Origin of the sequence: Klebsiella quasivariicola (genome assembly GCF_002269255.1) — a bacterium.
GTDB lineage: Bacteria > Pseudomonadota > Gammaproteobacteria > Enterobacterales > Enterobacteriaceae > Klebsiella > Klebsiella quasivariicola.
Map to the genome: position 1 here is coordinate 2174254 of NZ_CP022823.1, position 57671 is coordinate 2231924.

A 57671-nucleotide genomic window follows, 5' to 3' on the forward strand; every position below is an offset into this window, starting at 1 on the left:
AAGCAGAGGACCTGCGCTATGTGCTGAGTAACCTCGAGCTGATGGTGGTCAAGGAGGTCCATGGCGCCGGGGGCTACGGCATGCTGGTTGGCCCGCGTTCGACCAAAGAGGAGCGAGAGGCCTTCCGCCAGCGCCTGCTGGCCAATCCGGCCAACTATATTGCCCAGGACACCCTCGCGCTGTCGACCTGTCCCACCTTCGTTGATGAAGGTCTGTCGCCGCGACATATCGATTTACGGCCCTACGTGCTGTCCGGGCAGGAGATGCGGCTGGTGCCCGGCGGCCTGACCCGCGTGGCGCTGACCGAAGGGTCGCTGGTGGTCAACTCGTCGCAGGGCGGCGGAACCAAGGATACCTGGGTGATGGAGGATGACGCATCATGCTAAGTCGTACGGCGAGTGAACTGTTCTGGATGGCCCGCTATCTCGAGCGGGCGGAGAGCTACGCCCGGGTACTGGACGTGACCTGGAAATTATCGATGATCCCCCGCCACAGCCAGCAGTCGCGGGATCTGGCGCTGCCGCTGAATTTGTCGATGACCCACGAGCTGTTTCAGGCGCGCCATGCCCGCTTTACCATGAGCAACCTGCTCAACTTTTTTGCCCTCGATGGCAACAACCCCTGCAGCATTTACAGCTGCGTGGAGATGGCGTGGAACAATGCGCACGCGGTGCGCGGCAGCCTGTCGGCCGAGGTGTGGGAGAGCATCAATGCGACCCGAATCGAGCTGCGAACCCTGCGCCAGCAGGGGCTGGGCGAACTGGGCAGCGACGGCTTTTTCGAGTGGGTGAAAGAGCGGGTGCATCTGTTTCGCGGGGCGGTGATCGGCACGCTGCTGCGCAACGACGCCCTGAGCTTTATCGGTATTGGCACCCTGATTGAGCGTGCGTTTGCCACCACCCAGCTGCTGCTGATTAAGGATCAACAGCTAACCAACGATCCGGACCCGGTGCGGGAATACTACCGGCTGGATACCCTGCTCAATGCGGTTAGCGCCCGCGAAGCCTACAACAGCCTCTATCGCCAGCCGGTCAGTCGGGAAACGGTGATGGAGCTGCTGATCCTGCGCAACGATATTCCGCGTTCGCTGCGCGCCAGCATTGCCGATCTGGTCGGCGAGCTGGAGAAAATCGCCAACGATCGCTCCTATCAACCGCTGCGCCTGGCGCATCAGCTCAACGTTGACCTGCGCTTCAGTACCCGCGCCGACCTGGCGCAGGCGGACCTGCAGATCACCCTTAACGGCCTGCTGGCGAGAATTAACGCGCTGTCCGACAGCATCAGACAAACCTATCTGGAGGCCTTATGAAACTGGTCATCGATCATCTCACTCGCTATGGCTACGATGAAGAAGTGAAGTTTTCCACCCAGTATTTGCGCCTGACGCCGCGCAGCACCGGCCGGCAGACCATCACCGCCTGGACGCTGACCCTGCCGGACGGTGCGGCGGTGACCACCACCGACGGCTGGGGCAATGTGCTGCATGTGTTGACGCTGGATAACCCGCACAAGGAGATCACCATTCGCGCCAGCGGGATTGTCGATATCGCCGACGAGGAAGAGGAGGTGAGGGGGGAAGAGGCCGAACTGCTGTCGCCGCTGGTGTTTCTGCGCAGTACGCCGCTAACCCGCGCCGATACGGCGATCCGTGAGTTTGCCCAGCGCCTCTATCGTCCCGATGCGGCGGAGGAGAGTCTGAATCAGCTGATGGCGGATCTGCTGTTAAGAATGCCATACTCCCCCGGCGCGACCCGGGTGCAGGACTCCGCCGCCGACGCCTTCGCCCGCGCGAAGGGGGTGTGTCAGGATCATACCCATGTTTTTCTCGCCTGCTGCCGGGCGCTGGAGATCCCGGCGCGCTACGTCAGCGGTTATGTATACAGTGATAACGCCCGGCATGTGGCGATGCACGCCTGGGCGGAAGTCTGGTTCGACGGCCGCTGGCGATCGTTTGATATCACCAATAATACCCGTCGCCTGAATCAGCATTTGCGGCTGGCGACCGGGCTGGATTATCTCGACGCCTGCCCGGTACGGGGCACCCGGCTGGGCGGCGGCGGGGAAATTATGTTAACCAACGCTGAAGTGCGCGAACACAGCCAGCAGGCGCAGCAGCAATAATACGGGAAAAACCGCAATGACCTACTGTGTGGCCATGTGCCTGGCGGATGGACTGGTGTTTGCTTCCGACTCCCGCACCAACGCGGGCGTCGACCATATTGCCACTTTTAAAAAGCTACACGTTTTCCATCAGGAGGGGGAACGGGTGCTGGTGCTGCAATCCGCCGGCAACCTGGCCACCACCCAGAGCGTGATAAGCCTGCTCAGCGCGCGCATCCGAACCCAGCAAGAGCCGAACCTGATGCAGGTCACCTCCCTCTACGACGCCGCGATGCTGATCGGTAAAACGCTGCTGGAGGTGATCCAGCGCGACAGCAGCAACCAGCAGAACTGCAGTAACACCAACTTCAACTGCAACCTGCTGCTTGGCGGTCAGATCGCCGGCGAAACCCATCGTCTGTTCCACATTTATCCGGAGGGTAACTTTATTGAAGCCACCCGCGACACGCCCTATTTCCAGATTGGCGAAAGCAAGTACGGCAAGCCGATCATCGATCGGGTGCTGACCATCGATACGCCGCTGGAGCAGGCGATGTGCTGCGCGCTCATCTCCATTGACTCGACGCTGCGCAGTAATCTGTCGGTCGGCCTGCCGCTGGATACGCTGCTCTACCGCAGCGACAGTCTGAGCAGCGCCGGGCAGCATCGCATCACCGACAGCGATCCCTATTTTAACCGCATCCGCAAGGCGTGGTCCGAGGGGCTGCTGCATACCTTCCGCACCCTGCCGACCTGGACGCCAGCGGAGCGGGAAGAGGAGTAGTTTCGGTGACGCTCCGCCGGTATCGTCGGCGCGAAGGTGGGTAAGGTGCTGCAGCCCTTAAGTATCCTCTTTCCGATCCCGACCTGGCGGTAAAGTTTCAGCAACAGCGGTAAATAAATTAACGACAGGCAGCACGCATCGCAGGGCGGGCAAGGCGCCGCCGCCGCCCGGCACAAAAGCGATGCCGCTGTCCTTGTCCGGCGGCGCTGCGCTTGCACTGGTCTGGATGAACCGGGGAGGGGGGATCCCGTAGGCCCGGCAAGCGCAGCGCCGCCGGGCGAAGGAGCTGTGTAACCATCGCCAGCCTGTTGCGCCATGGACGGGATTCTCTTTGCCCTGCTGAACACAAACGCGCTTTTTGGCAAAGCTAAGTCAATTAAATACTTTGTTATTTAACGTGTTATCTCACATCTTCGGAGGAAATGAGGCAACACGGCAAGGTATCGGAAGTGACGGAAAAGAAGACGGCTGTCTATGTGGATGACCAGCAGCGCATCCTGAACCGCCAGCTGGCGCGCAGCTGGCTGTGGCGCAGCGAGCTGCCGACATGGCTGCTGATTGTGACGGTTTACGGCGGCTGGTTTGCCTGCGTGGCGGGCTGGCAGACGCTGGGGTTGATGCCGGCCACGCTGCTGCTGATCTGGTTTACCACCTGGTATATGTCCTTACAGCATGAGCTTATCCATGGGCATCCCACCCGGCTGGCATGGTTTAACCAGCTGTTGGGGACGCTGCCGCTGGCGGTCTGGTATCCCTATGGCATCTACCGCGACAGCCATCTGGCGCACCATCGCAACCATCTACTGACGCACCCCGAGGACGACCCCGAATCGTACTATGTGACGGCGGAAAGCTGGCAGCGCTTCACTGCCTGGCAGCGCCGCCTTATCCACCTGCGCAATACCTTCTGGGGACGGCTGCTGCTGGCGCCGCTGATGGATATAATTCACACCCTGAACAGCGCGTTGCACGCTTTCCGCGAGGGCGACCGCCGCGCTATCGCCATGTGGAGTCTGCATCTGTTGCTGCTGACGGGCCTGCTGGCCTGGATGGTGGCGCAGGGTTTTTCCCCACTGTGGTTTGTGCTGGCGGTGAGCTATCCGGCGCTGGCCCTGACCAAAGTGCGCTCTTTTCTCGAACACCGCGCCGCGGATGACCCGCTGGCCCGCTCGGTGATCAACGAGGCCGGGCTCCCCTGGCGGGTGCTGTTCCTCAATCTCAACTACCATGCGGTGCATCATGACCTGCCCGGCGTCCCCTGGTACGCTTTACGTCGGCTGTATCTGCATCGCCAGGCGGTTTATCTGCAGCGTAATCAGGGGTTCCTGGTGCGTGGGTACGGCGAGTGGCGACGCCATTTTGGCCGCCGGGCAGTGGCGGTGAACGCCCATCCGGGCTTTGGCGAGCAGGCGCAAGCGGGAGGAGAACATGGCTGAACGCATGACCTTTCCGATGTATGCCATCCACCGTCAACAGACCCAGGCCCTGTGGCAGGCGGTGCAGTCGCTGCTGGCCGAACGCGGCGTGACCGTGACGGGAGATCCTCCGGCGGCTGACCCCGAGGATCTGCTGGACCACTGGCGCCAGCCGACGCTGTTGCTGAGCCAGACCTGCGGCTACCCGCTGGTGACTCAGCTGCCGGAGGTGCAGACGGTGGGCTGTTTCCACTACGCCGCGCCCGGTTGTGAAGGGCGCCGCTACCGCAGCCTGCTGGTGGTCCGCGAAGCGGATAGGCACCGGATGCTGGGGGACTTTTTTGGCCGTCGGGCGGTGTGCAATGCCGAGCACTCGCAGTCCGGCTACAACGTGCTGCGTAAAATGGTCGCGCCGCTCTCCCGGGAGGGGCGATTTTTTTCGGCGGTGGTGTTCAGCGGCAGCCATCGGCAGTCGCTGCGCGAGCTGCAGCAGGAAAACGCCGATATCGCCGCCATCGACTGCGTGACCTACGCGCTGCTGCAGCGCCATCAGCCGCAGGCCCTGGCAGGCCTGGTGGCGATCGGCTGGAGCCCGGCCGCGCCAGGGCTGCCGCTGATCACCGCCGGCGCCACCCCGGCGGCGACGCTGAATAGCCTGCGCGAGGCGCTCCAGCAGCTGGTGAGCGATGCGCGCTATCGCCCCCTGTGCGACGCCTTGCTGATCTGCGGCTATAGCGATATGTCGCGGGAGGCCTATGCGCCGCTGCTGGCGTGGCGGGATGAGGCCGCGGCGCTGGGGGTCAGCCAGCTATAGGTAAAATGCCCCGGCCAGCGATCTGCGCCGGGGCGGGCCATGTCGGGCTACGGCGCGGTAAAGCGGTTTTCCACCACGGGCAGACCGAGCTTTTCCCGCAGGGTGCCGGGCGGATAGCGATCGCGCATGACGCCGTTACGCTGCAGAATCGGTACCACCTGGTCAACAAAGCGGTCAAAGTCTCCCGGCAGCAGCGGGAACATCAGATTGAACCCGTCGGCGGCGCCCGCCTGCCAGGTCTCCGTTAAGGTGGCGGCAATCTCCTCGGCGCTGCCCAGCAGCAGCCAGCTATCGGAACTCTGTAATAACAATTTCCCCAACTCCAGCAGGGTGAGCCGCGGATCGTACTGGCGGATAAGCTTCAGCGCCGTGCGGATGCCGTCAAAGCTCTCTTCATCGGGCAGCGGCGGCAGGGGTTGGTCCCGCGGCAGGGCGCTGAGATCCATTCGCAGATAAGAGGAGAGCAGGTCGATAGCCATCTGGTCGCTCATCAGCTGCTCGTTAAGCTGCTGGCGGGCCGCTTTCTCCTCGCTGGAATCCACCACCACCGGCAGGACCCCGGCGATAATTTTGAAATGGGCCGGATCGCGCCCGTGCTGGCGCAGCCGCTGGTTCATCTCTTCGCGATAGGCCAGCCCCTCGGCGATCGAGTGAATAAATACGAAGTGCATATCAGACCAGGTGGCGGCCAGCGCTTTGCCCGCCTCTGAAGAGCCGGCCTGCACCAGCAGCGGATGGCCCTGCGGCGGACGGGGGACGTTGAGCGGGCCGCGCACGCGGAAGTACTCGCCCTGATAGTCGAGGTGATGCACCTTGCCGGTATCGGCGAATACGCCGCGCGTTTTATCGAAAATCGCCGCGCCATCTTCCCAGGAATCCCACAGGCGAGTGACCACGTCGATGAATTCACTGGCCCGCTGGTAGCGGGTGCCGTGGCGGGGAAGCTGCTCCAGACCGAAGTTTGCCGCCTCTTCTTCCAGCCACGACGTCACCACGTTCCAGCTGGCCCGGCCATTGCTGAGGAAATCCAGCGAGGCAAAGTAGCGAGCCAGGTTATAGGGTTCGTTATAGGAGGTCGACGCGGTGGCCATCAGGCCGATATGCTCCGTCACCGCGGCGAGGGCGGAGAGCAGCGTCAGCGGCTCAAGCCGGGCGTTGGCATAGTGGGTCAGGCCGCTGGGCACCGTATCCCACACCGCGATATGGTCGGCGACAAAGATAGCGTCCAGGGTCGCCGCTTCGGCCTTGCGCGCCAGCTCGGCGTAATAGTTGAGGGTAAATATTTCCGCTTCTGGTGCATCAGGGTGGCGCCAGGAGAAGCGGTAATCTCCCTGCGGATTGTAAAAGAACAGGTTCAGGATCATGTGTCGGGTAGACATAGCGTGGACTCTTGGCTGAACGCCATCCGTGGCGGGGTAACGGTCAGGGTTGCGGGAAGTTGGCATTAACCCACTGCTCGGCGACGGCTGCCGGATCTTTATGCTGGAGATCGACCTGCTGGTTGAGGGCAATTAGTGTGGCATTGTCCAGCTTGCCGGAAACCGCATTGAGCACGGCGCCGATCTCCGGCGTCAGACTGGCTTTGCGCACCAGCGGCACCACGTTCTGACTCGGTTGCTCATGTTTATCATCCTCAAGGACCACCCATTTCTCTTTCGCCAGGTTGCCCTGAGTGGAGATCACCGTCGCGACGTCGATTTTGCCCGAATTGAGCGCCAGTCGGGTCAGCGGTCCGCCCATGTCCAGCGATTTCACCGCTTTGAACTCAAGGCCATAGACGCGCTTCAGCCCCGGCAGGCCCAGAGCACGTACCGCCAGCTCCGGTGGTCCGCCGATCACCAGCTGCGGGGCGATGGGCTTCAGGTCGGAGAGGGTGCGCAGATGGTATTTCTCCGCGGTCTCGGCACGTACCGCCCAGGCGGTGATCGAGGTGGCCGGGGCGGGGGTCAGCAGGGTGAAATCAGCGGGCAGGGCCTGGGCCAGCTCGGCGCTAACGGCCTGCTGGCTGGTGGCTTCGGTTTTGCCGTTGTAATAATTGAGCAGGGCGCCAAGATATTCCGGCACGATATCGATCTCACCGCTCTGCAGCGCCGGAATAATAATTTCCCGGTTGCCAAGGTTGAGACGGGTGTTGGCCTCGATATGGTTTTTCTTTAGCGCGCTGGCGTAAATATTGGCGAGGATGGAGCTTTCGGTAAAATTGGCTCCGCCCACGGTGACGCTGGCGGCAAAGGTGCTAACGCTCAGGCTGAAGAGCCCGGCGGCCAGCAGCGAGAGACGAAATCGACGGACGGTGACGGCCTTGCCAAATAATTGCTTCATAATACCTCTTTTATTTTCAGGTTAATCAGCCCCAGGCGCTGGGGTCATGTCAGTTTCACGCTAATAAGGCGCGGCAATACGGCGGTGGGTCAGGCGGCCGGCGCAGCGGGCGAAAAGCAGTTCACCGCCTATCGCCAGCAGGGAAACCACCAGCGAGCCGCCGATCACCTGCGGGATATCCCGCTGCCCGAGGCCGTCGATCAGAAAACGTCCCAGCCCGCCCAAACCGGCATAGGCCGCGACCACCGCCGTGGCGATAAGCTGAACCAGCGCCGTGCGCACCCCGGCGAGGATCAGCGGCGCCGCCAGCGGGATCCGCACCTGCCACAGGCTTTGCCAGGGGGTCATGCCCAGCGCGATGGCGGCATCGCACAGTGGGCGGTCGGCGTGATAAATCCCTACCCAGGTGTTAGTGAGGATGGGCGGGATCGAGAGCGCGATAAGCGCCGTCAGCACCGGGATATCGTTAAAACCGAAAACGATGATGCACAATAAAATCAGCCCTAACGACGGAATGGCGCGGCCGAGATTAAACAGGTTAATCACCACGAAGGCGCCTTTGCGCCAGTAGCCCAGCGCGATGCCGAGCGGCAGGGCGATGACGCAGGCCACGGCCATGCTGACCAGCACGTAATAAAGATGCTGTCCCAGGCGCAGGAGGATGCCCTCATCACCCAGCCAGTGCTCCGGCTGGGTTAGTCAGTGAAAGGTTGCAAACAGCAGGGTCATCATTCCGTCCAGGGCGTAAGCCAGTCGCCAAGACGGGCTATCAGCCAGTCAAAGACCAGCGACAGAACCAGGCTCAGGATCAGGCTGACGACAATTGGCGTCAGAAAGTCCTGATTAAAACCCGCCAGCAGCAGCTGCCCCAGCCCGCCCTGGCCGATCAGCGCGGTGACGGTGACCAGGCCGACCAGCGTCACCGAGGCAATGCGCAGCCCGGCAAACAGAGAGGGCAGCAGTAGCCACAGCTCAATATCGAAGAAACGAAACCCGCGGGTGTAGCCGAGCGCCCGCGCCGACTCCAGCGCCGCCTGCGGCAGCTTCTCCATGCCGGCCAGCACGTTGCGCAGCAGGATCAGCAGCGAATACAGCGTCAGGCCAATCAGCGAGGTGGTCAGCGACAGCCCGGTAAACGGTAGCAATAAAATAAACAGCGCCAGCGAGGGAATGGTAAAGAGCACCCCGCACAGGGTGATGAGCGGTTGCGCCGTCGCGGGCCAGCGTAAGGTAATCGCTAACAGGCCGCCGGTGAGCAGGGAGCCGAAAAGCAGCGCCAGCAGGACCATCCGCGCATGCTGCCAGAGCAGATCGCCGATCATCGCGTCGTTATCGATAACCCAGCTCCAGTCAATCATGAGGTCCCACTCCTACCGCGCCGTCGAGCACCTGCTGCAGCAGGGTGTGAGATACCGCTCCCTGGTATTGCCCTTCGCCATTAACATGCACCAGCACGCCGGTCGCCACGTCGAGCAGCGCGCTGTAGGCAAAACGCAGGCTGTGGCTGCTGGCGAGCGGGCGCTCCACCGGCAGGGTGAGACCCCGCTGCGGATCGAACCAGTGCAGCGGGCGTCGCTGTCGGTCAAGCACCAGACGCAGCGGGCTGGCCAGCGGCGGGTGGGCGCTGGCGATCGGCGTCAGCGCTTCGTCGAGCAGGGGGACATCGTGACGCGGCAGCTGGCCGACCTGAATCATGCCCAGCCGCTTCAGATTGGGCTCCGGGCCGATAAAGCGGCGCACGAACTCGCTTGCCGGCTGGGCCAGAATACGGTCGGGGGTATCAAACTGCGCCAGCACGCCGCCTTCCTGGAAAATGGCGATTTTATCGCCGAGGCGGATCGCTTCATTGATATCGTGAGTCACCAGCACAATGGTTTTTTTCAGCCGCTGCTGCAGGAGCAACAGCTCATCCTGGAGGCGTTCGCGAACCACCGGGTCGATGGCGGCGAAGGGCTCATCCATCAGTAAAATGGGCGGATCGGCGGCGATGGCGCGGGCGATGGCCACGCGCCCCTGCTGGCCGCCGGAGAGCTGATGCGGATAGCGGTGCAGCAGATGGCTGTCGAGCGACATCAGCGCCACCAGCTCGTCAATCCGCGCGCGGATCCGCGCTTTGCTCCAGCCCGCCAGCCGCGGCACGGTAGCGATATTTTGCGCCACGGTACGATGGGGAAAGAGCGCGGCGCTTTGCATCACGAAGCCGATCTGACGGCGGATCTGGATAATATCGGCGTCTGCGAGGCGGACGCCCTGAATATAGACGTCGCCGCTGTCGGGAATATCCAGCTGGTTGATCATCCGCAGGATGGTGGTTTTTCCGCAGCCGCTCGGGCCGACGAAGGTGCAGAATTCGCCATGAGCAATATCCAGACTGAGGTCGCGAATGGCCGGCTGGGCGCTGCCTGGATAGGTTTTAAAAAGATGCGTTAATTTAATCATGGCGGAATTCAACACTCTGAATAATAAAGTCCTGACCCGGATAAATTTGCGCCGGGATCCTGGCTCAAACTACAGAGCGCCCGCAGGGAGGGCAAATACGTTATTTGCATTTGCATAGTGAAAAGCTGGTTAATCCGCTGCGGCGGAGGTGAGGTCGGGCAGCCTATTTATGGATTTGTGATCGACAACACAAATGACTACGTTCCGGACTACAGAAAATATAAATTGCTATGGTTGATTTTAATCAAAGTATGACCCGCTGCCGGAGGGCGAAAAAGCCATCGCTGGTCGTGGCGCCAACCCTCTTCGACTTGTGAATATAATGTTTCTTTAATGTAAGGAATGGCCCGCCTTTTTTACCGCCTCCCGGCGATAAATTGTGATGTCAGACAAGATTGCAGCAAAATAGCGCCGTTTATTACATGCGAATTTTATTGTTTATAGAATTAATTTAATTTCAGGCTTGCTGATTCAGCCGGCACGCCTGTTTGTAATATGGCCAAAAGGCGTATTTTTTATCGCCAGGTTGGCATCAATGTTATTGCCATCAATTATTTTTATCCCCGCATTCGCCGGCGATTATAAACGTTCAAAAAGCGCGCTAAATTATTTTATGTAATTGTATTTTAACCGTTATTTACTGCGGAAAGACAACCGCTCTCCGCTGCCGCGGAGCCTTTGTGAGAGCTCTCACATAACCCGGCAAACGCGATTTGTTACACTTTCCGCCGTCAACAAAGGAATGAAAGTGAGACGCGATGAATACTTTTTCTCTGCCTAAAACACAGCATCTGGTGGTTTTCCAGGAAGTGATCCGCAGCGGGTCAATCGGGGCCGGAGCAAAAGCGTTAGGACTCACTCAGCCGGCGGTCAGTAAAATTATTGGTGACATGGAAAGCTATTTTGGCAGCGAATTAATCGTCCGGCGAAATACCGGCGTTTCGCTCACCGAGGCCGGGCAGGTTTTTCTCAACTGGTCAGAAACGATCACCCGTGAAATGAAAAATATGGTCAATGAAATGAATGCCCTGACCAGCAGCACGGTGGTGGATGTTTCCTTCGGTTTCCCTTCGCTGGTGGGGTTTACCTTTATGTCGGAGATGGTGCATCAGTTTAAAATGACCTTCCCGAAGGCGCGGGTCTCGATGTATGAAGCGCAGCTCTCCGCCTTTTTGCCGGCGATCCGCGACGGGCGTCTTGACTTTGCCATCGGGACGCTGAGCGATGAGATGAAACTGCAGGACCTGCACGTCGAGCCGCTGTTTGAGTCTGAGTTTGTGCTGGTGGCGAATCGGGCGCGGATCGGCAACGGCACCGTCCGTCTGGCCTCGCTCCAGCATGAGCAGTGGGTGCTGCCGGAGACCAATATGGGCTACTACAGCGAACTGCTGGCCACCCTGCAGCGCAGCGGCATCCGCCGCGAAAATATCGTTAATACCGATTCGGTGGTGACGATCTATAACCTGGTGCTCAATGCCGATTTTCTGACGGTGATCCCCTGCGACATGACCACGCCGTTCGGCTCGAGCCAGTTTGTCACCATCCCGATCAAAGAGGCCTTGCCGGTGGCGCGCTATGCCGCGGTATGGTCGAAAAATTACCGGTTAAAAACCGCCGCGGCGTCGCTGGTGGAGATGGCGAAACATTATTCCTCGGGGCAGGGCAATCGCCACTGGCAGCCATTACAAATTATTGCGTAACTGAAAGTCGTTAAATAATCCAACACACGTCCTCGCTGTTATCAGCAGGATGACGCCCGGTCATTGACTTTATATTAAGATACAGAGGCCATAATGCATATTACCTACGATCTTCCGGTATCTATTGACGATATTCTCGAAGCGAAACAACGCCTCGCGGGAAAAATATATAAAACAGGTATGCCCCGTTCGAATTATTTTAGCGAACGCTGCCAGGGAGAAATATTCCTTAAATTTGAAAACATGCAGCGCACGGGCTCATTTAAAATCCGCGGCGCCTTTAATAAGCTCTGCGGTTTAACCGCAGCGGAAAAACGCAAAGGGGTAGTGGCCTGCTCGGCGGGCAACCACGCTCAGGGCGTTTCGCTCTCCTGCGCCATGCTTGGCATTGACGGGAAAGTGGTGATGCCGAAAGGGGCGCCGAAATCGAAAGTTGCCGCCACCTGTGATTATTCGGCGGAAGTGGTGCTACATGGCGATAATTTTAACGATACCCTCGCCAAAGCCAGCGATATTGTTGAACTTGAGGGCCGTATTTTTATTCCCCCCTATGACGACCCGCAGGTTATCGCCGGGCAGGGAACGATTGGTCTCGAAATATTAGAAGATCTGTACGACGTGGATAATGTCATCGTGCCCATTGGCGGCGGGGGATTAATTGCCGGCATCGCGATTGCGATTAAATCCATTAACCCGACGATCCGCATTATTGGCGTGCAGTCGGAGAATGTTCACGGGATGGCCGCCTCCTGGTATGCCGGCGAAATCACCAGCCATCGCCACGCCGGCACCTTAGCCGATGGCTGCGATGTTGCCCGGCCAGGGAAACTGACCTATGAAATCGCCCGCCAGCTGGTGGATGACATCGTCCTGGTGAGTGAGGACGACATTCGCCAGAGCATGGTCGCCTTAATTCAGCGCAATAAAGTGATCACCGAAGGGGCCGGGGCGTTGGCCTGCGCCGCGTTATTAAGCGGCAAATTAGACAGCTATATCCAGAACCGCAAAACGGTCAGCCTGATTTCCGGGGGCAATATCGATCTCTCCCGGGTATCGCAAATTACGGGTTTTGTTGACGCTTAATTCAATACATAAGTGAGGACAGGATATGAGTACGACTGAGAGCATTGCATCCAGCCAGACAAGCCTTTCGTCCTGGCGTAAATCTGACACCACCTGGACCCTGGGCCTGTTTGGCACCGCTATCGGCGCCGGGGTGCTGTTTTTCCCTATCCGCGCCGGCTTCGGCGGGCTGATCCCGATCCTGGTGATGCTGGTGCTGGCCTATCCCATCGCCTTCTATTGCCATCGGGCGCTGGCCCGGCTGTGCCTGTCGGGGGCTAACCCCTCCGGCAATATCACCGAGACGGTGGAAGAGCATTTTGGCAAAACCGGCGGGGTGGTGATCACTTTCCTGTACTTCTTCGCCATCTGCCCGCTGCTGTGGATTTATGGCGTCACGATCACCAATACCTTCATGACCTTCTGGGAGAACCAGCTGCAGATGCCGGCGCTCAACCGCGGGGTGGTGGCGCTGCTCCTGCTGCTACTGATGGCGTTTGTCATCTGGTTTGGCAAAGACCTGATGGTCAAGGTGATGAGCTATCTGGTGTGGCCGTTTATCGCCAGCCTGGTGCTGATCTCCCTGTCCCTGATCCCATACTGGAATAGTGCGGTGATTGACCAGGTCAACCTCAGCGATATCGCCTTAACCGGTCACGACGGCATTCTGGTGACGGTATGGCTGGGCATCTCCATTATGGTGTTCTCCTTTAACTTCTCGCCGATCGTCTCCTCGTTTGTGCTCTCCAAACGTGAAGAGTATGAAACGCAGTTTGGCCGCGAGTATACCGAACGTAAATGCTCGCAGATCATCTCCCGGGCCAGCATGCTGATGGTGGCGGTGGTGATGTTCTTCGCCTTCAGCTGCCTGTTTACCCTCTCACCGCAGAACATGGCGGACGCCAAGGCGCAGAATATCCCGGTGCTCTCCTATCTGGCGAACCACTTTGCCTCGATGTCGGGCACTAAATCCACCTTTGCCACGGTGCTGGAATATGGCGCGTCGATCATCGCCCTGGTGGCCATCTTCAAATCGTTCTTCGGCCACTATCTCGGCACCCTTGAGGGGCTCAACGGTCTGATCCTGCGCTTCGGCTATAAAGGGGATAAAACCCGGGTCTCCAGCGGCAAGCTCAACACCCTGAGCATGGTGTTCATCATGGGCTCGACCTGGATGGTGGCCTATGCCAACCCCAATATCCTCGACCTGATTGAGGCGATGGGCGCGCCGATTATCGCCTCGCTGCTGTGCCTGCTGCCGATGTACGCCATTCGTAAAGCGCCTTCGCTGGCCAAATACCGTGGCCGTTTCGATAACCTCTTTGTGACCGCCATTGGTCTGCTGACCATCCTCAACATCGTTTACAAACTGTTCTAATCCGGCTCAGGCCACGCGGAGTGCAACATGACTGAATATCCGGTAGTACTGGTGATTAACTGCGGCTCGTCGTCGATCAAATTTTCCGTCCTGGACGTCGCCAGCTGCGACTGCCTGCTTAACGGTGTGGCCGAGGGCATCAACGCGGAACGGGCGTCTCTCTCGCTCAACGGCGGCGAGCCGGTGGCGCTGGCGCAGCGCGGCTACGAAGGCGCCCTGCAGGCGATTGCCGGGGCATTAGCCCAACGCGACCTCATCGACAGCGTGGCCCTGATTGGCCACCGTGTCGCCCACGGCGGCGACCTGTTCACCGAGTCGGTCATTATCAGCGAGGAGGTTATCGATAATATTCGCCAGGTATCGTCCCTGGCCCCGCTGCATAACTACGCCAGCCTCAGCGGCATCGCCTCGGCGCAGCGGCTGTTCCCGCAAGTGATGCAGGTGGCGGTCTTTGATACCAGCTTTCACCAGACCCTGGCCCCGGAAGCTTTTCTTTATGGCCTGCCGTGGGAGTATTACCAGAATCTCGGGGTACGCCGCTACGGTTTCCACGGCACCTCGCACCGCTATGTCTCCCGGCGCGCCCTGGCGCTGCTCGGGTTACCGGAGCAGGAGAGCGGCCTGGTGATCGCCCACCTGGGCAATGGCGCCTCGATCTGCGCGGTGCGTAACGGCCGCAGTGTGGACACCTCGATGGGGATGACGCCGCTGGAAGGGCTGATGATGGGCACCCGCAGCGGCGATGTCGACTTCGGTGCCATGGCGTGGATTGCCGGGGAAACCCGGCAGACCCTCAGCGACCTGGAGCGGGTGGCCAACACCGCCTCCGGCCTGCTGGGGATCTCCGGCCTTTCTTCCGACCTGCGGGTGCTGGAGCAGGCTTGGCATGAGGGCCATGCCCGCGCCCGACTGGCGATTAAAACCTTTGTCCATCGCATCGCCCGCCATATTGCCGGTCACGCCGCCGCGCTGCAGCGTCTCGACGGCATTATTTTCACCGGCGGGATTGGCGAAAACTCGGTGCTGATCCGCCGGCTGGTGAGCGAGCGGCTGGCGGTGTTTGGCCTTGAGATGGACGCCGCCCGCAATCAGCAGCCGAATTCGGCCGGCGAGCGCCTGATCTCCGCCGACGGCAGCCGGGTACGCTGCGCGGTTATTCCTACCAATGAAGAGCGCATGATTGCCCTCGATGCGATCCGCTTAGGCCGGATCCACACCGCGGCGGCGCTGGCCTGACTTTTTATTCTGTAGAGAGACGATGTTCATGAAAGTAGATATCGATATCCAGGATGTCCGATACGCCGACGCCTGGCAGGGGTTTCGCGGTACGGCGTGGCAAACGCAGATTAACGTTCGCGACTTTATTCAGCATAACTACACCCCTTACGAGGGCGATGAGTCCTTCCTCGCCGACGCGACGCCAGCCACCACCGCCCTCTGGGAGCAGGTGATGGCCGGGATCCGCGTCGAGAACGCTACCCATGCGCCGGTGGATTTCGACACCAATGTCGCCACCTCCATCACCGCCCACGCGGCGGGCTATATCAACCAGCCGCTGGAAAAGATCGTCGGCCTGCAAACGGACCAGCCGCTGAAGCGCGCTCTGCATCCTTTTGGCGGCATCAATATGATCAAAAGCGCCTTCGAGGCCTATGGCCGCGAAATGGATCCCGACTTTGAGTATCAGTTTACGGCGCTGCGCAAGACCCACAATCAGGGGGTATTTGACGTCTATTCCCCGGATATGCTGCGCTGTCGCAAGTCGGGAGTGCTCACCGGGCTGCCGGACGGCTATGGCCGCGGACGGATCATCGGCGATTACCGTCGCGTGGCGCTGTACGGCATCCGCTATCTGGTTCGCGAACGTGAGCTGCAGTTTGCCGACCTGCAGCCGGCCCTGGAGCGCGGCGAGGCGCTGGAAGCCACCCTGCGCCTGCGCGAAGAGCTGGCCGAACAGCGGCGCGCGCTGCTGCAGATGCAGGAGATGGCGGCCCGCTACGGCTGCGATATCTCTCACCCGGCGCGCACTGCCCGGGAGGCGGTGCAGTGGCTCTACTTCGCCTACCTGGCGGCGGTGAAGTCGCAGAACGGCGGCGCCATGTCGCTGGGGCGCACGGCCACCTTCCTCGATATCTATATCGAACGCGATCTGCGCGCCGGTTTGCTGAATGAGGAGCAGGCCCAGGAGCTGATTGACCACTTCATCATGAAGATCCGCATGGTGCGCTTCCTGCGCACCCCGGAATTTGACTCGCTGTTCTCCGGGGATCCCATCTGGGCGACGGAGGTGCTGGGCGGCATGGGGCTGGATGGCCGCACCCTGGTCAGTAAAACCACCTTCCGTTACCTGCATACCCCGCACACCATGGGGCCGGCGCCGGAGCCCAACCTGACCGTGCTCTGGTCGCAGGCGCTGCCGGTGGCGTTTAAAAAATATGCCGCCCGGGTGTCGATCGCCACCTCGTCGCTGCAGTATGAAAACGACGATCTGATGCGCAGCGATTTTGACAGCGACGACTACGCCATCGCCTGCTGCGTCAGCCCGATGGTGATCGGCAAGCAGATGCAGTTCTTCGGCGCCCGCGCCAATCTTGCCAAAACGCTGCTCTACGCGATCAACGGCGGGATGGATGAGAAACTGAAGATCCAGGTGGGGCCGAAAACCGACCCTCTGCGTGATGAGGTGCTGGACTATGACACCGTGATGGCCAGCCTCGACCACTTTATGGACTGGCTGGCGGTGCAGTACATCAGCGCGCTGAACATCATCCATTGTATGCATGATAAGTACAGCTACGAGGCGGCGCTGATGGCCCTGCACGACCGCGACGTTTACCGCACGATGGCCTGCGGCATCGCCGGCCTGTCGGTGGCAGCGGATTCGCTGTCGGCGATAAAGTACGCCCGGGTGAAGCCGGTGCGCGACCATCACGGGCTGGCGGTGGACTTTGTCATTGAGGGCGATTATCCGCAGTACGGCAACAATGACGATCGGGTCGATGCCATCGCCTGCGACCTGGTGGAGCGCTTTATGCGCAAAATTCAGGCGCTCCCCACCTGGCGTCAGGCGGTGCCGACCCAGTCGATCCTGACCATCACCTCCAACGTGGTGTACGGGCAGAAGACCGGCAATACGCCGGACGGACGTCGGGCGGGGACGCCGTTCGCCCCGGGGGCCAATCCGATGCATGGCCGCGACCGGAAAGGGGCGGTGGCGTCGCTGACCTCGGTGGCGAAACTGCCGTTTACCTACGCCAAAGATGGCATCTCGTATACCTTCTCCATCGTGCCGGCGGCCCTCGGCAAAGCGCCGTCGGCGCAGGAAAACAACCTTGTGGGGCTGCTGGACGGCTACTTCCACCACGAGGAGACGGTGGAGGGGGGCCAGCATCTTAACGTCAATGTGCTGAACCGGGAAAAGCTGCTCGATGCGATCGAACACCCGGAGCTGTATCCGAATCTGACGATCCGCGTCTCCGGCTATGCGGTCCGCTTTAACGCGCTGACCCGGGAGCAGCAGCAGGATGTGATCTCCCGAACGTTCACCAGCCAACTCTGAGCGATCGCCAGGCCACAGAGGAGCCCTGAGCGGGCTCCTCTGTTATCACCTTCACATTACCGCAACAAAATAATCACCACTGTTGATCATATTCGCATTTTTGCACCACGCTGGCGCGCAGCCAGCGCGAACTGCATCTATGTTTAGCTCACTGGCCGGTACGGATACCGCGTTGTCCGGCTCGCCACGTGATGGCTAACGATCTCCCGACCTGAAAGGAAATGTCCCCATGCCGGATGCGGCACGGGTTGCCGTCGCGTGCGTACCGACCGGGGCGTCTGCTCTTCGGTGTTCCACTCCTTCCTGGCGGGATTTTTGCTTCTTCCACCCTGGCCGTCCTGGCGCTGCGCCTGCGTCGGCACCACACGGTAAGTGATATTTTCTGCGTCATTCCATGACGCCAGGCTTTACATCGCTGAGGAATATCCGAATGTCTTTGAAACTGAAAACAATGACGCTTCATGTTGTGATAGCAGGTTGTATGAGCATGGCCTTTTACGCCCAGGCCGACGTGAAGATCGGCGTCGCCGGGCCTTTTACCGGCCCCAACGCCACCTACGGCGCCCAGTACTGGAAGGGGGCCTCGCAGGCGGTGGCCGATATCAATGCCGCCGGCGGCATCAAAGGCGAAAAGATTGTGCTGGTGCAGGGGGATGACGCGTGCGAACCGAAGCAGGCGGTGGCAGTGGCCAACCGGCTGGTGGATGAAGCGAAAGTCTCCGCCGTGGTGGGGCACTTTTGCTCTTCCTCGACGATGCCGGCCTCCGAGGTATATGACGAAGCCGGGATCCTGACCATTACCCCCGGCTCGACCAACCCGCAGATCACCGAGCGCGGCATGAAAGATCTCTTCCGCATGTGCGGCCGTGACGACCAGCAGGGGGTGATTGCCGCCAACTATATGCTGGACGTGCTGAAGGCGAAGAAAATTGCCGTGATCCACGATAAAGACACCTATGGTCAGGGGCTGGCCGATGCCACCCGCGCGGCGCTGGCGAAGCGCGGCACCAAAGAAGTGTTGTACGAAGGCCTCTCCCGCGGTGAAAAAGACTTTAACGCCCTGGTGACCAAGATCGGCGCCCTCAAGCCGGACGTGGTCTACTTTGGCGGCTGCCATCCGGAAGCGGGCCCGCTGGTGCGTCAGATGCGCGAGCAGGGGGTGCAGGCCAAATTCTTCTCTGGCGACTGTATCGTTACGGAAGAGCTGGTGACGGCCGCCGGCGGGCCGCAGTTCACCAACGGCGTGCTGATGACTTTTGGTCAGGATCCGCGCACCCTCCCGGACGGCAAAGCGGTGATCGAGAAGTTCCGCGCCAGCGGCTTTGAGCCGGAAGGCTATACCCTCTACGCCTACGCTTCCATTCAGGCTATCGCCGCGGCCTGGAACGCCGTAGGCACCGATAACGCCAAAGCCAGCGACTGGCTGAAGAGCCACGACGTCGATACGGTGATGGGCAAGAAAGCCTGGGATGGCAAAGGCGACCTCAAGGTGTCTGACTACGTGGTCTATCAGTGGGACGACAAGGGCAAATATCACCAGCTCTGATCGGCCACGACCTGAGGACGCTCTGTCCTTTTGACTTGCGAATCGTCACACGACGGCGGTCGCCCGGGAATTGAACCCGGCGGCCGTCTGCCTGGCGGCTGGAGGGGCTATGACGGCGTTTTTTCTGCAACAACTGATCAATGGGCTGACGCTGGGCGCGGTGTACGGCTTAATCGCCATCGGCTACACCATGGTGTATGGGATCATCGGCATGATCAACTTCGCCCACGGCGAGGTGTATATGGTCTCCGCCTATCTGTGCGCCATCGGCCTGGCGCTGCTCTCTTTTTTCGGGATCCACTCCTTTCCGCTGCTGATTTTCGCCACCCTGGTGTTCACCATCGTGGTCACCGGGGTATACGGCTGGGCGATCGAGCGCATCGCTTACCGGCCGCTGCGCAACTCGACGCGGCTGGCGCCGCTGATCTCGGCTATCGGGATGTCGCTGATCCTGCAGAACTATGTCCAGCTGAGCCAGGGACCGAACCAGCAGGGGATCCCGACGCTGCTCAGCGGCGCGCTGCGCATGACGGTGGGCGATGGAGTGGTGCAGATCACCTGGACTAAAGTTTTTATCCTCGTCGCGGCGCTGGTGGGGATGCTGATCCTGACCTGGATTATCCAGTACACCCGGCTGGGGCGCATCTGTCGCGCCACCCAGCAGGACCGGCGCATGGCGGCGATCCTCGGCATCAATACCGACCGGGTGATCTCCCTGGTGTTTGTCATCGGCGCGGCGATGGCCGGCCTGGCCGGCGTGCTGGTGACCATGAACTACGGCACTTTCGACTTCTATATCGGATTTATTATCGGCATCAAAGCCTTCACCGCCGCGGTGCTGGGCGGGATCGGCTCGCTGCCTGGCGCGATGCTGGGCGGGCTACTGCTTGGGGTGGCCGAAGCCCAGTTCGCCGGGCTGGTGAATTCGGATTACAAAGATGTCTTTTCCTTTGCGCTGCTGGTGGCGATCCTGATTTTTCGCCCGCAGGGGCTGCTGGGACGTCCGCTGGTGGCCAAGGTCTGAGGAGGCTTTATGGGTGAACTGACGCGCCAGCCTGCGCGGGGTATCAAAAGCGCGCTGATCGACAGCGTGCTGGCCGGTCTTTGCGCGTTAATTGTCTTTGGCCCGATCGTCGGCGTGGTGCTTAAAGGGTATGGTTTTACCCTCGCGCCCGCGCGGGTGGCGATCCTGGTGGCGGTGGTGATGGCCGGCAGGCTGGCGCTCAGCCTGCTGCTGCAGAGCCGGCGGGGCAAGGCCTTTATTGCCCGCTTTGAGGGGGCGGATGACGGGGTGTACGTCCGGCCGCCGGGCTACCGATCGCGGCTGCGCTGGATAATGCCGCTGCTGGTGGTCCTGGCCATTGCCTTTCCGCTTCTCGCCAGCAAATACCTGCTGACCGTGGCGATCCTTGGGCTGATCTACGTCCTGCTCGGCCTGGGGCTGAATATCGTGGTGGGGCTCGCGGGCCTGCTCGATCTGGGCTATGTGGCGTTTTACGCCATCGGCGCCTACGGTCTGGCGCTGGGCTACCAGTACCTGGGCCTCGGCTTCTGGGCGATGCTGCCGCTGGGGGCGGTGATGGCGGCACTCGCCGGGGCGTTGCTGGGCTTTCCGGTGCTGCGTATGCATGGCGACTACCTGGCTATCGTCACTCTTGGCTTTGGCGAAATCATTCGTCTGGTGCTTAACAACTGGGTGAGCTTCACCGGCGGCCCTAACGGCGTACCGGTGCCGTCGCCCACGCTGTTTGGCCTCGAGTTTACCCGCCGGGCGAAAGATGGCGGCATCCCCATCCATGAGTTTTTCCACGTCAGCTACAACCCCAACCTGAAATTCATCTTTCTCTACGCCGTGCTGTGCCTGGTGGTGATGCTGGTGCTGCTGGTGAAACATCGTCTGACGCGGATGCCCATCGGCCGCGCCTGGGAGGCGCTGCGCGAGGATGAGATCGCCTGTCGGGCAATGGGGCTCAACCACGTGCTGGTGAAGCTCTCGGCGTTTATGCTCGGCGCGTCGACCGCCGGTATCGCCGGGGTGTTCTTCGCCAGCTATCAGGGGTTTGTTAACCCGACGTCGTTCACCTTTTTTGAGTCGGCGCTGATCCTGGCGATTGTGGTGCTGGGGGGAATGGGCTCCACCCTCGGGGTGGTGCTGGCGGCGTTTGTCCTGACGGTCACCCCGGAGCTGCTGCGCGGTTTTGACGAATATCGGGTGCTGCTGTTCGGCGTGCTGATGGTGATGATGATGATCTGGCGGCCGCGCGGCCTGGTGCGCACCAGCCGCAGCGGGGTCGCACTGCGAAAAGGAGTCGCGCCATGACCGACAGCATCTTACGCGTGGAGCATCTGATGATGCATTTCGGCGGCATCAAAGCGCTGAATGATGTCAATCTGGAGGTGGAGCGCGGGTCGATCACCGCCCTGATCGGCCCCAACGGCGCGGGCAAGACCACGGTGTTTAACTGCCTGACCGGTTTTTACCGGGCGACGGGGGGCAGTATTGTGCTGCGGGCGCGGGAAAAGGTCACCGATGTCATTCAGGTGCTGGGGCAGAAGCTTCACCCGGACGATTTTCTCCACCCGGCGCAGCTGGGGCGGCGGATCTATTACAAGATGTTCGGTGGCACCCATCTGGTGAACCGCGCTGGCCTGGCGCGCACCTTCCAGAATATTCGCTTATTCCGCGAGATGTCGGTGATTGAGAACCTGCTGGTGGCCCAGCACACCCAGGTTAACCGCCATCTGCTGGCCGGGATCCTCAATACCCGTGGCTATCGGCAGGCGGAGAGTCAGGCGCTGGATCGCGCTTTTTACTGGCTGGAGGTGGTGGAGATGGTGGACTGCGCCAACCGTCTGGCGGGGACCCTCTCCTACGGTCAGCAGCGGCGGCTGGAGATCGCCCGCGCCATGTGTACCCGCCCGGAGATGATCTGTCTGGACGAGCCGGCCGCCGGCCTCAACCCGGTGGAAACCCAGGCGCTGAGCCGGATTATTCGCTTTCTGCGCCAGCAGCACGGCATCACGGTACTACTGATCGAGCATGATATGGGGATGGTGATGGAGATTTCGGATCATATCATCGTCCTCGATCACGGGGACGTCATCGCCCGCGGCGCGCCGCAGGCGATCCAGGCCAACGCCAGTGTGATTGCCGCCTATCTTGGCGCTGAGGAAGAGGAGACGCGCCGATGAGCCAGCCACTGCTTGCCTTTAATGAGGTGGATGTCTTCTACGGGCCGATCCAGGCCCTGAAGCAGGTCTCCCTCACCGTCAACGAGGGGGAGACGGTGGCGCTGATCGGCGCCAACGGCGCCGGTAAATCAACGCTGCTGATGTCGGTCTTCGGCCAGCCGCGCATTGCCGGCGGGGAGATTTTCTATCGCGGGGAGGCGATCAGCCGGAAATCGACCCACTTTATCGCCAGCAACGGCATCGCCCAGGCCCCGGAAGGGCGGCGCATCTTTCCCGATATGACCGTCGAGGAGAACCTGCTGATGGGGACCATTGCCATCGGCAACCGCTATCAGGCCGAAGACAAGGCCCGAATGTATCAGCTGTTCCCCCGGCTGGAAGAGCGGCGGGGACAGCGGGCGATGACCCTCTCCGGCGGCGAGCAGCAGATGCTGGCCATCGCCCGGGCGCTGATGAGCCGACCGCGTCTGCTGCTGCTGGATGAGCCGAGTCTGGGGCTGGCGCCGCTGGTGGTGAAGCAGATTTTTCAGATCCTGCGCGAGCTGACGGCCCAGGGGATGACGCTGTTTCTGGTGGAGCAGAATGCCCGCCATGCCCTGAGTTTGTCGGACCGCGCCTATGTGATGGTGAATGGCCAGATCCGCCTGAGCGGCAGCGGCCAGGCGCTGCTCAACGACCCGGAGGTGCGTAAAGCGTATCTGGGGATCGGCGGTTGAGGGGAGTTATTCCCGCGGTTCGTTACGGGTTTTAATGTGCTGCCAGAAACGTTCGGCGGCCTGGTTAAGCCGCGAGCCGGAGCGGTAGAGCCAGGCGCCGATGGGCAGCGACAGGCGGTCATCGAGGATCGTCAGTCGGCCTTCGTCCAGCTCGCGCTGAATAGAGTATTGCGGCAGCCAGCCCACGCCGTCGCCATTGAGGATCATGCGCTTGAGCAGCTCGCTCATGGAAGAGACAAAGGTGAGGGAGAAGGTGATCTCCGGCGTGCGGTCGATCACCTGGTTCACCTGGCGCCCCATATAGCTGTCGTTGGCGTATTTCATCAGCGGCAGCACGCCGCGATGTAAATGAAACAGCGGCCGGCCATGTTCGTCGCAGGGGGAGACCAGATGCAGGTAAGAATCAAAAATTTTATGATTAATAAACGGATAGTTCATTAATTCTTCATTATAGAAGGAGAGGATAAAATCACTTTTTCCCTCTTTCAGGTTAAATACGGCGTCGTTGACGTTAATCGATTCAACATGAAAAGTCTTATTTTTACGGTCGGTGTAACCGGCGATGATCTCCGGCAGTAATAACACCGACAGCGACGGGGCGGCGTCAATTCTTATTTTCTGGGTCGTGTTATTTAACCCCTTAATACGACTGATCTGAAAATCCATATCGTCGAGCATATTTCGCGCATAGCCGACGAAAATTTTGCCACGGTTGGTCAGCTGCAGGGGGTTGGCGCTGCGATCGAAGATGCTGAATCCGAGGGAGGCCTCCAGCGACTGGATGCGTCGGCTGAAGGAGGACTGAGAGATGTTGCGGGCTTTGGCCGCCAGGGTAAAGCTGCGCGACTCCTCGAGAGCAATCACATCATACAGCCATTTTACTTCCAGATTTGCCAACACCGATCCAGTCCTCAAAAACGCAATAAAGGCTATGCAATTTTAGCATAGCGCATAGAAACTATGCAATTAACATAATTATCGACAGGTGTTAACATTTTTTGGAAAGTTGAGATTTATGAATACGTATCGGCGACCCTACAAGAGCACGATATGAAATCGCGACTCACGTTTATTTATTGCTTTATTTCATTGCCCAGGATTTATCTTATTAAATAGCCGGCGACGATGACGAAAGCAATGAATAACCCAGGCCTCTTACCTTAAATAGTTTGTCAGGAGTTCCATGTCACAACAAATTGAATCAGTAAAAATGGCTCTGCAGGAGCTGGGGATTAATGCAAGCGGCGAATTCTTTTACAACCCTGATTACGATTTGCTTATTGCACATGAAACCTCTCCTGAGCTGACCGGCGCAGCCCGCGGCGTGATGACCGACTCTGGCGCTGTAGCCGTTGATACCGGGATCTTCACCGGCCGTTCACCGCGCGATAAATACATCGTCCGGGACGAACAGACTCGCGACACCGTCTGGTGGGCAGACTCCGGCCTCGGCCGCAATGACAACAAACCGTTATCGCCAGAGGTGTGGCGCAGCCTGAAAAGCCTGGTGGCGGGCCAGCTGAGTGGCAAAAAACTGTACGTCATCGACGCCTGGTGCGGCGCCAGCCCGGACACCCGTCTTGGTGTACGCTTCGTCACCGAGGTGGCGTGGCAGGCCCACTTTGTCAAAAACATGTTTATCGTGCCGAGCGCCGACGAGCTGGTCAGCTTTACGCCAGACTTCGTGGTGCTCAATGGCGCGGGCTGCACCAATGCCAACTGGCAGGCGCAGGGGATGAACTCCGAGAACTTCGTCGCCTTTAATCTGAGCGAGCGTATTCAGCTCATCGGCGGCACCTGGTACGGCGGCGAAATGAAGAAAGGGCTGTTCTCGGTCATGAACTATCTGCTGCCGCAGAAAGGCATCGCGTCGATGCACTGCTCGGCCAACCGTGGCGAAGCAGGGGACGTGGCGCTGTTCTTCGGCCTCTCCGGGACCGGGAAAACCACCCTGTCGACCGATCCGCATCGTCAGCTGATCGGCGATGATGAGCACGGCTGGGACGATGACGGCGTGTTTAACTTTGAAGGCGGCTGCTACGCCAAAACCATCAATCTCGACCCGCAGGCGGAGCCGGAGATTTATGGCGCCATCCGCCGCAATGCGCTGCTGGAAAACGTGGTGGTGCGCGCCGACGGCAGCGTGGATTATGCCGACGGCAGCAAAACCGAAAACACCCGCGTCTCCTATCCGCTGTCGCATATCGACAATATCGTCAAGCCGGTGTCCCGCGCGGGCCATCCGTCAAAGGTGATTTTCCTTGCCGCCGATGCGTTTGGCGTCCTGCCGCCGGTCTCCCGTCTGACCACCGAGCAGATGCAGTACCATTTCCTGTCGGGTTTCACCTCGAAGCTGGCGGGCACCGAGCGCGGCATTACCCAGCCGACGCCGACCTTCTCCGCCTGCTATGGCGCGGCGTTCCTGCTGCTTCACCCAACCCAGTACGCCAGCGTCCTGGCGGCGAAGATGGCGGAATCCGGTGCCGAAGCCTGGCTGGTCAATACCGGCTGGAACGGCGAGGGCAAACGCCTGTCGCTGCGCGATACCCGCAGCATCATTAGCGCGATCCTCAACGGCACCACCGGCCCGCTGCGCGATGAGGCCATCCCGGTGTTCAATCTTGCGATCCCGCAGAGCATTGCTGGGGTAGACAGCGCGGTGCTGGATCCGCGTAATGGCTGGAGCTCAGCGGAGAAGTGGCAGGAGAAGGCCGAGAGTCTGGCTCAGCTGTTTATGGATAACTTTAAGCAGTACAGCGATACCGAAGCGGGCGCGCGTCTGGCGCTGGCCGGTCCGCAGCTGCAGAATAGCGCGGTCGAAGCCTGATCCGCGGCCAGCAGGTCGACGCCTGGCGCCGACCTGCTGGCGAGCCGCTTTACTCCGCAAAGGCCCGCAGCGCATCGCCCGTGAGGCGATAACGCACCCACTCATCCTGCGGCTGCGCGCCAATGCTCAGATAGAAATCAATCGCCGGCTGGTTCCAGTCGAGCACGCTCCACTCCAGACGCCCGCACTGACGCTGTACAGCATATTGCGCGATGGTTTTCAGCAGCGCTTTGCCGGCGCCGATCCCGCGATAGTCGGGGGTCACGTACAGATCCTCCATATAGATACCATTGCGTCCAAGCCAGGTGGAGTAGCTGGTGAAGAACACCGCGTAGCCCACCGCCTTGCCCGCCACCTCGCAGATCAGCGCTTCGGTTTTGCTGCCGTTGCCAAACAGCGTCTCTCTGATCTCCTCTGCCGTCGTCACCACCTCTTCGGGGGCTTTCTCGTAGACCGTGAGTTCATAAATCATGTCGTAAATAGCGGTGGCGTCGTCCGGGGTGGCCTGGCGGATCGTAATGCTCATGGGTCGTCCTGTCTGAGTAGTCTTAAGGGAAAGCAAAATTGCTGACCCTGAGCATAAGCGGTATTGTGAAAAGAATTAAGTGCAATGAAATCAGCAAACGATGAATATTATGCATCCTGTCCTGCGCCGGATTGACCTCAACCTGCTGCCGGTCTTTGACGCGGTCTATCGCTACCGTTCGGTGCGTCTGGCGGCAGAAGAGCTGGCGATGAGCACCTCGGCGCTGAGCCATGCGCTCTCCCGGCTACGCAGCGCCCTCAACGATCCGCTGTTCTACCGCGAAGGCCACCGGATGTGCCCCAGCGTCTATGCCAGCCAGCTGGCGCCCTCGATTGCTTCGGCGCTGAAGTTTCTCAACCAGGAGCTGACGCCGCCGGCGGCGTTTGTGCCGGCCGCCAGCACCGACTGCATGCAGATTGCGATCACCGATTTCACCGCGTTCTGTGTCTTTCCGACGCTGATGCACCACCTGCAGCGCGAGGCGCCCGGGCTGCGGTTTGAACTCCGTTATCTGCCCCACAGCCCGGCGCTGACCGAGCTGCTGGCGGGCGAGGTCGATCTTGCCCTCGGGTTCAATACCCCCGACCAGCCAGCCCATCCCGATTTCGAGGAGATTAACTGGCTGCGGGACGAATATGTGGTCATCAGCCAGGCCGACCGGACGGCGCTGACCCTGGACGCCTACCTTGCGGCCCGACATCTGGTGGTGACCCCGTGGAATGAACAGCAGGGGGTGCTGGATTGCGAACTGGAACGGCAGGGCTATTCGCGGCAGGTGGCGATGAAAACCCCCTCGATGCTGAGCGCGCCCTTTATTATTGAGCAGAGCGACCTGTTGATGGCGCTGCCCCGGCGAGCGGCGGAGACGTTGGCCCGCGCCGCCCGGCTGACCATTTTCCCGCTGCCGTTTCCGGTTCCGCCGTTTGACGTCAAGATTTACGCCCACCAACGCAGCGGGAAGCGCGAGGCTACCCGCTGGCTGATCTCGCTGTTGCAGACGCTGGTGCATGAGGCTTCCTGAGCCGGGGTGGCCCTGACTCCTGCGCGCCTGACGGCCCTGGCGACGTACCCTGGCCTCGGTCACAAAACGGAAAACTGGCTTTTCTACGACGCTGGGCGGCGCCGTCTTAATGGGGTGTGTTAAATGATTGTATATAAAAGTAATGTTAATTAGTTAAATGTTATTAATGCGTAAAATGCATTAATGGATGCGTTTATTACGCTTATTTCGTTCCCGGTTCTGTTTCAGTCTTCAGCAACAGGCGCGCGACAACGCGTGGATAACAAACTGGAGACCTGCATGCATTCGACAACCTCACTGATGAGTACCCGGGACCGGATCGGCGCCATTCTGCGCGTCACGTCCGGTAACTTTCTTGAACAGTTCGACTTTTTCCTGTTCGGGTTTTATGCCACCTACATTGCGCATACCTTTTTTCCGGCGAGCAGTGAATTCGCCTCGCTGATGATGACCTTCGCGGTCTTTGGCGCCGGTTTTTTGATGCGCCCCATCGGCGCCATTGTGCTTGGCGCCTACATCGACAAGGTAGGGCGGCGCAAGGGGCTGATCGTCACGCTGTCGATTATGGCCACCGGCACCTTCCTGATCGTGCTGATCCCCTCTTATCAGACCATTGGCCTGTGGGCGCCGCTGCTGGTGCTGATCGGCCGTCTGCTGCAGGGCTTTTCCGCCGGCGCCGAGCTGGGCGGGGTGTCGGTCTATCTGGCCGAGATCGCCACCCCGGGCCGCAAAGGCTTTTACACCAGCTGGCAGTCGGGCAGTCAGCAGGTTGCCATCATGGTGGCAGCCGCGATGGGCTTTGCCCTCAACGCGGTGCTGGAGCCGAGCGCCATCAGCGACTGGGGCTGGCGTATTCCGTTCCTTTTCGGCTGCCTGATCGTGCCGTTCATTTTTATCCTGCGCCGTAAGCTGGAGGAGACCCGGGAGTTTACTGCCCGCCGCCATCATCTGGCGATGCGCCAGGTGTTCGCCACCCTGCTGGCGAACTGGCAGGTGGTTATCGCCGGGATGATGATGGTGGCGATGACCACCACCGCGTTCTACCTGATCACCGTCTATGCGCCGACCTTTGGTAAAAAGGTGCTGATGCTCAGCGCCTCTGACAGCCTGCTGGTCACGCTGCTGGTGGCAATTTCCAACTTCTTCTGGCTGCCGGTGGGCGGGGCGCTCTCCGACCGCTTTGGCCGCCGGTCGGTGCTGATTGCCATGACCCTGCTGGCGCTGGCTACCGCCTGGCCTGCGCTGACCATGCTGGCGAACGCCCCGAGCTTTTTGATGATGCTGAGCGTGCTGCTGTGGCTGTCGTTTATCTACGGCATGTACAACGGAGCGATGATCCCGGCGCTGACCGAAATTATGCCCGCCGAAGTGCGCGTGGCAGGTTTTTCACTGGCCTACAGCCTGGCGACTGCGGTGTTTGGCGGCTTCACGCCGGTGATTTCCACGGCGCTGATCGAGTATACCGGTGATAAAGCGTCGCCCGGCTACTGGATGAGCTTTGCCGCCATCTGCGGCCTGCTGGCCACCTGCTACCTCTATCGCCGTCGCGCCGTTGCGCTGCAGACAGCACGTTAATCAGGGAGAAGATGATGCGTAAAACGACAGGAACCCTGCTGGCCACGCTGCTGCTGGCCGCCAGCGGCGGCAGCGCGCTGGCCGCTGAGGTGACCGTGATGATCTCCGGCGGCTTCAAAGCGGCGCTGGAAAAGCTGGCCCCGGCGTGGGAAAAACAAACCGGCAACCATCTGGTGGTGATCCCCGGCCCGTCGATGGGGAAAACGCCGCAGGCGATCCCTAACCGCCTGGCGCGGGGCGAACACGCGGACGTGGTGATCATGGTCGGGGACGCGCTGACCAGCCTCGAGAAAGCGGGCCGTACGCAGCCGGGTTCGCGCCGGGAGCTGGCCGACTCGCCGATCGGCGTGGTGGTGAAGGCGGGGGCGCCGCTGCCGGCTATCCGCAGCGCAGACCAACTGCGGGCGGCGCTGCTGGCCGCACCGTCGGTCGCTTACTCCGACAGCGCCAGCGGACGCTATGTCAGCTCGACGTTGTTCCACACCCTGGGCATTGATGACGCGATGCAGAGCAAAGCGCAGATGGTGGAGCGCATTCCGGTGGCCTCGGAAGTGGCGAAGGGACGGTATGCGATCGGTTTTCAGCAGGTGAGCGAACTGCTGCCGGTACCCGGCGTGACCTTTGTCGGCGAACTGCCGGATAACCTGCAGTACATCACCCGCTTTGCCGGGGCGGTGACCATCAGCGCCGACCACCCGCAGGAAGGCAAGGCGCTGCTGGCGTATCTCGCCTCACCGGCGGCGCAGGAGACCATCCATGCCACCGGTATGCGGAGCGTGGCCGCCGCCGCGCCGGTCAGCCAGAAGGATACTGTTCAATAATCAGCTTCTCCAGCTCTGCCGCCACGTAGGACTGAATACGGCCGCTGAGGCGGATCAGACCTACCGTGCGCGTGACCACCGGGTCGGTGAGCGGCACGGCGCGGAGAACGGAATGCTCCCCGGCGGGCATCGACATCGCGGGCACGGCGGCAATGCCGATGCCCGCCTCCACCATCCCCAGCATCGTGGTGACGTGACGGGTTTCGCAGATACTTGGCCGCGCCGGCGTCAGATGCGCCAGCTCCCGGTCGAGCAGAGTCCGGTTGCCCGAGACCCGATCCAGGCCAATATAATCCTGTTCAAAATACGCCTGCCAGCTGAGGTGCGTCTTGCGCGCCAGCGGATGATCGTACCGACAGGCGGCCACATAGCGGTCGTCGGCAAGAGGCGTGAATTCGAGACTGGCTGGCAGGTTTTTGGCAAAACAGAGGCCAAAGTCAGCCTGTCCGCTGCTGACGGCCTCGATCACATTCCCGACGCTGCTGTCAATCAACCGGATGCGCACCTGGGGATAACGCGCCTGAAAGCTGCGGATGATTTCCGGCATAAAGTAGTAGGCGGCGGAAGGCACTGTCGCCACCGTCACCAGCCCGGTGCGCGCCTTGCTGACCTGGCTGATATCCGCCAGCACCGTCTCGACATGGGCCAGCAGCTGCTCCGAACGTTCGGCAAAATTTTGCCCATACAGCGTGAGGGTCACCCGCCGGGTGGTGCGATCGAACAGCCGGTTGCCCAGCGCCGTCTCCAGCTTTTCGATGCGTCGGCTAAGGGCCGACTGCGACAGGCAGATGGATTCAGCCGCCAGTCGAAAACTGCCATATTCCATCAGGGCGCGAAAGGCGTAGAGATCGTTGAAGTCGAAATTAACGGGCATGGCGGCGGCATCCTTATCGGCTGTCAGGCGCATCGCCCCTCACCGGATGGGGCGATGGCGGGTAGGCTATCGGGCAGATCTTCGGGCGCGCGGGAAACCGCGCGCCAGGGCTTACACCTTAAGCAGTTTTACCGTGGCATCGATATCGATTTCGTCTTCCGAAAAGATCAGGGTTGTCCCCTGAAAGGTGGTGATCGCCAGCTTTTTCACCGAGCGCATCTCTCCCGGCTGCACCGTGGCTTTTGGCCGGATGCTGTTCATCAGCAGCCCGACCGACAGCACGGCGTTTTCTTTATCGACGCGGGTCTCGACCGGCTCTTCTTCCCGGTACACCACATAGGATTTGATGGAGGTCAGCTTCAACCGCTCGCCGGCAATATAGATATATTTGCTTTCCGGAATGACCTTCACCGCGTAGGCCGACAGCCCTTTATTGTTGGTGGTAGGTTCGAAAGTCACCGCCGCGTCTTTCTTGATAAGATCAGGATTGGCGACCTTAATCACGTGAAAATAACGATTTTCGCCGTTTTCATCTTTGATAAATCCAAAACCTTTATCTTTAAACCACGTTGTGATTGTTCCGTTCATCGCCATTACCGTATTACTCGTTGGTTAACACAAATTTTGCAGCGCGCAGTGTAAAGCACATTGCCTGTACAGGCCATGCCTTTGCGATAAGTGTGGGTGATAAATGACGCCGCCGCGAGGGCGGATTGTGCGCTAGCATCGTGCCGCTGGGCAAAATGGGGTACTATCGCCAGCCACTCCTTCTTCGGGCCGCCTGATGTCCACCATTATCGATACCTTTGTCGCGCCGCCGTGTCGCGAACAGATCACCCTCTTGTATCAGGACGAACACCTGCTGCTGATCAATAAGCCCGCCGGGCTGCTGAGCCTGTCGGGCAAAGATCCGCGCAACCTCGACTCCGTGCATCATCGGCTGGTACAGCGCTTTCCGGGCTGCACCCTGGTGCACCGCCTGGACTTCGGCACCTCCGGCCTGATGGTGATCGCCCGCAACAAGGGCATTAACGCCTTGCTGTGCCAGCAGTTCAGCCAGCGCACGGTGGACAAGGTCTATACGGCGCTGTTGTGCGGCCATCTGGCGGAAGATGAGGGGATAGTGGAGGCGGCAATCGCCAAAGATCCGGCCCGTTTCCCGCGCATGGCGCTCTGCGCCCGCCACGGCAAACCGGCGCGTTCGCGCTATCGGGTCATAGACCGCCTGTATCAGGCGCGAGAAGGCGAGAGGGCGCTGGCGTTAACCCGGGTGACGCTCACCCCGGAGACCGGACGGACCCATCAGCTGCGTATTCACTGCCAGCTGCTGGGCTATCCAATCCTTGGCTGCGATCTGTACGGTGGCCGGGAGCTGCCCGGCACGGAATGCGCTTCGCGGCTGATGCTGCACGCCAGCGAACTGCGCTTTGTCCACCCCGTCAGCCATGAGCCGATGCATATCCAGCAGGCGAGTCCGTTCTGATCGCCTGCGGCTGGAAAACCGGGGTTACCACATCAGATCGTCGGGCACCTTAAAGTCGGCATACGGATCGTCTTCATCCTGCTCATCCTGACTCAGGGCGCTGTGCAACACGATGCTGCTGGCGTCGCGCTGGGCGATTTTCTCGGCCACCACCGCCGGAATAATCGCGTATTCACCTTCGGGCTTGTTATCCACCGCCAGGCGGGCAATCGCCAGACGGCCGTTAATCAGCTGGGTCTGGGTGGTCTTGTCGACCATGATTTTTTTGATCAGATTATTATCGGTGAAGTTAAAGCCGATATCGCCCCGGGCGACCGTAATGCGGTTCATCTCGATCAGCTGCTTCACCTGGGCTTTATACTCTTTCGCCAGCACCGCCTGCTTTTGCTGCTCGCTGAGCTGCTTATCGCGCTCCAGCTGGGCTTTTTTATTTTCTTCCACCGCTTCCCGGGCCTCACGGGCCTGAACGCGGGATTTTTTCGCCGTCCTCTGGACTTTAGCCATTTTTTTGCTGCTGACCAGGCCGGCTTTGAGCATCTGCTCTTGTAAAGTGAGTTTTGTCATCTGCGTGTCTGAAACTGAGGAAACATCTGGCAAGTATACCTGCATTGGCAGAAACGACGCCAGACTACCAACCGCTCGTAACCCGATTAGCCTGACAAGCCCCTGGCGAAGCCAGGTTAACCCAGCCTCGCAGGCACAACTTTCCCGTCCCCGGCGAAGGATCTTCGCCCCTACTTTTTGCATGCCGACGATCCTTTTTTGTTATGAGTTGTCTTTTTTGTGATCTAGATTGTAGTACAATTTCTATTAATAGTACTACCATGTGTCGCAAGCAAGGATGAACAGGTTCACGTTTGTACTACCAGACCGGGTGGAAATGCGCTGAACGGAGTAAAGTAACCGGGCATAACCCCGTTAAGGACACGCTATGAACCTGACTAAAACCGATCGGCTGATGGTGACCCTGGGCCGCCAGATTGTGAGCGGCAAATATCTTCCCGGCGCGGCGCTGCCGGCGGAGGCTGAGCTGTGCGAGGAGTTTGCCACCTCCCGCAACATCATCCGCGAAGTCTTTCGCTCGCTGGAGGCGAAGCGCTTGATTGAGATGAAACGCTATCGCGGCGCCTTCGTCGCGCCGCGCAGCCAGTGGAATTTCCTCGACAGCGACGTATTGCAATGGGCGCTGGAACAGGATGAAGACCCGGGGCTCATCGCGGCAATGAGCGAAGTGCGTAATCTGGTGGAGCCGGCGATCGCCCGCTGGGCGGCAGAGCGGGCCACCTCCAGCGATCTGGCGCAGATTGAGGCGGCGCTGAATGACATGATCGCCAACAACCAGCAGCGCGATGCCTTTAATGAAGCCGACATTCGCTATCACGAAGCGGTGCTGGCGTCAGTGCATAACCCGGTGCTGCAGCAGCTCAGCGTGGCGATTAGCTCGCTGCAGCGCGCGATATTTGAACGGACCTGGATGGGGGATGAGGCCAACATGCCGCAAACGCTCCAGGAACATAAAGCGCTGTTCGATGCGATTCGCCATCAGGACAGCAACGCGGCAGAGCAGGCGGCGCTCACCATGATCGCCAGCTCGACACGAAGACTGAAGGAAATCACATGACATCTCGCTACATCGCTGTTGACTGGGGATCGACCAATTTTCGCGCCTGGCTGTTTGAGGGCGAACGCTGCCTCGACAGCCGGCAGTCGGCGGCGGGGATCGCCCGTCTGAACGGTCAATCGCCGGCAGCGGTGTTAGCGACACAGATCAATGGCTGGCGCGAGGGGCGTACCCCGGTGGTGATGGCGGGAATGGTAGGCAGCAACGTGGGCTGGAAGAACGCGCCCTATTTACCGCTTCCCGCCGATTTCACGGCCATTGGCGACCAGTTGACCGCCGTAGATGAAGGGATCTGGATTGTCCCCGGGCTTTGCACTTCCCGCGAGGACCACCACAACGTCATGCGCGGCGAAGAGACACAGCTCCTCGGCGCACGCCTGCTGGCCCCTGCGGCGGTGTATGTCATGCCCGGCACCCATTGCAAATGGGTCAAAACCGACGGCCGGCGGATTGAAGACTTTCGCACGGTGATGACCGGCGAACTGCACCATCTGCTGCTGACGCACTCCCTGATCGGTGCGGGATTACCTGAGCAGCAGGCTGCGCCGGCGGCGTTTCACGCCGGGCTGGCGCGCGGCCTGGCCGCACCCGCGGTGTTGCCACAGCTTTTTGAAACCCGCGCCGCGCACGTGCTGGGGGCGCTGGCCCGGGAGCAGGTGAGCGAGTATCTATCCGGCCTGTTAATTGGCGCGGAGGTGGCCAGCATGCGCGCCTTCATTGCCGACGAACAGGCTATCGCGATCGTTGCCGGTCCGTCCCTCATCGCGCGCTATCAGCAGGCTTTTCAGCTGCTGGGGCGCCAGGTGACGACAGTGTCGGGCGACGATGCCTTTCTGGCTGGTATAAGGAGCATCGCACATGCAGTGGCAAACCTCACTTCCGCTGATCGCTATTCTGCGCGGCATCACCCCTGACGAGGCGCTGGCGCACGTCGGCGCGGCGATCGCCGCCGGGTTCGACACCGTGGAGATCCCGCTCAATTCACCACAATGGCAACAGAGCATCCCGGCCGTGGTCGAGGCCTACGGCGCGCAGGCGCTGATTGGCGCCGGAACGGTGCTGCAGGAAGCGCAGGTCGATCGGCTGGCGCAACTGGGGGGGCGGCTGGTGGTGACCCCCAATGTGCAGCCGGCGGTGATCCGCCGGGCCGTCGGGCACGGGATGACCGTCTGCGCCGGCTGCGCGACGGCAAGCGAGGCGTTTACCGCGCTGGAGGCCGGGGCGCAGGCGCTGAAGATTTTTCCCTCTTCGGCGTTTGGCCCCGACTACATCAGGGCGCTGAAAGCGGTTTTGCCCGCGTCGGTGCCGGTATTTGCCGTCGGCGGCGTCACGCCGGAAAACCTGGCGCAATGGATCGAGGCCGGTTGTGCGGGCGCGGGGCTGGGCAGCGATCTCTATCGCGCCGGTCAGCCGGTAGCGCGGACCGCAGAGCAGGCCGCCGCATTTGTTAGGGCGTATCAAGAGGCTGTGAAATGAAAATAACCAAACTGACCACCTGGCGTTTACCCCCGCGCTGGATGTTCCTCAAGATTGAAACCGACGAGGGGATAGTCGGCTGGGGCGAGCCGATCGTTGAAGGCCGGGCGCGTACCGTGGAGGCGGCGGTACATGAGCTGGGGGACTATCTGATTGGCCAGGATCCGGCGCGGATCAACGATCTGTGGCAGGTTATGTACCGCGCCGGCTTTTATCGCGGCGGGCCGATCCTGATGAGCGCGATCGCCGGTATTGACCAGGCGCTGTGGGACATTAAAGGGAAGGCGTTGAATGCGCCGGTCTGGCAACTGCTGGGCGGCCTGGTGCGCGATAAAATCAAAGCCTACAGCTGGGTGGGAGGGGACAGACCTGCTGAGGTCATTGCCGGGATTAAGACGCTGCGCGGGATGGGGTTTGATACCTTCAAACTCAACGGCTGTCAGGAAATGGGGATGATTGACAGTTCGCGCACGGTGGATGCGGCGGTGAACACGGTGGCGCAGATCCGCGAAGCATTTGGCAACGACATCGAATTTGGCCTCGATTTCCATGGCCGCGTCAGCGCGCCGATGGCGAAACTGCTGATTAAAGAGCTGGAACCCTATCGGCCGCTGTTTATCGAAGAGCCGGTGCTGGCCGAGCAGGCGGAGTACTACCCGCGGCTGGCGGCGCAAACCGCGATCCCGCTGGCCGCCGGCGAGCGTATGTTCTCGCGCTTTGAGTTCAAGCGGGTGCTGGAGGCCGGCGGCCTGGCTATTCTGCAGCCCGATCTCTCTCACGCCGGCGGCATCACCGAGTGCTTCAAAATTGCCGGTATGGCGGAAGCGGCGGACGTGTCGCTGGCTCCGCACTGCCCGTTAGGCCCCATCGCGCTGGCCGCCTGTCTGCACGTGGACTTTGTTTCCTACAACGCTGTCTTCCAGGAGCAGAGCATGGGGATCCACTATAACCAGGGCGCCGAGTTACTCGACTTTGTGAAAAACAAAGCCGATTTCAATATGGAGGGGGGGTACTTTACGCCATTAATGAAGCCGGGGCTGGGGGTCGACATCGACGAAGAGAAAGTGATCGAGATGAGCCGACGCGCTCCTGACTGGCGGAACCCCGTCTGGCGCCTTGCCGATGGCGTGGTCGCCGAGTGGTAGTCCCCGGTTAATACCTGCTGCGATTCTTAATATCAATCTTTGCCTGGTGCGGGCGGTCTTCCCCTGCCCGAGGCAAAGTCATGGGGTTATTATTATGAGCATTGAACTCTGTACTTCTACATTAAAAAAGCTAAACAGCAAAATCATCCCCTTTATTATTATCTGCTATTTTGTCGCGAATCTTGATAAAACCAATATTTCCATTGCCGCGCTGCAAATGAACGCCGATCTGGGATTAACGGCCAGCATGTACGGCCTTGGGGTCGGGATGTTTTATATTTCCTATATTATTTTCGAAATTCCCAGCAACCTGATCATGACCCGGGTGGGGGCGCGGATCTGGATCGCCAGAATAATGATCACCTGGGGAATGGTGAGCGCCGGCATGGCGTTCGTCCAGACGCCGACCCAGCTCTATATTATGCGTTTTTTACTCGGTATGGCGGAGGCGGGATTCACCCCAGGGATTATTTACTATATCTCCTGCTGGTTTCCGAAGAGCAACCGGGCGCGGGCGATGTCGTTCTTTTATATGGGATCGGTACTGGCGTCGATCATCGGGCTGCCCGTCTCGGGGCTGATTTTAAATATGCATGGCATTGCCGATGTCGCCGGCTGGCGCTGGCTGTTCGCCATTGAAGGCGTTCCCGCCATCGTGCTGGGGGCGCTGGTGCTCTGGCTGCTGCCTTCCAGCCCGCAAAAGGCGGCCTGGCTCTCTGAGGCGGAGAAAGGCTGGCTGACGGCGCAGATTGCCGCTGATAACCGCGGCGCGGTAGTTAATCAACACGCCTCCTGGTTCAGTGCGCTGAAAAATAAAGTGGTACTCCTGCTGAGTCTGGTCTGGTTTCTGCAGGCGTTCGGCTCCATCGGCATCACGCTTTTCTTACCGCTGATCCTCAAAAGTATGGCCAGCGAGCAGAGCAATGTGGTTATTAGTCTGCTGTCCGCGGTGCCGTTTATTTTCGCCTGCCTGTTTATGTACCTCAATGGCCGTCATTCGGATGTGACCGGCGAGCGGGCGTGGCATATGGGGCTGCCGCTGATTCTGGCCGGTCTCTCGCTGGCGGTCGCTATCTATGCCGGCAACCTGCTGGTTGCCTACCTGCTGCTGGTGCTCACCGTGGGCTTTAATTTCGCGCTAACGCCGGTGTTCTGGGCGGTGACCACCGAGAAGCTGGCGGGCGTGGCGGCCGCAGCCTCCATTGCATTTATCAACACCATCGCCAATTTTGTCGGCTTAGGCTTGCCGCCGCTGCTCGGGAAGATTAAGGACCTGACCAACAGCTATCACTCCGGACTGCTGATCGTCGCTGTGGCGCTGGCCCTTGGCGGGATTATCGGCATCATCGTCTCCCGGAGCGGCCAGAAACCCTCCGCCTTCCACTCTCTGAAAGAAGATAAGCTATGAAACTGAACGTGTTAAAACAGGCCTCGCTCCCGGATGCCCTGACCGCGGAACTGGCGCGGCGCTATCACCTCGTGGAGCTGACAACTCTCACCGATGCCGACTTTTGCGCGCTGGCCGGCACCTTTACCGTGCTCATCACCAACGGCGAAGCCACCGTGACGCGAGAGCTGATCGCCAGCCTGCCCGCGCTGGAGCTGATTGCCGTCTTTGGCGTCGGCTATGACGGCGTGGATGTGCAGGCGGCCGCAGAGCACCAGGTGCGGGTCAGCCATACGCCGGGGGTGTTAACTGACGATGTGGCGGATCTGGCGCTGGGCCTGATGCTGGCGACCTCGCGGCAGATCGTCGCCGCCCACAAGTTTATCGAAGCGGGCGAGTGGGCGGCGGGCGGTTTTCCGTGGACGCAAAAAGTCTCCGGTTCGCGGGTTGGCATCGTGGGCATGGGGCGCATCGGCCAGGCCATCGCCCGGCGCTGCGAGGGGTTCGCCATGCAGATTGCTTATCATGACCGCAAGCGTCTCCCGGCGCTAAATTATGCCTGGCGGGAAGATCTGCTGACCCTGGCCGCGGAGAGTGATTTTCTGGTTATCTGCACGCCGGGAACGGCGGCAAACCAGGGGCTCATTAACCAGCCGGTGCTGGCGGCGCTGGGGGAGAAAGGGATCCTCATTAACATCTCGCGCGGCAGCGTGATTGATGAGCCCGCGCTGGTTGCCGCGCTGGAGAGCGGGATTATCGCCGGGGCGGGGCTGGATGTCTTCAGCCATGAACCGGCGGTGCCGGCCGGGCTGCTGCAGCGCAGTAATGTGGTCGTTACACCGCATATGGCCAGCGCCACCGGGAGCACCCGCGCGGCGATGGCGCAACTGGTGCTCGATAACGTCGCCTGCTGGGCTGAGAAGAAGGTGCTGGTGACTCCGGTGGCGGAAAGCCTGGCGGGCTGACCGCCAGGCCGCGAACGTACTGGGCTGCGGTACCGTGCAGGGCGTTCGCGGCGGGGATTACTCCCGGGGCTGGAGCTGATAAATCCAGGCACTGACCTGCTGCCCATCGTCGGTGGTCACCTCCACCGGCACCCGATCGTATCCCTCCTCAAAGTCGTCCAGCATGGGCCAGTGCGCCGCCAGCCGATCGGACAGGAACAGATAACCGTTGACCCGGGGGCCGTGAGCGTCGAGGACGATCCCCGGAAAATCGGCGGCTGCGCCCCAGCCGCGCGCGTAAAAGGTGCCGGTGACGTAGCCGGGACGCCACTCGCCCCCGATCGCCTCCAGAATGTGCGCATTGCTGCGACCGGGACAGAGCGTCCCATAGACAAATAGCGGTTTCATTTTTCCTCTCGCGTTCATCGTCTTGCCCGCATACAGCGGAGCGGAAACCCAAAATACGGGGGAATTCAGCGCCTGGCAATGGCCGGGTGGGGCGGGGTAACCGTGCGGGCATCGCTCTGTTGCCGGGATAAACTCAGGTCGTGGCAGAGGAACTGCGGTGGTATTTTTATTGTTGAGAATGAATTATATTTAAGATGAATATAAAAAGGCCGCCTGAGCGATAAGTACAATAATAAATATTCAATTAATAAATAATAAAAAGCCTGATTATAAAATATTTATTCTGAATGACTGAGGGCTGTGTAATAAAAATCGGCGAGTTTGATTTAAATATTATTTGCCCCTAACGTTGCCTGCTTCCGATCTTTCGCATTATGATAAACCTCCATTGAAAAATAACTGCAGCATCTGGTCCGGATACCCTCGCGGATAAGGCCTCATATTTCCTGCCCTGGTCATTGACAGGCAAACAATATTGTCGAACAAGGCGTAAAAGAAAAATAACGCAAATTGCGTTTTTGCGGTATATCGCCGGACATGACTGTGCGCCCGAACAAATGCAGGAAGTGAGAGCCAGTGCGGAGGGCGATTATTGTCCTGCGCGGCAGTCAGTCCGTTAGGGCAACAGATGAAAGCGAAAGGCACAGGAGGTGCAATGAAGATTTTCCGCCCATTATGGCGCGACGGGGCCTTTCTGGTCCCGCAGCAGTTTCAGCAGCAGGCTCGCTGGGATGCGCACGTCGCCGACACGGTCTCCCGCATGGCGCTCGCCCACCCGTGGGGGGTATTGCGTGCGGAGTTTGACGCCAGTGCGCTCACCCTTTCCCGGCTCAACGCCACCCGGCTGATCGTTCGTTTTGCCGACGGAACGCTGATTGACACCGAGCTGGCGGATACCCTACCGCCGGTCCGCGATGTATCGGACGTGATGCAGGACAGCGTGGAGGTTCTGCTCTCCCTGCCGCTGCTCAGCGCCAGCGGCGGCAATCTTGACGACGGCCAGGAGAGCGCCCGCCCGCGCCGCTGGCGCGCTGAGCAGGTGACTGTTCAGGAGCTCGCCGGCCATGAACGCAGCGAGCTGGCCGTTCTGCGTCACGCGCTGACGCTGCGTCTTTCCACCGAGGAAAATGCGGCCTTCCTTACCTGCCCGGTAGCGCGTCTGCTGCGCGATGCCCAGGGGCAGTGGATCGTTGACCCGGGATTCATCCCACCGCTGCTGTCGCTGGCGGCAAGCCCGACGCTGGTTAGCCAGCTGGGTGAGCTGTTACATCGCCTGCAGGCCCGGCGCAGACGCCTGATGGCCATGCGCCGTGAAAGCAATGCGCGGATGGCTGATTTTGCCGTGGCGGATGTCTCCTTGTTCTGGCTGCTTAATGCGCTGAACAGCGCCGAGCCGGTGCTCAGCGAACTGCATCAGGCTCCCTCGCGCCATCCGGAGTTGCTCTATCGCGAACTGGCCAGGCTGGCCGGCAGTCTGATGACCTTCTCCCTTGAACATCATCTGGAAGCTATCCCCCGCTACCGGCATGACTGGCCAGAACAGGTATTCCCGCCGCTGTTTGCTCTGCTGGACACGCTGCTTGAAGTCAGTCTGCCCTCGAGGGTGATCGCCATCGCTCTGGAGCAGGGCGCTGACCGGCAGATCTGGCGGGGCAGGCTACACGATGCGCGACTGCGCGAGGGAGCAGATTTTTATCTGTCGGTGCGCTCTTCACTGCCTCCTCACCAGCTGCAGAGCCGCTTTCCGCAGCTCTGCAAGGCGGGCAGTCACGACGATGTCGCCGAGGTCGTCAACATTGCGCTGAGCGGTATCGTAATTAAACCGCTGAGCCATGTGCCGGCGGCCATTCCGCTACGTCTGGAAAACCAATATTTCGCTCTGGATCTCTCCACCGATGCCGCCCGCGCGATGCTGGAGGCCGGGAATTGCACCTTCTATACCCCGGAATCGCTTGGCGACGTGAAACTTGAACTCTTTGCGGTACTGCGCTCATGAATATCTCTGAAAGCGATCTGATCAACAAAATCTTTTACCCGGGCTGGCTGATGGTCAGCCAGCTACGCTGCGGCCAGCCGGTGACCGATGGCGAGGCGCTCTATCGCCAGGCCTGTCGATGGGTGACCGAGGCGCGCGAGGCGCTGGCGGCGGCGGGAATCAGTGACGCCAGCGCTGAGCAGATGCTCTATGCCTACTGCGCGCTGCTCGATGAGAGCGTCCTCAACCGCGCCAGTCAGGATGATGGTTACCGCAGGTGGCGCAAGGATCCGCTGCAGGCGCGCTTTTTCAGCACCCTCAACGCCGGGGAAGAGCTCTGGGAACGGATCCGCCAGCTGCTGCGAGAGCCCGCGGCGGATACGGCAGTGCTGACCTGCTTCTTCCGTACTTTACAGCTGGGGTTTGTCGGACAGTACCGCGCCGAGGACGACGAACGACGTGAGGACGTGGCGCATGCGCTTGGCGCGCGGGTCCCGCCGTTCAGCATGACCCAGGAGACGCCGGTGGTGGTTCGTGCCTCCCGGCTGCGCAGCGGACGGCGGATGTACTGGTTCGGCTGGGCGGCTGGCATTGTAGCGCTGGCGGCGCTGTGGTTGACCTTCTCCTTCGTGCTGTCACAGATGGTGGCGCAGATAGCAGGGCAGGGATAAGAGATGCGTGATAACGCCCGTCGTCTGCTTACGATACTGACCGCCATCCTGGCCCTGTGGCTGGTGCTGGGCTTCTGGCCGCTGTCCAGCGGCAACCAGGTGATCTTTAGTCTGTGCATCCTGCTGGCGGGCGGCGCGGCGCTCTGGCGTCAGCGTCGCAGGGTAGTCAGCCATCAGCGACCGGAAATCGTCCTGCCGCCTGAGGATTTTCAGGGCGGAGTGGTTCTGGTCTGTGGGGATACCGATGGTCTGTTTCCCGGGCGTTCGGCGCACTGCGAAACCCGCCATGGCTGGTATCTTCGGGTGGACAGTGCGGAGCAGTTGCCGCTGCTGGCGCAGTACCTGACGGCGGCGCGTCCGGCGCTGGTATCGCAGGTTTCCGTGCTGCTGGCGGTGGTACCGGAGCGCCACTCCACCGGGGAGCAACTGGCGCAGTCGCTGTGCGACTGGCGGCGGAGTATCGTTCAGTGCCGAACCTGGCTGAACGGTCTGCCGCCGGTGTGGAGCGTGTTCTGGGTGACACCACCAGGCGGCCAGGCCGCGGAAAACCGCTGGTTTACCATCACGCCGGAGAGGCCTGGTCTCCAGGTACAGCAGAAGGGACAAGCGCCCCAGTCGGTTGCCGGGTGGCAGCGGGAGGGCAGCCCTGCCTCACGCCTGTATCAGATGCTGTGGCTGGAGAGCATTCTGACCTTGGCCGAAAACGCTCTTTTCCGGCCATTCCGCGCCCGGCAGGCGGAACTTCCTCCGCTGAAACTGTGTGCTGCGGGCATCTGCCTGACACCGGTGGCGCCGGTGGCGAATAACCTCTGGCAACAGCAAATCGCCGGGATCACCACGCTCTCTCCTGGCAACGCCGCGGCGCCAGGTCCTCACCCGCTGCCGGATCTTCTTCTGTCGTCACTGCCGCACCGCCACGGGGTCAGCCGCCGGATGCGCGATGCTGGTCTTGCCGCTGGCGTGGGCTTCCTCTTTCTGGCGCTGGCGATGCTGGCTTCCTTTATCAACAACCAGCGCCTGGTGCGCAGCGTCGGCGATCATCTGGCGGTGTACCACCGCCTCAGCGGCACGCCGCCGATGCCGAAGCTGCAGGCGCAGCAGCGTCTGCGTGCCGACAGCCGCCTGCTGGATGACTGGCTGCGCCGGGGAGAGCCGTTGCGTTACCGGCTGGGGCTGTATCAGGGGATGCGGCTGATCCCCTTCGTGGAAGCCGCTATCAATGACTGGGCGCCGCCCCCGCCGGTGCGTCCGGTCATTAAGCAGGTTATGCAGGGACCGCAGACGATCCGCCTCGATAGCATGGCGCTGTTCGATACCGGCAAATCGACACTGAAACCGGGTTCGACAAAGCTGCTGGTGAACTCGCTGCTGGGCATTAAGGCGAAACCCGGCTGGCTGATCGTGGTGGCAGGCCATACCGACAGCATCGGCAACGATAAATCCAATCAACAACTCTCTCTGAAGCGTGCCGAGGCGGTCCGCGACTGGATGCGCGATACCGGCGATGTGCCGGAGAGCTGTTTTGCGGTGCAGGGCTACGGCGCAAGTCGTCCTGTCGCCAGCAACGAGACGCCAGAGGGGCGGGCGCAAAATCGCCGGGTGGAGATCAGTCTGGTCCCGCAGAAGGACGCCTGTCTGACGCCGGGCACGGCTAATACGTCAGGAGCCGGGGCTGACGCATTAAAAAGCGAAACCGAGTAATCCGCGACCCCGATCGCGGAGGTTGAACAACAATCTGCCTGCCTGACCTTGTGCGCTCCGGGTCCCTGATAAACAGGAAACAGCGATGGGCGGTAGCGTGCCTGCAGCCAGTCAATCTTGTCGGCTAAGCGAAGCCTCTGCGGGGATGAAGCTCGGGAAAGGGGATGGATAAAGGAGATCATTATGGATAGCGCTAAGGACAGTGGCAGAGAAATGCTGGCGGCGATAAACGTTGAAGGCTCCGGTTTCTGGCTGCTTTTTTTATTTCTCAGTCAGTGAATATAAATATCCCTGGGGTTACCTTTTAGTTACGAAACTCCTGGTGGGGTATCTGATATATCGATATGCACATAAATATATTTATGATGAATGAGATGATTATCATTAAACAAAATTAAACAGGGCGTCCTGTGAATTGATTTTTGATAGTCATTACAGCGGAGTAAAACAGGAATATAATGGATACCTCTTCAATAATTACCGTCACCACCCTTAACCGTTACCAGCTGGGTATTCCTTCATGTACCGCATCGCTGGATGTGGAAGAATTCAGTGGGGCAGAAAAACTGAGTGAACTTTATTATTACACTATTACGTTTACCAGCGCAGAGAAAAATATTGATGCCGCACAGCTCCTGAGCAAACCCGCCATGCTGACGATGGGCGGCGGCGCACTGCAGCAGCTGGCGGACTGCAAACGCGTCCATGGTGTGATTACCACCTTCCAGCGCGTCAATCGTTCTGAAGATCAGTCGACCTATCAGATAACCCTCCAGCCGTTTCTCTCCCTGCTGGATAAACAGTTTCGCAGCCATCGTTTTTTCGTCAACAAATCGGTACCGGAGGTGGTGGAGCAGGTATTGCAGGAACATCACCTGCATGACTGGGAGTATGAGTTTAATCTCAAGCAACACTATCCACGGCGCGAGCAAATTAATCAGTATCAGGAGAGCGACCTGGCATTTATCCAGCGCCTGCTGGCAGAGGTGGGGATATTTTATTTCTTCACCCTGCAGGAAGAGGCGCAGAGCGAAGTGGTTCACTTCGCCGACGCGCAGCGGGCGCTGATGTTCGATAAAACACTTCCTGTAAACAGCCCGTCCGGGATGAGCGACAGCGGTACGGAATCGATATGGGGTCTGAGCATCACCCACAACGTCGTAGAGGCGAACGTCACTACCCGGGATTATAACCCCCGCGATGCGCAGAGCGTTCTCCAGTCGGCAACAGCGGATATGACCCGGGGAAATGGTGAAGGCATCACTTACGGTGAGGTATACCACTATAAGCTTCGCCACCGGGAGCGTGGCGATAAAATCGACCCGCAGACGGAGACCGCCAACTTCTATGCCCGCCTCGACCATGAGCGTTTTCTGGCTCACCAGACGCTTATTACCGCGATCAGTACTGCAGCCTGGCTGGCGCCGGCCCAGGTGCTGACCGTTACCGACAGCCTGCCGTCGACCCTGCCTGCGCCCGTACAGGATCCGCTGTTAATCATCGGCACCGGTTTTACCGCCAGCCGCCGGGAGGCGCTGCGGGTGTCCCTGCTGGCGGTGCCCTACAGCGAAACATTGTGCTGGCGTCCGCCGCTGCTGCCGCGCCCGAAGGTGACTGGCACCATGACGGCGCGGGTGACCAGCGCGAAAGCGAATGATATCTACGCCTGGCAGGATGCGTCCGGCCTGTACAGGGTGAAATTTGACCCTGACAGAGATGAGAAAGGGCAGGGTCAGGAAAGCATGCCGGTGCGTCTCGCCAAACCCTACGGCGGCGACGTGTACGGCTTTCACTTCCCGCTGATCCAGGGCACGGAGGTGGCGATTGCTTTCCACGAAGGCGATCCCGACCGGCCGTATATTGCGCATGCGCTGCATGACTCGCGGCATGTCGACCCTGTGACGGAGAAAAACAGCACCCGCAATGTGATTCGTACTCCGGCCAATAATAAGCTGCGAATGGAGGATAAGCGCGGCGAGGAGCATATCAAGCTCAGCACCGAGTACGGCGGCAAGACGCAGCTGAACCTGGGGCATAACGTGAATGCGCAGAGGGAGTTGCGGGGCGAGGGTGCGGAACTGCGTACGGATAAATGGGTGAGCATCCGGGGCGGTGCGGGGGTGTTTATCAGTGCGGATAAACAGCCTTCGGCAGGCGACAGGATGCTGGCAATGGAGGAGGCGATTGCGCAGCTTGAAAATGCCCTGGGTATTGCGAAAAGCCTGGCGTCGGCAGCGGAATCGGCTCAGGCCCTGCCATCGGATACCGGCAACCAGCAGACGCTGAACGATGCGCTGAAAGAGCTGGCGCAGCCGGGGATAGTGCTGAATGCGCCGCAGGGCGTGAGCATCAGCAGTCCGCAGGCGGTACGGTTGTCTTCGGGTAGCGCCAGCGTGGGGATTGTGTCACAGCAGAATACGGACATCAGTGCGCTGAAACGTTTTACGGTGGCGGCGGGAGAAGCCGTCAGCCTGCTGGCGCGAAAGGCGGGGATGAAGCTGTTTGCGGCGAAGGGAAAGATTGAAATCCAGGCGCAGGATGATGCGCTGGAGGCGACGGCGAAAAAGGATATCACCGTGACCAGCGTGGAAGGGCGAGTGGAAATCACGGCGGCGGAGGAACTGGTGGTGAACTGTGCGGGAGCGTATATCAGGCTAAGTGGTGGCAATATCGAGCTGGGCTGCCCTGGGAATATTCTGCTGAAATCGGCCAATGTGCAGAAAATGGGCGCAGCTGATTATGATGCAAACAAACCTGAGCTTCCCGTCGGTTTCAGTGAGTTTTTTACTGCAAAAGATGAAGAGTCCGGGGAGATTTTACCTTTTACCCGGTACAGGATAACAACCGGTGAAGGTAAAGTATTTGAAGGCAGGACCGATGCGGAAGGTAAAACTGTTGCAGTTTATACTGCCCTGCCTGATGCCCTGCATATAGAATTACTTTAAAGAATGAAGGAATAGCATATGGCTACCGGAGAAGAGAAAAGTAAAACATCGGTACAAGGGACGGGAACGGTTGTAAAAGGAAAATATGGCCCAGAATGTTATTTTCACCCAGGTAGCGCAACATTGCTTTTTCTGGAGGCTTCAGATACTAAAATTATCGAACAGGAGCATGATTTTCTGTCTGGCTTGCTTGAAACTCAGAAACAGGCGCAAAAAAATCTTGATGATATTAATTTTGAAGCAATCACTCAGGCAGGCAGAGTGCCAGCAAGAAAATTTGAAAGTGAAATCACTAAAGCCTATGAAGCCTTAAACAAAGCAAATCAGGCTTTGCGGAAAGAGCTTATGTCACTAACAGCGAATCCTCCGGAGGGGGAATTGCTTAATGATAAAATGAAAGATACTGCCATTGGTATAATGGAACTTATTCCGCTTAAAAATAACACAGTGAAAGGATTCAAGAAAACTTATGTGCGTTCCGATAAAATAAAACACCAGTGGCGAACATATAAGCTCAGCGAAGTTGATAAAGAAAGTGGTGAAGCCAGTTTCATAAAATATAAAAACAAAACTATTGTTTCTCAGGATGCGAATGGTAATCAGGTTAATAAAACCATACGTCAGGGAAAAATAGATACAGCAGAACTAAAAAAACAACTAAGTAACGTACCTGTTTCATTGAAATTCGATCTTGTTGACGATACGAATGTTATTGTCAGTCACTGGGCAGAGGAAATGAACAAATCTCTGACCTGGCCAAAGGGGGATGGTAAAGTCGATGAATCTGTTTATCACCAGTATGTTGATATCAGCGCGCAGGCTCAACTGATGCGCTACAGCCATGGAGCGGGTGCATCAGCGGAATATAATCCGTCAGAAAAAAAACTGGAGGGAAAAATTGAAGGTCATGCCAGTTTTGCACTGGGGGAGGCGAAGGCCGAAACGGCCCTGTACCTGCCGGACAGGTTAGGTGTCAGCCTTTTATTTCCGGCGAAAAAAGTGACTCCACAGACACCGGATGGTGTCTGTAATATGGGAGCGCTGCGTTTTGCCATGAAACTGGTATTGTCAGGTAGCGTAGGTGCCAGTGCTGCAATTGAATTAGGGGTGACAGCAGACTGGAGTGGAGAAATGGGAAAGGGCTATGGCATTAAAGGCCATCCTGCAACCCTGACTGCCCCACCGTTACCAGGACAGCAGCAGGTGAATTTAAAGACCTCAACAATACCTGAAGCACAGGGGGGAGGTGAAATTGGTATTTTTGTTGGTGCTCAGGCGGGAGGTAATATCAGTGGTGCCATTGAGTGGTTTGACCCGCATCCTGATGATACGCCAGTAGCTATAGGTGTTGAGAAAGATAACAAACCCATTGTCAATAAAGAGAAGAAGTTTGCCGCGATAGCCAAACTGGAAGCGGGGATGACGGTGCAGGCAGGCGCAGGGGGAAGTGGGGTTTTTTATATCACCTATATTCAGGGACGTTTTCGTATTTACTGTAAAGCGGCTTTATGTTGGGGAGTGGGAGCCAAAGGGGAAGTCGGTTTTGAAGTTGATGGCAGCAGCTTTGCGGCTTTTATGAAGAGCTTTCTTTATATGCTGAGAAATGTGGATTATCAGAAGCTTGAGCAGATGATGGCAGGAGATGCCTTCCGTTCTTTATGTGCAATTCCTATTATTATGGCGGCACAAGGGATACAGGCGGGTGAGGCCATGCTAAAGAATATGGGAATAATATTACGACGAATTGAAACCGATCTTGAAGATGAAAATAAGCGCGTTCATCTGATGAATAGTATTTTGTCAAACCCCGACCAGCTTAAATATACCCCTCCGGAAACAAAAGGGGCAGTGATTGCCACATTAATTGATCAGAACTGGGTGGACTGGCTTGATCCACGAAATCAGAATAATGATTTTTTTTCCGTTAACAGCTGGAAGCTCGGTCCTCTAAAGAGGCGAAAACAAGCGGTGTTTATGGCGCTGAAGTGGATACAAAGTCAGGCAGATTATAACAATGTCATGCAGCATTTGACGTTGTCGCCAGGGGAGAAGAAAGGTAATAAAGAATTGAATGAAAAAGATGTGATTAAGTTTTTAGTCATTGGAGAACGAAAATTGTTTTTCTATACCAATTATGGCGAAAAGCTCACCTTATTGCATAATAACCTTCCGGTTTCCGTTGGCCCGGATGAACCATTTAGACCTATTCCGGATATCCTGATGTCAGAATATCTTGCCATGATCGACGACCAGCATCCGACGGGTACAATGACTGCCTGATGCAATGGCTGAGGTGATAAGATGAGAAAATTAATCGTAGTTGCTTCCGTTGCTGCCGGTTTACTGACCGGGTGCGATCAGGGAAATACCACCGGGAGTGAAAAAGCAGCTAAAGCACTTGTGGATAAATCGGTCTCTAATATGGTCCCCGTTCAGGGTGGTGAGTTTTTAATGGGTGATTTTGGTCCATTAGTTGGTCAAAAATTACCTTTCAGCATACAACAGGATGATAAAACTTTACATAAGGTTATTTTAAGTGATTTTTCGATATCAAAATATAAAGTCACTAACGATGATTTTAATGTTTATTTGAAAGTAAAAGATAAAAAAAATCCACCTGTGGATATACTGGCAAAACGTCATCCTTCTCTGCTAAAGGGGGATTATCCTGCAGGTGTTATCTGGCAACAGGCAAAAGATTATTGTCAGTGGTTAGGTAAAAAATCCGGTAAAAAAATTGATTTGCCGACAGAGGCGCAATGGGAGTTTGCAGCAAGGTCCAGAGGTCAGTATCTTCCGTTTGCTACTAACAATGGTGAGTTTTCACCAGGAAAAAATGTCCCAAGCCAGGATGAACTGAATAAATACACTGACGGGATGGGGCTTCCCATTTATCCAGTAGGTAAATACCCATCAAATCCCTTAGGGCTGTATGATATGGGATTGAGTGGTTCAGAATGGACCAATGACTGGTATGCAGCAGATTATTACTCCAACTCTCCGGTAAAGAATCCTCAGGGACCAGAGCAAGGGACCGAGAAAGTGTTGCGTGGGAATGTTGGCGGCGACAGACAGTACGCATTGACTATGTTTAGACAATCTGCTTCACCACTCCCAGAAGAAGTTGATGGTGACTATGAAAAATATGGTGTTGGTCCGCAGTATGTATTTCGTTGTGTCGTTAATAAATAATGTGTGATGCCATCTCTTATTTTAACCGAGTCAGAATGCTCAACGAATATTCGGCTGAACCGGATAGGATATTTAATCTATCCCGGATTTCCTGATGTCAGAATATCTTGCCATGATTGATGAGCTGCACCCGACGGGGACAATGACTGCCTGATGCAAAGGCTTAGGTGATAAGATGAGAAAATTAATCGTAGTTGCTTCTGTTGCCGCCAGTTTACTGCTCGGGTGCGACCAGAAGAGTACTGACAAGCGTGAAACCTTGTCTGAAGCGCTTGTTGCTAAGTCGCTCTCTAACATGGTTCCCGTTCAGGGCGGCGAGTTTTTAATGGGGGATTTTGGCCCATTAGTCGGTGAAAAACTGCCTTTCAGCATAAACCAGGATGACAAGGTATTACATAAGGTTGTATTAAGCGATTTTTCAATATCAAAATACAAAGTCACCAATGATGATTATAATAAATATCTGCAGATAACAGGAGTAAAAAAACCACCCATTAATATTCTGCTAAAAGATTACCCATCATTGCAAAAAAGTGATTATTCTGTTGGCATCACCTGGCAACAGGCAAAAGACTATTGTCAGTGGTTAGGTAAGGAGTCTGGTAAAAAATTTGATTTACCAACAGAGGCGCAATGGGAATATGCAGCAAGATCCAGAGGGCAATACATTCCGTTTGCAACGAATAATGGTGAGTTCCTGCCCGGTAAAAACATCCCCAGCCAGGATGAGCTGAGTGAATATACTGATGGAGCAGGTATTCCTATTTATCCAGTGGGGAAATATCCCCCAAACCCCCTGGGTCTGTATGATATGGGACTTAGTGGCTCAGAATGGACCAATGACTGGTATGCGTCAGATTATTACTCTCATTCTCCGGTAAACGATCCTCAGGGACCCGTAAAGGGGACCGAAAAAGTCCTCCGCGGGAATGTTGGCGGTGACAGACAATACGCTTTAACCGTGTTCAGACAATCAGATTTGCCAGTTCCAAAGATCAATAAAGACGATGATTATGAAAAATATGGTGTTGGTCCGCAGTATGTTTTCCGTTGCGTCATCAATAAATAATGTCGTTTGGTGGTGACATATATCATTTTAACCGGAGCAACAACGTTGAATGAATGTTCCAATAAACCGGAGAGACTATTTAAACCTGTCCCTGATAGCCTGATGTCAGAATATCTTGCCATGATCGACGACCAGCACCCGACGGGGACAATGACTGCCTGATGCAAAGGCTTAGGTGATAAGATGAGAAAATTAATCGTAGTTGCTTCTGTTGCCGCCAGTTTACTGCTCGGGTGCGACCAGAAGAGTATTGGCAAGCGTGAAACCTTGTCTGAAGCGCTTGTTGCTAAGTCGCTTTCTAACATGGTTCCCGTTAAGGGCGGCGAGTTCTTAATGGGGGATTTTGGCCCATTAGTCGGTGAAAAACTGCCTTTCAGCATAAACCAGGATGATAAGGTATTACATAAGGTTGTGTTAAGTGATTTTTTACTATCAAAATATAAGGTTAGCAATAAGAATTATAGAGAGTATTCAAAACTTACTAATAAAAGAGCACTGCCGGTAGGTCCATTTATGAAAAATTATCCATCTTTATTATCCGATGATTATTCAGCAAATGTGACCTGGCAACAGGCAAAAGACTATTGTCAGTGGTTAGGTAAGGAGTCCGGTAAAAAAATTGATTTGCCGACAGAGGCGCAATGGGAGTATGCAGCAAGATCCAGAGGGCAGTATCTTCCGTTTGCTACCAACAATGGTGAGCTTTTACCCGGGGAAAATTTCCCGAACCAGGACGAACTGGATAGTTATACTGATAGTATTGGGCTTCCTTTTTATCCATTAGGGAAGTTCCCGCCAAACCCCTTAGGTCTGTATGATATGGGACTCAGTGGCTCTGAATGGACCAATGACTGGTATGCAGCAGATTATTACTCTCATTCTCCGGTAAACGATCCTCAGGGCCCTGCGCAGGGTACTAAAAAAGTCCTGCGCGGGAATGTTGGCGGCGACAGACAGTACGCTTTAACCATGTTCAGACAATCAGATCTGCCGGTGCCAAAGATTAGTAAAGACGATGACTATGAAAAATATGGTGTTGGTCCGCAGTATGTATTTCGTTGTGCCGTTAATAAATAATGTGTGATGCTATATCTTATTTTAAAAAATCGGTGGCGTTCAACATATAAGGTTTTTTTCTAATGGATGGTAAAATCATGTACAGTAGTGAAATTATTTCATCGTCATCAACGATGATTGTCAACGGAAAAGGTGGTGCTCATTAAAAATCTGAAAGAAGAAATGTTAAGGTTTGAAGATGAAGCCAAAACTGACTGGCTGTTTCCTAATCCTATGCCGTTTGGTCTGGAACGAGTTATGATTCACCAGTGGGTGCGGGCTTATCTAGGATTTCCGATGGTTTACGTTGAAGCAAAAATTGTTATGACTGCTTATAGGGGGGAAGAGATATATACCTTACCTATACCTCATCAAAATAGTTCTGTCGGATTTGCCTATAACAATGATTTATTTTCAGAAACCGTGACTTTTTATCCACTGGAGCGAGAAAAGGAGATTCATATTGCGCTTGATAAAAAGCGACTTGGTGGCAAATGAATATTGATATCGAACACTTGTGAAGCAATTAGGTAAACCTTATCAGGATATTTATGAACAAGGTTTAATTCCCTACAAAACAAAACCAACGATTACTGTTAGTGATGATATTTTCAGGCTGGATATGAGGCGAGAAAGAATATTTTCATCTTTTATAAATAACCAGAAAAAATCTTGAGGAAGTGACTTTGCGGTTAGAAGATGAAAATAAAACGGCTTGGTTATTTCCTAATCCGCTGCCTTTTAGTCTTGAACCAGTAATGACGCAGCGATGGATGCGCGAACGCTTTGGATTTCCCATAGGTTATGGCGAACGCAAAATGATAGGGAGCAATAGTCGTCATATTAGCGAGGTATACCCACTGTTGCCACCTAATCAGAAAATGTCTGTTTTATTTGCTTATAATTCTGATTATTTTGTTGTTAGTGTGTTTTTTATTGTATAGAGCATGCAATAGAAATTAAGGCGACTTTCACGAGTATAAGGTCGTCTGGCAATTGGCGTTCGAAGTGAAAAATTATTAATGTAGGGGATATCACCTGGGGGAAGAAGTATGTATTAAGTAAAGAGAGGTGTGCAGATATTCCAGATATTATTTTATGTTTATTATTCTTCCTTTGACAGGAGTCGCCGTTTTTTGTCTGTTATTAAATGTTATTGCCTCACTCTTTAGGTTGAAATAGATGCGATTGAGTATTCTAATTAATAATTACTGTATCGCTGATATATAAAAGGAAATTCAATGTCCAAAGGTTTTGTATTACTCGGCGATAAAACCACGCACGGCGGTGCTGTTATTTCCGCATCTTCCACCATGATTGTAAATGGAAAGCCCGTAGCGCTGGTGGGGGATAAAGTCAGCTGCCCGATTCCGGGACATGGCACTAATGCCATTATTGAGGGATCGCCGGAATGGTCTTCCGATGGTAAAGCCATCGTGGTCGATGGCTGCAAATGTCAGTGCGGTTGCCAGGTGATTTCCGGCGCGCCGGAATGCGCGATAGGATAAAAAATGGGCTGGGTACGAACAAAAGCATTGACCATGGAGCAGCCATCGGCTCCTTCACTGACCCGATGGCTGTTTGCCGGTGTACTGATGGCGATTATCGGTGTCCTGCTCTTTATCCTCCATGCCTCCGGCACCGTAAAAATTATCTCAGTGATAAATATCTGGTGGGTATCCCTGATGCCTGCAGGATGCTGGTTGCTGATTTTTTGCCTGCGTTGCTACCTGTGGGACAGGGATCTGAAAGCGCATCAGTTCTTGCTGAAAGAGGCGGAATACGGACAGCAGAGGTGGGAAGACTGGGCCGGGCGCTGGCTGGCCGTTCTGGGCAGTGCAGTGCTGTTGCCGGATCATATTTCTGCGGCGCATTGGGGGAGTGAGCGGCCTCAGCAATACGGACTTACCCGCAGGATTAATTACCTTCCGGTAGAAGAGCCCGTGCAGTTGAGTGCGATGCATGCGCTGCTGACCAGTATAGAAGAGCGCGTGCAGTGCCTGCCGGAAGAGCTACCGCTGTATGTCACCCTGATCACGGATAATCCCTCGCCTGAGCTGACCAGCAGTTTCAGTAATCTCTGGAAAGAACACATTCCTGGTCGTGCCGTGCCTGATGATATTACCGTTACCGGCTCATTCTCACTGTCGGAAGTGGAGGAGCGCCTGAAGCAGCCTGTACTGACGGTCAATTTACTCCTGGTCATCCAGCTCAACGGTGGTACAGCATACTCCGACGGGCTGGCCGTGCTGCTGCTGACCAGCGATGATGTGGCGCAAAAATACCATCTGCCGCACTCATCACGGCTGTTACGTCCTATGCCCTTAGATATGACGAACTTTGAAGACGATATCACCCTGTTTCTGGAAACCCAGACTGTCGCCTGCCATACGCCCTCCGTTATCGGGGACGCAAAAAAATGGACGGAAAGAAGCGCCGCGCTTATCACGCAGGGCGGCAAAATGCATACCCCATGGAAAGCTGAAGATATCGCGCTGCTGGAAAAATGGTGCGGTATTCCGGGACCCGCAGCGCCCTGGCTCCTGATCGCGCTGGCAGCCGATCTGGTCAGCCTCCGTAAACAGCCCCTGCTGGCGTTATTTTCCAGCGAACAGGAACATTTTATCAGTACCATCACCCCAGGGAGTGAAGATGAATATACCGGGTAATGGCCTGGGCCGGTTTGGCCTGGCCGGGCTTACGTTGGCCGGGATGGCTGCAATATGGTGGGGGATCACCCGCTATGGCGGCATGCTGAATATCAATACGCGGGGCGAGCAGGTACTGGTGTTTGTCCTGGTCTGTCTGGCGTTGGTATTTGTTTTTTACCTTCCTGCAATGTCCCGCCGTGTGAAGGAGAGTTTATATCGCCGGCAGTCGCAGCAGGCCAGCGTCTTACCCGGCGAAGAAGGGCGCGTGGCGCTGACACCTCCCCATCATATTACGGTGGGGGAAATTCGCCAGACTCTACGCTATCAGTATGGACGCGCCTGGTCCCGCAAAGTCCGTATTCTGCTGATAATTGGCTCAGTCAGAGACGTAGAACAACTGACCCCAAAGCTCACGCAGGAACTCTGGCAGGAAGATCAGGGTACATTATTGCTGTGGGGTGGAGACCCTGGGGCAGCGGTAGATAACGCCTGGTTCACAGCGCTGCGTAAACTGCGTTATCGCCCGGCTGATGGTATGGTGTGGGTAACATCGGGCTTTGACGGCGTTTTGACAACGATGAACAGAACGAAGCCCAGGCTCACGCCAGATGAAATGGACAGTGTGTCTCACTCTCTAAAGCTACGCTACGAAGCTCTTGGCTGGAAACTACCCCTATACGTCTGGTCGCTGTATGAGGGGGGCAACGAAAAAAATGGACGTATCACTCAGCCTGTAGGCTGCCTGTTACCTGCAGGTTGTACGCCGCAAATAGTTGCCGAACAGTTCACTGCCCTGGCGTCGTTACTGATAGAGCAGGGCATCCAGCAGATATGCGGTCAGCCACAGCACAATTTTTTACTCGCGCTGGCCGATCAGTTGACCCGTAAACCGGAAACGGTGACGGAGCCGTTATCGGTATTGCTTAATCCTTACCGCCCGCAGCCGCTGGCCGGAGTGGTGTTCAGCGCGCCGTCGGCGGAGGCCGGCCGCAGTATCAGCCATCACTGGGGCCGGGATAACCGCTGGGATATTCTGCCGGACAGGATGACGGAATTACCCGCAGGTCTACGTCCGCGCAAACAGGGAGTCAACTGGATGCGTGGGATGAGCGTGGCCGCCGCCGCCCTGATGTTACTCTGGGCCGCCTCAATGACAGTCTCTTTTATCGCCAACCGCCACCTGGTGGCGATCGCACAGGAGCAGGTGCAGCAGGCCTCGGCGGGAAAACAGCCGCTGGCCGTACGCCTGCATGCGCTCTCCGCGTTACAGAAAACGCTTTCTCAACTGGAATACCGCTCGCAGCACGGAGCGCCGTGGTACCTCCGCGCTGGCCTCAGTCAGAACGATGACCTGCTGGCGGCGCTGTTCCCGCGCTACGGAGAGAGGGCGCAGCCGCTGCTGCGCGATGCGGCGGCGCATCATCTGGAAGAGCAGCTCACCGCCTTCGTGCACCTGCCGCCGGACAGCCCACTGCGTGAGAAGATGACGAAGACCGCTTACGGACAACTGAAACAATATCTGATGTTGACCCGCCCGGAAAAAATGGACGCCGCGTGGTTCGCCACCACGCTAATGCAGGACTGGTCGCAGCGCTCAGGCATCGCCGACGCCGTCTGGCAGGGCAGCGGCCCTTCGCTGCTGGCATTTTATGCCGCCAGTCTGGTGTCGCATCCGCAGTGGCGTCTGCCTGTCGATGATGGTCTGGTCAGCCAGGTGCGCACACGGTTAATTCGACAGATGGGCCAGCGCAACAGTGAGTCCACGCTTTACCAGAAGATGCTCGCGCAGGTGGCGAATCAGTATGCCGATATGCGCCTGGCGGATATGACTGCCGACACCGATGCTTCGCGTCTGTTCAGCACTGATGAGGTGGTGCCGGGCATGTTTACCCGTCAGGCCTGGGAGCAGGCCGTGCAGCCGGCCATTGAGAAAGTGGTCGCGGAACGCCGCGATGAAATGGACTGGGTGTTGAGCGATACGAAGCAGACTGCCGCGCAGTCGACGTCGCCGGAAGCTCTGCGAGCCAGGCTGGCGGAGCGTTATTTCGCTGATTTCAGCGGCTCCTGGCTGGATTTCCTCAACAGTCTGCGCTGGCAGCGCGCGGCGACCCTCTCCGATGCTATCGACCAGCTGACCCTGATGGCCGATGTGCGCCAGTCGCCGCTGGTGGCGCTGATGAACACCCTGAGCGTGCAGGGGCGAACCGGCCAGACCGGGGAAGCCATCGCCGATTCGCTGGTCAAATCGGCCAGGCAGCTGTTCAACCGTGACAACCCACCCGTCATCGATCAGCAGTCCGGCTCGCGCGGTCCTCTGGATGCCACCTTCGGGCCCGTACTGGCGCTGCTGGACAATCGCGACGGCGGGACACCCACCAGCCGTCTTAGCCTGCAGACCTTCCTGACCCGCGTCACCCAGGTGCGTCTGCGCCTGCAGCAGGTCACCAACGCCACCGATCCGCAGGCGATGACGCGCCTGCTTGCGCAGACGGTATTCCAGGGCAAGGCCGTGGATTTAACCGAAACGCGCGACTACGGCAGCCTGGTGGCGGCGGGGCTGGGCCAGGAGTGGAGTGGATTTGGGCAAACGCTGTTTGTTCGCCCGATGGAACAGGCCTGGCAGCAGGTGCTGACCCCGGCGGCGGAAAGTCTCAACGCCCAGTGGCGCAGCGCGGTGGTGGAGGACTGGAATAGCGCTTTTGGCGGTCGCTACCCCTTTAAAAATACCAGCAGTGAAGTCTCTCTGCCGCTGCTGGCAAAATACCTCGACAGCGAGACCGGGCGCATCGCCCGCTTTCTGCAGACCCGGCTGAACGGCGTGCTGCATAAAGAGGGGAGCCGCTGGATGGCGGACAGTATCAATGCTCAGGGGCTGACGTTTAACCCGGCCTTTCTGCAGGCGATGAATACCCTGAGCCATCTCTCCGACGTCGCGTTCGCCAACGGCGAAGCGGGATTGCATTTTGCGCTTCGCCCCGGCACGGCGGACGGCGTGATGCAGACGGAGCTGGTCATCGACAATCAGAAACTTGTCTATATGAACCAGATGCCGGTCTGGCGGCGGTTCAGCTGGCCCGCTGACACCGAAGCGCCGGGCGCCAGTCTGAGCTGGATCAGTACCCGGGCGGGCACCCGCCAGTATGGCGATTTCCCGGGCGCCTGGGGGTGGATCCGTCTGCTGGATAAGGCGGTGGTCAGCGCTTATCCCGGAACGAGCAGCAGCTGGAGCCTGAGCTGGAAAGCGCCGGATGGTCTGTTGCTGAACTACACGCTGCG

The 57671-nt window shown here is 57.9% G+C and carries 51 protein-coding genes and 5 pseudogenes (2 of these 56 only partly in view); 44 read left to right on the forward strand and 12 right to left on the reverse strand.

Annotated features, from left to right (window positions below):
• The 6 genes from B8P98_RS10875 to B8P98_RS10905 all read left to right on the forward strand — a co-directional run.
• Nucleotides 1-386, forward strand: the 3' end of a protein-coding gene (locus B8P98_RS10875; protein WP_004180417.1) for a circularly permuted type 2 ATP-grasp protein. The gene continues 1054 nt to the left of window position 1, outside the view; 386 of the gene's 1440 nt are visible here — the last part of the coding sequence; its start codon lies beyond the left edge, outside the window; its stop codon occupies nt 384-386.
• A complete protein-coding gene (locus B8P98_RS10880) occupies nt 380-1309 on the forward strand; it encodes an alpha-E domain-containing protein (protein WP_080924776.1) in 930 nt (309 codons plus the stop codon). Before B8P98_RS10875 ends, B8P98_RS10880 begins: the two co-directional genes overlap by 7 nt.
• Nucleotides 1306-2121: a transglutaminase family protein gene (locus tag B8P98_RS10885; protein WP_095032979.1), complete on the forward strand. Its 816-nt coding sequence runs from the start codon at nt 1306-1308 to the stop codon at nt 2119-2121. The genes B8P98_RS10880 and B8P98_RS10885 overlap by 4 nt, the downstream gene beginning before the upstream one ends.
• A gap of 16 nt (nt 2122-2137) precedes the next feature.
• Nucleotides 2138-2884 carry a proteasome-type protease gene (locus tag B8P98_RS10890; protein ID WP_025714674.1) on the forward strand — a complete coding sequence of 249 codons (747 nt, stop codon included), beginning with the start codon at nt 2138-2140 and terminating at the stop codon, nt 2882-2884.
• Between the two features lie 449 nt (nt 2885-3333).
• Nucleotides 3334-4320 carry a fatty acid desaturase gene (locus tag B8P98_RS10900; protein ID WP_167382653.1) on the forward strand — a complete coding sequence of 329 codons (987 nt, stop codon included), beginning with the start codon at nt 3334-3336 and terminating at the stop codon, nt 4318-4320.
• Nucleotides 4313-5113, forward strand: a complete 801-nt coding sequence (locus B8P98_RS10905; RefSeq protein WP_095032982.1) for a phosphate/phosphite/phosphonate ABC transporter substrate-binding protein — start codon at nt 4313-4315, stop codon at nt 5111-5113. The genes B8P98_RS10900 and B8P98_RS10905 overlap by 8 nt, the downstream gene beginning before the upstream one ends.
• 47 nt (nt 5114-5160) lie before the next feature.
• On the opposite strand, the gene B8P98_RS10910 is transcribed toward B8P98_RS10905, so the two are convergent.
• From B8P98_RS10910 to B8P98_RS10930, 5 genes are read right to left on the reverse strand one after another with little or no spacing between them, the layout of a single operon-like run.
• The gene (locus tag B8P98_RS10910; RefSeq protein ID WP_320157406.1) at nt 5161-6558 is read right to left on the reverse strand and encodes an LLM class flavin-dependent oxidoreductase; all 1398 of its coding nucleotides are present in this window, start codon (nt 6556-6558) and stop codon (nt 5161-5163) included.
• Nucleotides 6536-7435: an ABC transporter substrate-binding protein gene (locus tag B8P98_RS10915; protein ID WP_095032984.1), complete on the reverse strand. Its 900-nt coding sequence runs from the start codon at nt 7433-7435 to the stop codon at nt 6536-6538. Before B8P98_RS10915 ends, B8P98_RS10910 begins: the two co-directional genes overlap by 23 nt.
• 60 nt (nt 7436-7495) lie before the next feature.
• Complete coding sequence (locus B8P98_RS10920; protein WP_227676627.1) at nt 7496-8113, reverse strand: ABC transporter permease; 618 nt, start codon at nt 8111-8113, stop codon at nt 7496-7498.
• Between the two features lie 50 nt (nt 8114-8163).
• A complete protein-coding gene (locus B8P98_RS10925) occupies nt 8164-8793 on the reverse strand; it encodes an ABC transporter permease (RefSeq protein ID WP_025714871.1) in 630 nt (209 codons plus the stop codon).
• On the reverse strand, nt 8786-9874 hold the full coding sequence (locus tag B8P98_RS10930) for an ATP-binding cassette domain-containing protein (RefSeq protein WP_025714872.1): 1089 nt from the start codon (nt 9872-9874) through the stop codon (nt 8786-8788). The genes B8P98_RS10925 and B8P98_RS10930 overlap by 8 nt, the downstream gene beginning before the upstream one ends.
• 758 nt (nt 9875-10632) lie before the next feature.
• On the opposite strand from B8P98_RS10930, the gene tdcA reads away from it, so the two are divergent.
• From tdcA to pflB, 5 genes are all read left to right on the forward strand, one after another.
• Nucleotides 10633-11574: a transcriptional regulator TdcA gene (gene tdcA, locus B8P98_RS10935; RefSeq protein WP_025714873.1), complete on the forward strand. Its 942-nt coding sequence runs from the start codon at nt 10633-10635 to the stop codon at nt 11572-11574.
• 93 nt (nt 11575-11667) lie between these two features.
• The gene (gene tdcB / locus B8P98_RS10940; RefSeq protein WP_002910762.1) at nt 11668-12657 is read left to right on the forward strand and encodes a bifunctional threonine ammonia-lyase/L-serine ammonia-lyase TdcB; all 990 of its coding nucleotides are present in this window, start codon (nt 11668-11670) and stop codon (nt 12655-12657) included.
• 25 nt (nt 12658-12682) lie between these two features.
• Nucleotides 12683-14014, forward strand: a complete 1332-nt coding sequence (tdcC, locus tag B8P98_RS10945) for a threonine/serine transporter TdcC (protein WP_095032985.1) — start codon at nt 12683-12685, stop codon at nt 14012-14014.
• Nucleotides 14015-14041: 27 nt separating this feature from the next.
• On the forward strand, nt 14042-15250 hold the full coding sequence (tdcD, locus tag B8P98_RS10950) for a propionate kinase (protein WP_095032986.1): 1209 nt from the start codon (nt 14042-14044) through the stop codon (nt 15248-15250).
• A 28-nt stretch (nt 15251-15278) separates the two neighbouring features.
• Nucleotides 15279-17573, forward strand: coding sequence for a formate C-acetyltransferase (gene pflB, locus B8P98_RS10955; protein WP_095032987.1), 2295 nt, complete (start codon nt 15279-15281; stop codon nt 17571-17573).
• A 51-nt stretch (nt 17574-17624) separates the two neighbouring features.
• Here pflB and B8P98_RS30825 read toward each other — a convergent pair.
• A pseudogene (locus tag B8P98_RS30825) lies at nt 17625-17768 on the reverse strand (hypothetical protein); the annotation flags it as partial.
• A 292-nt stretch (nt 17769-18060) separates the two neighbouring features.
• Here B8P98_RS30825 and B8P98_RS10960 point away from each other — a divergent pair.
• From B8P98_RS10960 to B8P98_RS10980, 5 genes are all read left to right on the forward strand, one after another.
• Nucleotides 18061-19119 (forward strand): branched-chain amino acid ABC transporter substrate-binding protein, encoded by a 1059-nt coding sequence (locus tag B8P98_RS10960; protein WP_025714877.1) that lies wholly within the window; start codon nt 18061-18063, stop codon nt 19117-19119.
• A gap of 109 nt (nt 19120-19228) precedes the next feature.
• Nucleotides 19229-20143 (forward strand): ABC transporter permease subunit, encoded by a 915-nt coding sequence (locus tag B8P98_RS10965; RefSeq protein ID WP_004175489.1) that lies wholly within the window; start codon nt 19229-19231, stop codon nt 20141-20143.
• Nucleotides 20144-20152: 9 nt separating this feature from the next.
• Nucleotides 20153-21439, forward strand: a complete 1287-nt coding sequence (livM, locus tag B8P98_RS10970) for a high-affinity branched-chain amino acid ABC transporter permease LivM (protein WP_095032988.1) — start codon at nt 20153-20155, stop codon at nt 21437-21439.
• Complete coding sequence (locus B8P98_RS10975) at nt 21436-22311, forward strand: ABC transporter ATP-binding protein (protein WP_004148803.1); 876 nt, start codon at nt 21436-21438, stop codon at nt 22309-22311. Before livM ends, B8P98_RS10975 begins: the two co-directional genes overlap by 4 nt.
• Nucleotides 22308-23027 carry an ABC transporter ATP-binding protein gene (locus B8P98_RS10980; RefSeq protein WP_025714880.1) on the forward strand — a complete coding sequence of 240 codons (720 nt, stop codon included), beginning with the start codon at nt 22308-22310 and terminating at the stop codon, nt 23025-23027. The genes B8P98_RS10975 and B8P98_RS10980 overlap by 4 nt, the downstream gene beginning before the upstream one ends.
• 6 nt (nt 23028-23033) lie before the next feature.
• Here the strand turns inward: B8P98_RS10980 and B8P98_RS10985 are convergent, their stop codons facing one another.
• Nucleotides 23034-23927 (reverse strand): LysR substrate-binding domain-containing protein, encoded by an 894-nt coding sequence (locus tag B8P98_RS10985; protein ID WP_008804342.1) that lies wholly within the window; start codon nt 23925-23927, stop codon nt 23034-23036.
• A gap of 283 nt (nt 23928-24210) precedes the next feature.
• Here B8P98_RS10985 and pckA point away from each other — a divergent pair, with 283 nt between their 5' ends.
• Nucleotides 24211-25854 (forward strand): phosphoenolpyruvate carboxykinase (ATP), encoded by a 1644-nt coding sequence (gene pckA / locus B8P98_RS10990; RefSeq protein ID WP_095032989.1) that lies wholly within the window; start codon nt 24211-24213, stop codon nt 25852-25854.
• Nucleotides 25855-25903: 49 nt separating this feature from the next.
• Here the strand turns inward: pckA and B8P98_RS10995 are convergent, their stop codons facing one another.
• Complete coding sequence (locus B8P98_RS10995) at nt 25904-26380, reverse strand: GNAT family N-acetyltransferase (RefSeq protein ID WP_095032990.1); 477 nt, start codon at nt 26378-26380, stop codon at nt 25904-25906.
• 100 nt (nt 26381-26480) lie between these two features.
• Between B8P98_RS10995 and B8P98_RS11000 the strand changes: the two genes are divergently transcribed.
• The 3 genes from B8P98_RS11000 to B8P98_RS11010 all read left to right on the forward strand — a co-directional run bounded on the left by B8P98_RS11000 (nt 26481) and on the right by B8P98_RS11010 (nt 29797).
• Nucleotides 26481-27401 carry a LysR family transcriptional regulator gene (locus B8P98_RS11000; protein ID WP_095032991.1) on the forward strand — a complete coding sequence of 307 codons (921 nt, stop codon included), beginning with the start codon at nt 26481-26483 and terminating at the stop codon, nt 27399-27401.
• A gap of 279 nt (nt 27402-27680) precedes the next feature.
• Nucleotides 27681-28976: an MFS transporter gene (gene tcuC, locus B8P98_RS11005; protein WP_095033630.1), complete on the forward strand. Its 1296-nt coding sequence runs from the start codon at nt 27681-27683 to the stop codon at nt 28974-28976.
• 11 nt (nt 28977-28987) lie between these two features.
• Nucleotides 28988-29797, forward strand: coding sequence for a substrate-binding domain-containing protein (locus tag B8P98_RS11010; protein ID WP_167382654.1), 810 nt, complete (start codon nt 28988-28990; stop codon nt 29795-29797).
• Here B8P98_RS11010 and B8P98_RS11015 read toward each other — a convergent pair.
• Nucleotides 29772-30671 (reverse strand): LysR family transcriptional regulator, encoded by a 900-nt coding sequence (locus B8P98_RS11015; RefSeq protein ID WP_095033631.1) that lies wholly within the window; start codon nt 30669-30671, stop codon nt 29772-29774. The genes B8P98_RS11010 and B8P98_RS11015 overlap by 26 nt on opposite strands.
• 111 nt (nt 30672-30782) lie before the next feature.
• A complete protein-coding gene (locus B8P98_RS11020) occupies nt 30783-31265 on the reverse strand; it encodes a cold-shock protein (RefSeq protein ID WP_002910657.1) in 483 nt (160 codons plus the stop codon).
• Nucleotides 31266-31455: 190 nt separating this feature from the next.
• Between B8P98_RS11020 and B8P98_RS11025 the strand changes: the two genes are divergently transcribed.
• Nucleotides 31456-32154 (forward strand): RluA family pseudouridine synthase, encoded by a 699-nt coding sequence (locus B8P98_RS11025; RefSeq protein WP_095032993.1) that lies wholly within the window; start codon nt 31456-31458, stop codon nt 32152-32154.
• Between the two features lie 24 nt (nt 32155-32178).
• On the opposite strand, the gene B8P98_RS11030 is transcribed toward B8P98_RS11025, so the two are convergent.
• Nucleotides 32179-32718 carry a DUF2058 domain-containing protein gene (locus tag B8P98_RS11030; RefSeq protein ID WP_012967804.1) on the reverse strand — a complete coding sequence of 180 codons (540 nt, stop codon included), beginning with the start codon at nt 32716-32718 and terminating at the stop codon, nt 32179-32181.
• Nucleotides 32719-33085: 367 nt separating this feature from the next.
• Between B8P98_RS11030 and dgoR the strand changes: the two genes are divergently transcribed.
• The 6 genes from dgoR to B8P98_RS11060 all read left to right on the forward strand — a co-directional run bounded on the left by dgoR (nt 33086) and on the right by B8P98_RS11060 (nt 38748).
• On the forward strand, nt 33086-33775 hold the full coding sequence (dgoR, locus tag B8P98_RS11035; protein WP_012541311.1) for a D-galactonate utilization transcriptional regulator DgoR: 690 nt from the start codon (nt 33086-33088) through the stop codon (nt 33773-33775).
• On the forward strand, nt 33772-34689 hold the full coding sequence (locus B8P98_RS11040) for a 2-dehydro-3-deoxygalactonokinase (protein WP_095032994.1): 918 nt from the start codon (nt 33772-33774) through the stop codon (nt 34687-34689). Before dgoR ends, B8P98_RS11040 begins: the two co-directional genes overlap by 4 nt.
• Nucleotides 34634-35251: a 2-dehydro-3-deoxy-6-phosphogalactonate aldolase gene (locus tag B8P98_RS11045; protein WP_095032995.1), complete on the forward strand. Its 618-nt coding sequence runs from the start codon at nt 34634-34636 to the stop codon at nt 35249-35251. The genes B8P98_RS11040 and B8P98_RS11045 overlap by 56 nt, the downstream gene beginning before the upstream one ends.
• Nucleotides 35248-36396: a galactonate dehydratase gene (gene dgoD, locus B8P98_RS11050; RefSeq protein ID WP_095032996.1), complete on the forward strand. Its 1149-nt coding sequence runs from the start codon at nt 35248-35250 to the stop codon at nt 36394-36396. The genes B8P98_RS11045 and dgoD overlap by 4 nt, the downstream gene beginning before the upstream one ends.
• Nucleotides 36397-36490: 94 nt before the next feature.
• Complete coding sequence (locus B8P98_RS11055) at nt 36491-37804, forward strand: MFS transporter (RefSeq protein ID WP_095032997.1); 1314 nt, start codon at nt 36491-36493, stop codon at nt 37802-37804.
• Nucleotides 37801-38748, forward strand: coding sequence for a 2-hydroxyacid dehydrogenase (locus tag B8P98_RS11060; RefSeq protein WP_095032998.1), 948 nt, complete (start codon nt 37801-37803; stop codon nt 38746-38748). The genes B8P98_RS11055 and B8P98_RS11060 overlap by 4 nt, the downstream gene beginning before the upstream one ends.
• Nucleotides 38749-38805: 57 nt before the next feature.
• Here the strand turns inward: B8P98_RS11060 and B8P98_RS11065 are convergent, their stop codons facing one another.
• On the reverse strand, nt 38806-39135 hold the full coding sequence (locus tag B8P98_RS11065; RefSeq protein ID WP_012541317.1) for a gamma-glutamylcyclotransferase family protein: 330 nt from the start codon (nt 39133-39135) through the stop codon (nt 38806-38808).
• Nucleotides 39136-39790: 655 nt separating this feature from the next.
• Between B8P98_RS11065 and tssK the strand changes: the two genes are divergently transcribed.
• The 17 genes and pseudogenes from tssK to B8P98_RS11130 all read left to right on the forward strand — a co-directional run.
• Nucleotides 39791-41131, forward strand: coding sequence for a type VI secretion system baseplate subunit TssK (gene tssK, locus B8P98_RS11070; protein WP_095032999.1), 1341 nt, complete (start codon nt 39791-39793; stop codon nt 41129-41131).
• Nucleotides 41128-41781 (forward strand): type VI secretion system protein TssL, short form, encoded by a 654-nt coding sequence (gene tssL / locus B8P98_RS11075; RefSeq protein WP_095033000.1) that lies wholly within the window; start codon nt 41128-41130, stop codon nt 41779-41781. Before tssK ends, tssL begins: the two co-directional genes overlap by 4 nt.
• Before the next feature lie 3 nt (nt 41782-41784).
• On the forward strand, nt 41785-43482 hold the full coding sequence (locus B8P98_RS11080) for an OmpA family protein (RefSeq protein ID WP_095033001.1): 1698 nt from the start codon (nt 41785-41787) through the stop codon (nt 43480-43482).
• 183 nt (nt 43483-43665) lie between these two features.
• Nucleotides 43666-43790 (forward strand): annotated as a pseudogene (locus B8P98_RS30830) (hypothetical protein).
• Between the two features lie 150 nt (nt 43791-43940).
• Nucleotides 43941-46427: a DUF2345 domain-containing protein gene (locus B8P98_RS11085; RefSeq protein WP_025711972.1), complete on the forward strand. Its 2487-nt coding sequence runs from the start codon at nt 43941-43943 to the stop codon at nt 46425-46427.
• A 921-nt stretch (nt 46428-47348) separates the two neighbouring features.
• Nucleotides 47349-48378: pseudogene (locus tag B8P98_RS11090) on the forward strand (hypothetical protein).
• A gap of 251 nt (nt 48379-48629) precedes the next feature.
• Nucleotides 48630-48707 (forward strand): annotated as a pseudogene (locus B8P98_RS31600) (hypothetical protein); the annotation flags it as partial.
• Between the two features lie 21 nt (nt 48708-48728).
• Nucleotides 48729-49619, forward strand: a complete 891-nt coding sequence (locus B8P98_RS11095; RefSeq protein ID WP_060619418.1) for a formylglycine-generating enzyme family protein — start codon at nt 48729-48731, stop codon at nt 49617-49619.
• A gap of 175 nt (nt 49620-49794) precedes the next feature.
• On the forward strand, nt 49795-50688 hold the full coding sequence (locus tag B8P98_RS11100) for a formylglycine-generating enzyme family protein (protein WP_025711977.1): 894 nt from the start codon (nt 49795-49797) through the stop codon (nt 50686-50688).
• 45 nt (nt 50689-50733) lie between these two features.
• Complete coding sequence (locus B8P98_RS30840) at nt 50734-50850, forward strand: hypothetical protein (protein ID WP_004217423.1); 117 nt, start codon at nt 50734-50736, stop codon at nt 50848-50850.
• A 21-nt stretch (nt 50851-50871) separates the two neighbouring features.
• The gene (locus B8P98_RS11105) at nt 50872-51765 is read left to right on the forward strand and encodes a formylglycine-generating enzyme family protein (protein ID WP_095033002.1); all 894 of its coding nucleotides are present in this window, start codon (nt 50872-50874) and stop codon (nt 51763-51765) included.
• A 162-nt stretch (nt 51766-51927) separates the two neighbouring features.
• On the forward strand, nt 51928-52242 hold the full coding sequence (locus tag B8P98_RS31605; RefSeq protein ID WP_230362607.1) for a DUF6392 family protein: 315 nt from the start codon (nt 51928-51930) through the stop codon (nt 52240-52242).
• Nucleotides 52239-52420, forward strand: a pseudogene (locus tag B8P98_RS31805) (DUF6392 family protein). The gene B8P98_RS31605 and the pseudogene B8P98_RS31805 overlap by 4 nt, the downstream one beginning before the upstream one ends.
• A gap of 10 nt (nt 52421-52430) precedes the next feature.
• On the forward strand, nt 52431-52688 hold the full coding sequence (locus tag B8P98_RS31810) for a DUF6392 family protein (RefSeq protein WP_004227463.1): 258 nt from the start codon (nt 52431-52433) through the stop codon (nt 52686-52688).
• A gap of 297 nt (nt 52689-52985) precedes the next feature.
• On the forward strand, nt 52986-53252 hold the full coding sequence (locus B8P98_RS11120) for a PAAR domain-containing protein (RefSeq protein ID WP_002910497.1): 267 nt from the start codon (nt 52986-52988) through the stop codon (nt 53250-53252).
• A gap of 3 nt (nt 53253-53255) precedes the next feature.
• Entirely contained in the window at nt 53256-54413 is a 1158-nt protein-coding gene (locus B8P98_RS11125) for a type VI secretion protein (protein WP_087804707.1), read from the forward strand.
• A protein-coding gene (locus B8P98_RS11130; protein ID WP_087804709.1) for an ImcF-related family protein crosses the window boundary here: on the forward strand, nt 54397-57671 show its 5' portion. Its footprint extends 136 nt past the window's final position; only the first 3275 of its 3411 coding nucleotides appear in the window; it begins with the start codon at nt 54397-54399; the stop codon falls past the right edge of the window. Before B8P98_RS11125 ends, B8P98_RS11130 begins: the two co-directional genes overlap by 17 nt.

Coding starts and splice junctions, on each gene's coding strand:
- tdcB (WP_002910762.1), top strand. CDS start 11,668: ATGCATATTACCTACGATCTTCCGGTATCTATTGACGATATTCTCGAA.
- pflB (WP_095032987.1), top strand. CDS start 15,279: ATGAAAGTAGATATCGATATCCAGGATGTCCGATACGCCGACGCCTGG.
- B8P98_RS10925 (WP_025714871.1), bottom strand. CDS start 8,793: ATGATTGACTGGAGCTGGGTTATCGATAACGACGCGATGATCGGCGAT.
- B8P98_RS10960 (WP_025714877.1), top strand. CDS start 18,061: ATGGCCTTTTACGCCCAGGCCGACGTGAAGATCGGCGTCGCCGGGCCT.
- B8P98_RS11065 (WP_012541317.1), bottom strand. CDS start 39,135: ATGAAACCGCTATTTGTCTATGGGACGCTCTGTCCCGGTCGCAGCAAT.
- B8P98_RS31605 (WP_230362607.1), top strand. CDS start 51,928: ATGTTAAGGTTTGAAGATGAAGCCAAAACTGACTGGCTGTTTCCTAAT.
- B8P98_RS11025 (WP_095032993.1), top strand. CDS start 31,456: ATGTCCACCATTATCGATACCTTTGTCGCGCCGCCGTGTCGCGAACAG.
- B8P98_RS10890 (WP_025714674.1), top strand. CDS start 2,138: ATGACCTACTGTGTGGCCATGTGCCTGGCGGATGGACTGGTGTTTGCT.
- pckA (WP_095032989.1), top strand. CDS start 24,211: ATGTCACAACAAATTGAATCAGTAAAAATGGCTCTGCAGGAGCTGGGG.
- tdcD (WP_095032986.1), top strand. CDS start 14,042: ATGACTGAATATCCGGTAGTACTGGTGATTAACTGCGGCTCGTCGTCG.
- B8P98_RS10915 (WP_095032984.1), bottom strand. CDS start 7,435: ATGAAGCAATTATTTGGCAAGGCCGTCACCGTCCGTCGATTTCGTCTC.
- B8P98_RS11000 (WP_095032991.1), top strand. CDS start 26,481: ATGAATATTATGCATCCTGTCCTGCGCCGGATTGACCTCAACCTGCTG.
- B8P98_RS11125 (WP_087804707.1), top strand. CDS start 53,256: ATGGGCTGGGTACGAACAAAAGCATTGACCATGGAGCAGCCATCGGCT.
- tssL (WP_095033000.1), top strand. CDS start 41,128: ATGAATATCTCTGAAAGCGATCTGATCAACAAAATCTTTTACCCGGGC.
- B8P98_RS11030 (WP_012967804.1), bottom strand. CDS start 32,718: ATGACAAAACTCACTTTACAAGAGCAGATGCTCAAAGCCGGCCTGGTC.
- B8P98_RS10880 (WP_080924776.1), top strand. CDS start 380: ATGCTAAGTCGTACGGCGAGTGAACTGTTCTGGATGGCCCGCTATCTC.
- B8P98_RS10885 (WP_095032979.1), top strand. CDS start 1,306: ATGAAACTGGTCATCGATCATCTCACTCGCTATGGCTACGATGAAGAA.
- dgoD (WP_095032996.1), top strand. CDS start 35,248: ATGAAAATAACCAAACTGACCACCTGGCGTTTACCCCCGCGCTGGATG.
- tcuC (WP_095033630.1), top strand. CDS start 27,681: ATGCATTCGACAACCTCACTGATGAGTACCCGGGACCGGATCGGCGCC.
- B8P98_RS10910 (WP_320157406.1), bottom strand. CDS start 6,558: ATGCCAACTTCCCGCAACCCTGACCGTTACCCCGCCACGGATGGCGTT.
- B8P98_RS11055 (WP_095032997.1), top strand. CDS start 36,491: ATGAGCATTGAACTCTGTACTTCTACATTAAAAAAGCTAAACAGCAAA.
- B8P98_RS11100 (WP_025711977.1), top strand. CDS start 49,795: ATGAGAAAATTAATCGTAGTTGCTTCTGTTGCCGCCAGTTTACTGCTC.
- B8P98_RS10980 (WP_025714880.1), top strand. CDS start 22,308: ATGAGCCAGCCACTGCTTGCCTTTAATGAGGTGGATGTCTTCTACGGG.
- B8P98_RS11040 (WP_095032994.1), top strand. CDS start 33,772: ATGACATCTCGCTACATCGCTGTTGACTGGGGATCGACCAATTTTCGC.
- B8P98_RS11020 (WP_002910657.1), bottom strand. CDS start 31,265: ATGGCGATGAACGGAACAATCACAACGTGGTTTAAAGATAAAGGTTTT.
- B8P98_RS10975 (WP_004148803.1), top strand. CDS start 21,436: ATGACCGACAGCATCTTACGCGTGGAGCATCTGATGATGCATTTCGGC.
- tssK (WP_095032999.1), top strand. CDS start 39,791: ATGAAGATTTTCCGCCCATTATGGCGCGACGGGGCCTTTCTGGTCCCG.
- B8P98_RS11060 (WP_095032998.1), top strand. CDS start 37,801: ATGAAACTGAACGTGTTAAAACAGGCCTCGCTCCCGGATGCCCTGACC.
- livM (WP_095032988.1), top strand. CDS start 20,153: ATGGGTGAACTGACGCGCCAGCCTGCGCGGGGTATCAAAAGCGCGCTG.
- B8P98_RS10995 (WP_095032990.1), bottom strand. CDS start 26,380: ATGAGCATTACGATCCGCCAGGCCACCCCGGACGACGCCACCGCTATT.
- B8P98_RS10930 (WP_025714872.1), bottom strand. CDS start 9,874: ATGATTAAATTAACGCATCTTTTTAAAACCTATCCAGGCAGCGCCCAG.
- B8P98_RS11045 (WP_095032995.1), top strand. CDS start 34,634: ATGCAGTGGCAAACCTCACTTCCGCTGATCGCTATTCTGCGCGGCATC.
- B8P98_RS10965 (WP_004175489.1), top strand. CDS start 19,229: ATGACGGCGTTTTTTCTGCAACAACTGATCAATGGGCTGACGCTGGGC.
- B8P98_RS11080 (WP_095033001.1), top strand. CDS start 41,785: ATGCGTGATAACGCCCGTCGTCTGCTTACGATACTGACCGCCATCCTG.
- B8P98_RS11010 (WP_167382654.1), top strand. CDS start 28,988: ATGATGCGTAAAACGACAGGAACCCTGCTGGCCACGCTGCTGCTGGCC.
- dgoR (WP_012541311.1), top strand. CDS start 33,086: ATGAACCTGACTAAAACCGATCGGCTGATGGTGACCCTGGGCCGCCAG.
- B8P98_RS11015 (WP_095033631.1), bottom strand. CDS start 30,671: ATGCCCGTTAATTTCGACTTCAACGATCTCTACGCCTTTCGCGCCCTG.
- B8P98_RS11105 (WP_095033002.1), top strand. CDS start 50,872: ATGAGAAAATTAATCGTAGTTGCTTCTGTTGCCGCCAGTTTACTGCTC.
- B8P98_RS11095 (WP_060619418.1), top strand. CDS start 48,729: ATGAGAAAATTAATCGTAGTTGCTTCCGTTGCTGCCGGTTTACTGACC.
- B8P98_RS10905 (WP_095032982.1), top strand. CDS start 4,313: ATGGCTGAACGCATGACCTTTCCGATGTATGCCATCCACCGTCAACAG.
- B8P98_RS11120 (WP_002910497.1), top strand. CDS start 52,986: ATGTCCAAAGGTTTTGTATTACTCGGCGATAAAACCACGCACGGCGGT.
- tdcC (WP_095032985.1), top strand. CDS start 12,683: ATGAGTACGACTGAGAGCATTGCATCCAGCCAGACAAGCCTTTCGTCC.
- B8P98_RS11085 (WP_025711972.1), top strand. CDS start 43,941: ATGGATACCTCTTCAATAATTACCGTCACCACCCTTAACCGTTACCAG.
- tdcA (WP_025714873.1), top strand. CDS start 10,633: ATGAATACTTTTTCTCTGCCTAAAACACAGCATCTGGTGGTTTTCCAG.